The organism is Silicimonas lutimaris (assembly GCF_047314965.1).
In the GTDB taxonomy this organism is placed as follows: domain Bacteria; phylum Pseudomonadota; class Alphaproteobacteria; order Rhodobacterales; family Rhodobacteraceae; genus JAVJUV01.
The window spans coordinates 1-56,424 of record NZ_JBLBVK010000030.1 but is presented as its reverse complement, the minus strand read 5'-3'; the positions used below and the strand labels follow the sequence as shown (position 1 = coordinate 56,424).

Here is a 56,424-nt window from a genome sequence, read left to right as displayed (position 1 = left end):
ACTCGGCGAAACGCCTGCACCAACGCAACCGGACGAGGCAACGCCGACAGACACCGTGGACGGCGCGAACGAAATGGCCGACCCGGAACCTGTGACGCCCCAGGCACCTTCAGCAGACACAACCGATGAGCCGGAGGAACAACCGAGCGAACCCGTGGAAGACAAGCCCATGCCTCGGTCAAAAGGGCATGAAAACCTCATAGACAAGATCATCGGCTTTTTCAAAAAGCTGCTGGGCGGCGAGTGGGAACCTCACGATCCGGTTTTCACGTCAAAAGCTAGCGCCCTTGTCGAGACCGACAGCGAAATGGTTCTTCCGCACGTCGAATTGGATGACGGAGTACCGATAGAACCTGATGAGCTTTCGGATGAGGCAAGCGAGGCTTGGGTCATATAAGGCCCTTTCTTGTCGGACCGAACGAAACGGCGCAGCCTTTGGGCAGCGCCGTTTCGCGTATCAAGGTCGTTGGAGCGAGGACGCCGCTGCCGACATGCCCCAGGCAGGGACCCAACGATAAGGACTAGCCCTTACATAATTGTTACTATTTCGGCACGTAGACACATGGTACAGAAGGAACATGATCGGTGGGCATCGTTACTTCATGCGTTCTAAGACTCTTGTCGTTCTGCTTTTGCTAAGTAGTCTGGCAGTCGCCTGTACTATTCCTGTTTCGGGCCTACGGGAAACCGTTGCAGTCGAACCAGGTAGCGAAGCAGACAAAGCGCCCGTGACTACGATGGCACTACGCAAGCCCCTCGTTGCTTGGGAGCGCCAGACGGCGAATTTGCCCCGCCACCCGCAGAGCAATTACTATGTCGACCTGTTGTGGAACTACAGCACAGACCGACCCGGCAATTTCAATTTGCGTTTCGATGAGTACACGTACCCCGTATACTCTGCCGCAGAAGCCACCGGGACATATTCTGTGCGCACCAGATGGAACTCGGATCTCGACGGTAAGCGCGTGCCTTGGAATCCAAGTTGGGAGCCCGCTCCGGGAACCGATGCGCAGATCATCGTGATCGATGAGCGAACGGGACGTGAATGGAATTACTTCCAAGTCTCGTTCGATCGGGAAACCGTCGAAGCGACCAATGCCAGCCTTGTACCGGGCGACTACCGCGTTCGCACAAGCGGCCATCCACCCTCGCGGGGCGCAGGGATCCCCTATCTCGCAATGCTGGTGCGCCCTGAACATATCGATCAGGGGCGGATACCACACGCGCTGTCCATGCCGATCCGGTCCCCCAGCGGAGTTACGTTCGTCGCACCGGCTACAAAGCTGGAGAGGGCAACGGGGCGCGTCGGCGTTCCCATTGGTATGCGATTCGCATTGAACATTACCGATCAAGACATTGAGAACTGGCTTAATTCATTGGGCCCGATGCCAGCGAAATCGCGGCGGGCGGCTCGCATTATTGCTGTGGCACTTCGCGACTACGGCTGGTTCATAACTGACACCTCAGGTGCAGCGGGCTTCCAGTTCGAATCCAACGTTTCGGCAGAGGATGAATGGCGCCGCGTTGGATTGCATGCAAGCAGCCTGGGTGAAGCGCGGCTTCGCGATCTGCTTGACGGGCTGATAACCAGAGACCGCATCTACACCATTGTACCGAGTGACGAATACTGAAGATATTCAGAGGCCTCGATTTTCGCCCGCGACGAGGATCTCACGTCCAAGCGGGATCTGGAAGACCCAATTGAAGATCGGCGGCCAAGCCTGGACGCAACTTGTCACGGCTTTTCCGGCAATATAAGCTTTTGTGAAGTATGTTTGGGGGGATACTGTCGATGTTACGCATGACTAGGTTTTTTTTCCCTTTGTTGTTGCTGGCTTCGATGGCTGCGTGCGGAGAATACGAAGCCGCGACTTATCAGGCAAAACTCGCCGGCGAATTCGGTGACAACGGCGAACACACTGCGGACTTCTCCTTTGCGGTCGACCGAGCGAGTGAAAGTTTTACCGGCGTCGTCTATAACTTTCAGACCGACCGCGCGGGCTTTGACGCACCAGATGGAGCCATACAAGTTACCGGCACAAGCAGCTTGAATGAAGAAGGTGCAATATTGCTTGTCGGCGACGGAGAAGGCGTACTTTCCCAAGGCGATCTGACGTACGAAGTGAATATCCACCTCGAAAGTGGCTGGGTGCAGGAACAGTTGAAAACCGTGTCCGGCTGGTATTCTGGCGGAGGCGGCCTCTTGGACGATGGCAATTATCAAGAATGGATATCTTACCGCGGTAAATTCCGTGTCCAAGCTGAATGCCGGGAAGATAACCTGCGAATTAACCGCTGCGCGGAACGACAGGTCTTGCCTGAAATACCGACCAAATGAGCTAGTGCCGAAAGGACTAATCAAAGTCGGCAGGCATTTTGTGCCTGTAGAAATCGACTAGTCGTCTTGCTCCGCGCCTTTCATTGGGAAAAGCGGTGAACATGCTCGCTCTGCATATTCAGGATGACGCGCTGGGCGCTCTCATGCAAGCGCGGTGATGCCTTAGCTTGGCCGTCGATAAACAGATCGCGAGACGAATCAAGATCCGCGATGAATGAGGACCAATCCTCCGTGATCGCCGAATATGGTCGGGTCATCGGGAAAGCCAGGTGCAAATCCGGTCTCAGATAACGCTGATGCATGTCTCCGAAGATAACGATCGTCGAATCTGGTACGTCCCTGTAGCGGGCTTCCCGCTCTTCGGTTGCCTGATAAAAAGTAGGGCCGCGCCGGGCTTCTTGGATCAACCGGGCCTGATCGAGAAAAGCCAGCCCAACAGTGACAACCATGAAAGCACTGATGGCAGTGCGTCGTCGCGGAAACGCAGCCAGCAAATAGTCAAATGTCGCGACAGTAATCAAGACTGTTCCCGGCCCAAGAAGACGATAGTTCAAATTGTCAAATTGACTGAGCCATCGTGCCAGCACGATTGCGCCGAAATAGGCCAGGCCAACAAGCAAGAAGCTCTGTTGGCGGCTTGAGAGGGCCGGTCGTACGGTGTCATTGCCCGCCTTGAAAAGAAAAACGGCAAGAACACCGCAGATCAGCAGATACACCGCGAAAATGATGTTTTGACCAGTTTCCCATGGCTCCCAGGAAGCGATTGGAAAAACCAACTCACGCACAATTCCGATTCCCAGCATCTTCAGAAAGCCTGCAGGGGACTCCGGCGCTGGTATCCGCTCCATCCCTGTCGCAAACCCGGTCATCGATTGGTTAATATAAAGGTAACCCGCCGCAAAAAGCCCAATAGTTCCCGCGACGGCCAACAGGAACAGAGCGCTTAGAAAACGACCACGCGCGTATAGCACCACTGAGACGACGGCAGCAGGAGCAACGACAAACAGACCGATATAGCGGGTCAGAAAAATCGCAATCCCGGCCAGAAGGAGAGCGATAAAGACGCCTGGCCCAGCACTTTCGTCATCGTCAATAAGTCGGCCAAGGAGCATCGAGAAAAGCATTAAGAGGAAAATGAAAAGCCCCTCGCTTGCCGAAAGAGAAAAGATCTCAAGAGATCCTCCAAAAAGTAGGATCAACGCCAGAATGGGGCCATTTTGGCTAAAGGTCCGCATGACAATCGCCATCGAGCCTGCCAAGAGGATCAGGTTCAGGATCTTTGACGCTATGAACACGCTTGAACCCGTGATCTTGGCCACGCCCGCGACGAAAAGCGGATAGCCAATCGGCCAGACGGCGAAATAAGTCGAAACCGCCGCGCCGCGTCCGTCGTTGCTTACGAAAGGACCTTCACCCGCGGAAATATTCGCCGCAACTCCCAGATAGTTTGTACCATCTGGCGAGACATAGCCGTTTTCGGACAGAAGTACTTTCGTGGTCACCAGAGCGAAAGCAAACAAAAACGCCAGTACGACAATAGCATGGTTCCGCAAGGTCCGGTCGATCATTTCGAGGCCATCAGCATGCTATTCTTAAAGATGCGCCTATCTTTGCCCTCAGCCATTTCGATTTCAAGAACAGCATTGCCTGAGTGCGAGCTCTCCTTAACGCCATCTGCGCCAAGTTCAGCCAGTGATGGGAGAGTCGGTCGCATCGTCGTCGATTCACTTCAGTCCACGTGCAATCCGGAACCAACGCCGGGCAGTTTGGCGATCCAGCGACCAGAAAACCACTGAATAAACAATGACGCCCAATAGAATCTCAAAAATCAAAGTCAGCAAGGGCGCACCGGGCCAAACAACCAAGGTTCGGGACCCGATGACCGCCAAGGTCATTACCGCACCGGCCAGGAGAGACGGCACCGTGACCCGAAGGACGGAAAATGCCGACACGCCCAATACACGGTGAGTAACCACAAGACGCACAAGAGTTGCGATGATTTCGCCCGCCAGCATCGCCGCCGCAATCGCCTCAATCGAACGGAACTGCAGCGCAATAAATACTATCAAGGGTATGGTAAGGGTAGCTTCGACAGTCATTATTTTCCACAGGATATCGGGGCGTCCGGAAGCCTTCATCAAGTCGCCAACGTTCCAGCCGATTGCCGTGAACACGCCTGTCAGCGCAAGGAGCGCAAGAACCGGTTCGGCCTCCGCCCACTTCTCTCCGAAGAGAACGATGATTACGGCGCCTGCAATCGAAAACAGCCCAAGCGAAATCGGAACAAGGAGAGAAACCGTCGCCCGCACGGCCTCTAGATAGCGCTCCTCAAGTAGCGCCGGATCGTCCGAAACCTTCGACAGCATTGGGAAGATCACTTTGCTCACCGCCCCGCTAATGCCCGAGATCAGCAAATCCGGGATGCGCGAAGCGACAAAATACAGTCCCAAAGCCGTATCACTTAGCGTGACCAGAATAATGAGTTGGTCTGCGCGGCGGCGAAGGAAGTGCAATACGCCGGTGGCGACGATGTGACGACCGTAGCGGAACAAGAACAAGACGTTCGACCGAGCCGGGACGCGCAAAGATGGCCGCCATTTGCATGCCATCCAGTAGACCAGAGTGCGTGCAACCTGAGCGGAGACAAGGGCCAAAAGCATCGACACGATACCGAAACCCATTGCGATCATCGTCAACACAACGGTTGCTTTGACTCCAACCGATATGAGCTCTCCCAAGGCCAAGGTGGCAAATCGGAATTCGCGAACCAGCCGAGCCTCATGGACCATTCCCGCCGTTTGCGCCAAGAATATCGGCGCAAGGGCGATCAAGAGCAGACCCGCGTCCGGCGATGAAGTCAAACGGTCGGCAAAAAGGGAAAGGAACAACAATACGAAAACCTGCACCCCACCAATCTGAAGTAAGGTGGCAAAGGCGTCGTCGAAAATCTCTTCAGGCTGTTCCTTTTGATAAATCAAAGCGAACGAAAAGCCGAATCCCCGAACTAGATCCGTAAGTTCATATATCAGCAGAAGCGCCGCAAGCAGGCCAAGCGCAGCAGGATCGAGGACGCGCGCCAATAGAATGGTCACGCCCAAATTGACTACGCGCACAAGAAGGTAGACCACGACGTTCAGGGCCGCGCCCCGAAATGCGATGCGTCCGATCGATGGCCCCGGCTCTTGGGGGTGCTCTTTGGTCACCAGGAATGCTCCGGGGATCTCAGTGACGGCATAATGAACTCCTTCGAATGACACTGGTCCGATCCAACCATCTCATTGACATTCGCTTTCAAGAAGGCTGGCATTACCACTGTCACGAAGGATTGAAGAGCATCCAATGCAGGAAGCAAGAAGCGAAAAACGGTCGCAATACTCATATCCGCTCGTCCTCTGCTATCACGCCGTCATCGACGGTCGCCCACCGCTGGACGATTTTTGCTTCCTTCCACGGTCGAACTTCAGGGCACAAATCAGATTTCTCTCGCTGATAGGTGCCCGGGTTCTGAGTGTCGAGGAGGCGGTGCGCCGCACTCGGGACGGCACCTTGCCGCCTCGCTCTGTCGTTGTAACATTCGACGACGGTTTCAAGAACAATATCGACGTAGCCCTGCCGGTCCTCACCAAGGCAGGCATGCCCGCGACGATCTACGTGAACACGGCTTTCACGGACACCGCAAAGTCGACTTGGGCATCTCGCCTGACATTTGCACTGAGTAATACCGAAAAGTCGTCTTTGTCCTTCCACGGAGAAGAATTCGACCTCTCGAGTCCGGCGGCGCGGGTGGAGACAAAGAAGACGCTGTCGGCGTTTATCAAGGAGAACATGGCCGGGGAACCGTGGACTGCGCTCGACGAAATCGAAGCAAGCCTCGACGTCGAAGTAGATCCGGACTTCCCGTCGGACTCCATCTTCCGAATGCTCGGCGCAGACCAGATTCGCGAGGCATCCGACGCGGGTCACGTCAGTTTTGCCGCCCATACAAGACGGCACCCTATCGTTTCCGCACTTGATGACGACGCGCTGCTGGAAGAGATCGACGGCTCGATCAAAGATATCGAACGCATAACAGGCCGTCCCACAGCAAGCTTTGCTTTTCCAAACGGACGGCAGGAGGACTTTGATGATCGCAGTCTGACTCTTCTGGCGGATCGCGGGATCGACATTGCCCTGACCACCTCGGCGCCCAACCGGTTTTCGACTGAAGACCCGGTTCAGGTGGGACGCTTCGTCGTCGGCAGTCGGCTGCCCCTTGCGGGGTTTGCCTCGCGCGTCCTGCATGCATTCTGGAAACTTCGCTGACATTATGCCTCTAACGCGTCCAAGACGCGGCGAGCGACCATCTTCCAGCTTCGCTCCTTCACGGCGATTAATTGGCCCTGCCGCCCCATGCGCTCTGCGCTTTCCGGATCATCCAGCAATCGTGTTATGGCGCGCGCCAGTTCCTCGGCAGAACCCGCCGGCACCACAAGCCCGGTCTCTCCGTCTCCAACGCATTCCGCGAGACCACCCACCGACGTCACCACGACCGGACGACCAAGAGACTGCGCTGCTGAAAGAGCGCCGCTTGCGGCAGCGGTTCGATAGGGAAATACAACTACTTCGGCCCGCGACAAAAGAGGACCTACAAGCGAGTTCGGGATATATTCGTGCCTCAACACGATCCGGCTACCGTCAGCTCTCTCTTCGATTTGTCGTTCGAGGCCCGAAAGGTCAAAGGTTTTTGCAGGATGACCCGCGACAAGAAGGACCGGCTTAGGTTCCGCATCTACCAATGGCCACGCGTCGACAAGATCGCTGACGCCCTTGCTCGGACGCAGAACCCCGAAGAATAAGACAAGCCGCGCACCGCGCTCCAAGCCGAAATACCTTTCGACATCTCTGGCGTCGGCATCCGTCGCTTTGAACAACATCTGGGGACCATGCGGAATAAGCCGCGTCGCTTCCCGACACCCGAACCTTTCTTCGAACTCGGATTTCGCGCTTTCAGCGAGGAAAAAGATGGGGTCGAATGTCTCGTAGATCCTCTGACGCATCCACCTGCTCAGGAGAGATGCACCTGTCTTCTCGCGGTTTTGAAACTCGTGGCAAACCTGGGTTAGACGAATACCGCGCCGCTTCATCATTCGGGCAAACCAATACACCGACGGAAAGCGTACAGTCGGAAAGAACACGACGTCTGGTTTGAGAGCGATAATGCGCCGCGTCAGTATAAGCCACTCGAAGTAATAGCGGATTCCACGGCGAAGCCTGCGTATGGGCCGAACAATGGAGCGGAGTCGCCTTGCTGCACCGCCTTTGGGCACCGTCTCGAACTTATTCCAGAGCCTCAGGACTTCGTGCATTTCGAAATCGCGAGGTTCGTCGGCCAGTTCATGTCCCTTGGCGGCCAAAAGATCGACCTTCGCCCCGCACTCCGTCAAACCGCCTGCAAGCTGAAACGAGAAATGAGCTAACCCTCCGGCGGCCTCGGGCTCAATGATTGCAATCCTCAGGGGGTCTTGCCGCTTCTCACCAGAACGCATCACCGGGCAATCTTTTCCCAAAGCACAAAATCACGCCCCTTCAGAACATCGAAAAACGCCAGCGCCGCCGCTAGGTAAGCGCGCAGGATATGGGCCGCAACCCGTGCACCGATCCACGTTCCGAACGGTGCGACCCCGGTCATTCCGATTAGTCCGACAGAAAGGGCAATAAGGTGGAGGACGACCAAGGTCCCGAAGAATATCGATCCCGTGGCCAGCGCCACTGCACTTGCCGCGACCAGACCAATCATGAAGAGAAAAGGCAGAAACAGTCGGAGCACTTTGTGCGACACGAAGGCAAAGAGCGGCCAGAGCCGCTGCAAAGGCCACACTTCCCGATCCATAACAAGCTTCAGACGCCCGGCGTTGATCCGACGCCGCCGCTTGAATTCCTCGGGGCCGCTTGGGCTGGCCTCTTCCCAACTTTCGGCATCGGGGGCGCAAATCACATCCCCGCCATGGCAAATCGCGGACATTGCGATCCAGGCATCATCGTTAACGACGGCTTTCGGTATCGGTCGCCATGCCTCGCGGCGCAGGGCGAGGATCTCGCCCACAACCGCCACCGTGCAGCCCAACCGCGTTTCATCGACACGTAACCGCTTTTCAATACGCCAATAAACCCCGTCCGACACCGCCACGCCGTCCTTGTCGGTCGCACCTCGCGCCAATACGTGCTTCACGCCACTAACCACCACTACGCTTTCACGATCGAACCCGAGCCGGATCGCTTCAATCGCATTCTTGCCGTAGATCGCGTTCGCGTCCGAAAACAACAGAAGCTCACCGCTCGAGGCTTCAACGCCCCGTTGCATGGCGCTCGCCTTTCCGCGCCGCACTGGGTCGAAGAGAACCTTTACCGGGATCTGTACGGATTCGAACGCCTCTGCGACAGTCTCGGTGCCATCGTCCGACCCGTCGGCAACAACGATGATCTCAAGCGGGGGCGGTTCCAGCGAAACCGAGTTTTCCAATTTTTTCACAATGATGCCCCGTTCATTAAGTGCTGATATGATCAAGGACACGGAACCGCCTTCTGCCCCCGCGGCGCGGCGAACGGGCGCCATGCGTGCCGCGAGTGCAATTCCTATCGGGTAAAGAACGAAGTGGTAGGCCTGCAGGAAAATGCAGACAAGGACAAGGCTCCCAAGCGCCCAAATCATGGGCATTTTGCCGTAGTCCCGAAGACCAGTCCCAAATCAGAAGTCATAATTGAACGCCTCTACATCTTCGGAATAAATCCGGCCAACCAGATCCCTGTCTTCAGGCGAGTAATGGGCACGATAATCATGGCCCGGGCGTGCCGTTGCATTTTTTCGTCCAATGACAATGGGACGGCCCAGCTTTTCAGTCAGATAGGCAGCCACCGCATCCATCTGTTCCACTCGCCCCGTGAACTCCAGATTCATCTGGCCATTCCTATTCTTCAGGAAGACAACTTGCGGTCGAAAGACCTGATCCACAGCCGACAAATCACGCATCACAAGCCATTCGTGCAGAAACCGCGAAAAGGTCGCAAATTCCGGCCTGTTATAGCGCTCCGGCCGGCTGATTTTTTCCAGTCCGCGCCCCGCGTCGCCAGATCTGTCGGCAATGGCAAAACGATATGCCGAATAGCAGCGGTCCCAAGGGTTTCGTACCACCGAGAAGCGTGGCAAAGCCTTCAACTGCGCATTTCCCCAACGATCCACATCGCTGGATCTCACATGCCCCACAAAGCGCCCGTAAACCGCAAGGCTGATGCTTGTTCCCGCATTCTTTGGAACATGGATGAAGACGATCCCGGCATCTAGAAAGACCGCGGTTCGGCGCTTCAACTGTTGATAGCGATAAACTCCGCTCGGCAGATGCGTCTGAGCGACATGCCGCAACATGTCCACACCGCGATCCATCGGCCCAACTCGCTCAGACGACACGTACTGCCCCTTCTATACTCCACACTCGGCGCCAGCTGCCGTTTTCCACTCTGCGCACTTCATTCTTCAGGCCGCCCATAGCCGATCTTTTTGTATCTGGAGAAAAGAGAGGCGAAACTGTCGCGAAAAACATTCTTTAGCACGGGTTCAATCTTTGCAATGATATATGCCAAGGCTATTGCCGCCAAAATCGGGAGGATTGGCAAAGCCCAGGACAGCGCAAAAAGACCTCTTTCGTAAAGCGAGATTGCCGCTCCTGTGACCAGGTTTTGGTGCATCAGGTAAAGCGGATAGGACACGAATCCGAGGAAGACAAGAAGGCGTTGTGAATACAGGCTTCGAACGGACTCGAACCACAGGGGCAAGAGAAAAATCAGCACGATGCCCAACGCGATAAGAAATCCCAGCGATGATCCGATACTTAGTGCGTAAGCTACCGATGCGCCGAAGGCATAAAGTAAGGCTGTCCACAAATACACGGGACGCTGCACGGACACGTATTTGAAGGTCAGGATTCCGACAAGGAACCAACCGAAAAATTGCGCCTCGATTATGTCGAACGCCCAGACTAATGGCTCAATTCTGTAGCCAAGCAGGTCGAGGAGATAGACAAAATACCAGGTTATGAAAACGCCCTGTAAAAACCGCGCCTCGCGATCGTGAAACAGATAAAACGAAAACGCTACAACGAAATAGAAAATGACCTCGACATATATTGACCAATACGCCCCATCGATGCTTTGCACATGCAACCCGGTTAGGGATGCGATCTTCCAGGGTGCAACAAAAATCAACCCCGGAAGAAGATCCAGCGGAGCGAGGGCTCCTTCTGGTCTGTTGATCAAGACGTACGACAGCAGCATTGAAACGACTGAAGCGATGAGCATCGCGGGAAACAAGCGCAACCAGCGCCGCGCGAAGAACGTCCAAACATCACGCGTTCGTTCCAGCGTCAAAAAAATGACGAAGCCTGATATCATGAAAAAAAGATGAACACCGACTGCTCCATGGGAAGCGATCGCTTCGATCCAACTCGGCACTTCCCACGGCTCGATATCACGCCAACGAAAAAACCCGTGATAAAACAAAACCATCGCTATCGCGATGCCACGCAAGCCATCGAGATATGAGATCCGTATCTCACCAATGCCGTCACGCACCACGACCACCCCCACATCCAAAAACATACAGAAAATTCGAGAATTCGGCAATAAACTTCGCGAACGCGTATGTTCGACAGCCGAGGTCACGCTTCACATTGCAGCGGCTTTTGAACTGAGGCTCTGATCGATTTCGATGTATCTGTTCAGTTTCTCGGTTACGGCTTCCTGAGACTCGCCCAATCCGTATAGTCGGCCAAAAACCTCGAGAGACGCGAAGACCGCAGCGAAAAAGCGGTTCTCTGCTGATAGAAGCTCGGCTTTACCAGCTCCCGACAGTTCAAAGACATCTTCGATAAAACCCCCATCGAAAAAGCCAGGTTTAACGACCATCGACTGGTGCCCAAAGGTCGGAAAGCCCATTTTGACCTTTTTTGCGATTGCATCCGGTACGCGACCCACGCAAGCCTGCCTTACGATTGCCTTGTCAACAAGAAACGGATGCCGACGATTGTGAATACGAGGCACGGTGCGGATTTTGAATCTTGCCGGAAGGTTCAGGGCAAAGCGGATGATATCCTCATCGAGAAATGGAAACCGCGACTCGATCGATGCCATCATGCCCATGCGATCATTCCGATGTAGAAGTGACGGAAGGTGGCACCGAAGAAGCTTGGCCGTCGCAAGCTGATCCGAGCGCTTGGCTTTGGGAAGAAATGCAAAGGCCGCCTCGAATCTTGCCTCGTCAATCTCCTCTTCGAAATTGGAAACGAGTTTGCCGAAGTTGACGAACATGTTCCCTTCTTCCTTCGGAAACAGGTATCTCCTGACCATTGGGACAATGCCGTAGAGTCGGATCATCAATTCGACGGGCAGCTTCAGCTTCTGATATCGCCGCGCTACATGCACGGGATATCCTAGGAACAATTCGTCGGCACCTTCGCCCGTCAAAACCGCCTTGACATTTTCCCTACGCGCCACTTCGGCCACATCCCCAAGGGGAAGCGCATTGAAATGCGTTACAATGGGCAATTCGTAGTAATAGGTCGACCGCGCCCAGCTGAAATTTAGACGGTCCTCGCCAAATTTGGCCTCGGCAAGTGGAGACCCGATTTCACGGCTTAGCAAACGTGCGTCCTCGATTTCAGAGTATTTCCCGACGACATTTGCGCTGAAGAGCCGGAGTTCGGGATTCTTCTCCAACGCCATCGCGGCGATCAGGCTGGAATCGATACCCCCGCTAGCAAACACTCCCATTGGCGCATCGCTCATGAGCATACGCTGGATGCTGGTGTCGAGAAGCCCGACGAAGCGCGCATCGATTTCCTCTCGCGAAGCGCGCTCGTGCTGTCGGTATTCCTCGGCGCTGATGTCTTCGCTCAAATGGTAATAGGTGTGGCTCTTTGGCGCCTGCCCCGGCCTAACGGTCAGATAAGTCCCCGGCAAAACGCTTCTGATGCCACGAAATACTGTCTGCTGGCTGCTGCCGTCGAACATATAGGCTGCCGAGAACAAGAGCTTTATCGGATCGATGTCGACCGATGTGGCTTGAGCAATAGCCTTCACTTCGGACGCGAAGTACATATCTCCGTTCTTTTCAAGGAAATGAAGAGGCTTGATCCCCAACCGGTCTCGGCAAAGGAAAAGGATCTGTTCTCGGCCGTCGAAGAAAGCGAAAGCGAACATGCCGCGTAGGCGCCGAAGCGCGCCATCAACACCGAACTCAATCAATGCATGGAACAGAACCTCGGTGTCCGAGGCTCCATCGAACGCAATCCCACGTTTTTCGAGGTCGTCACGTAATTCGAGATAGTTGTAGATCTCCCCATTGTATACAAGCGTGAAGCGAGAGTTGCGAAAGGGCTGGTTTCCCGCATCCGACAGGTCGATGATACTCAGCCTCGTATGGACGACGCCGAAACGACCCTCGGTATGGACGCCGGTATTGTCGGGTCCCCGGTGGATGAGAGCCTCTCCCATCTTAAAAAGAACCGACGGGTCCAACTCTCGATCAGTGCCACACAATATCCCTGCCAGACCGCACATAATTCATCCCCCCTTCGACGATAACTCGCATCATTTCCGCGGCGAATACACTTCTTGACCTCTTCATCATTGCCTCGTGTTTCTGCGAAAAAAATGCGCCACCCCAAGCCCCAATAGGACTCCGACAAGATTTGCCGCCGCATCCGAAATGTTTCCGCTCCGTCCCACCCACGGCTGAACGACTTCGATCACAACACCCCACGCCATCAGCGCACACGCCAACGGCAAGCGAAATTGCCTGGAACCAAAAGCGACTGGAAGAACTGCAAGGAAATAGGCGATGACATGGAAAGCCTTGTCGGATCGGCCTGGATCCAGCGGGGCAAGGCTCGCAATTGTCGTAACGACCACGAACATCAACGCGGCGATGGTTATTTTGCGGTGTAAAGCACGCCGCTCCATTCGATCAGCACATTCTCTCAACAAGATGAGTAAAGTTTGCCCCTGTCAAAACAATACCCATCCTTAATGCATCCCCATCTGAGCGCGTCTTACTTTCTTAAGCGTAGCGCGTTCCCGATCAAAGTGACACCGGTATGATGCGTGATATCGACTGAAAGAATAGTCGGTAAGGTGCTGGCAGACGGTGCTGGCAGACGGTGCTGGCAGACTAATTCGAACCAGTCTCCGCTAGGACAGTTGGACTGTCCCTTATGCGGAGCAAAGTCCGCGCCACTCGGCGAGAGCGGCGGCGCGACTGGCTTTGAAGTGCGGTCGGCTGGAGAGGCTGCGTTCCCGATTGAAGTGGTTCGAGACAGAGGCGTGGACAGAGGCGAATTTCTGAAGACTTTGCATCCGCCGGAAACGGAGCATCGCCCGCTCGCGTCGTCGGAAGGGAAGGTGTGAATTCTCAGCTTGGTGCTGTCAGACGGATTCGAACTCGTCTCTGTTAGGCAAGTAGCGCTGTCCTTTATCCCGCGCCAAGTTCGCGCCACTCGGAAAGAGCGGCGCTTCGGTTCAGCTTGAAGTTTTCTCGTGAGTAAAGGTGGCGTTCCTGATTGAAATGGTTATGCACTGAGGCGTGAACGGAGACGAATTTCTGCAAACTTCGCATGCGCCGGAAGCGGAGCATGGCTCGCTCTCGTCGTCGAAATGGAAGATGTGAGTTTTCAGCTCTGTTGTTCAGCCAGCGACCTGTTTCCTGACGATCCGCCGACCCGATTTCCTTCAGCGCAGCGCCATAGGAGCGCAGCTTGTCCGTGACGAATACGTGTGGACGGCCATGCCTCTTCATTAATTTCCTGAGAAATTTCAATGCCGCTTTCTTGTCACGCGTCTTGGTAACGAAGCTTTCAAGCACCTCGCCTTCATGATCGACGGCCCGCCAGAGGTAGTGGCGTTCGCCATTGATCTTCACGAACATCTCGTCCAGATGCCAACGCCATTGACTGGATCGCATGCCTTCGATCCTGCGCTTCCGGATCTCCGCGGCAAACATCGGGCCGAAACGGTGCCACCAAAACCGAACCGTTTCATGGCTGATTTCGACGCCGCGTTCGTGCAACAGATCCTCAACATTGCGGAGAGACAGCGGGAACCGAATGTACAGCATCACCGCCAGGCGGATGATTTCCGGGCTGCTTTGAAAGCCCTTGAACGGGTCAGATTTGGTCATAGTACGACGCTACGAGGCAGCCACACCCGTCTCAACTGAAATCTTTCTGACAACACCCATCGGACAATTTGAGTGACGCGCTGGCGAGGATTTCAATGCCAACCCCCAAGGCCAAGAGTACCCAATGCATGCTCGTTTTCCTTTGCTTTCGATCATTGTCAGTCTTGGCCGTCCGGTTTCGCGTTCAGCTCTGGAAAGGCGAAGATCTTTTGGGGCGAGACTGCCAAAGCGCACCTGCGCCCTAGCTCTATCGCGGTTCGAGAGTTGCGCCTGGCTGTTTGTTCAGTCCGCATCGTCTCTCGCCGTCTAGCTCGGCATTTGCCGAAACAGCATCGGATCAACGGAGGCCGCAGCCAGAACACCTCCCCAGAGTGCACCGGGGATACCCGGGCTCAGCACGTCCTGTCCTGCAAGGAACAGCCCCGGTACAGGCGTTCGGGTTTGCAGTGCTTCGCTCATCAGCCGGTCGGGCGTTGTGTCGATCCCGTAGAAGGCGCCCTTGTGATGCCCCGTGATCGCGCGGGTCGTGAGCGGCGTCGAGAGATTGCGGAAGACGACAAGCTTGGCGAGGTCCGGGAAATAGGACTCGAATAGCTTGAACATTTTGTCCGCCACCTTGGCCTTGAAGTCGTCGTAATCCTGACCCCGCGAGCCCGGCTCCTTGCCCGCCCATGTCTCCACCGCCGACCAGTCGACCCAGGCGACGATTTCGCCGGCGTATTTCTGCGAGGGTCCGGGGTCATGGGCGGGGTCCTTCAACGAGGCGAAGGACACGAACAGGCCGGGTGGCGGGGAGTCGGGCGCGTCGGTCCAGACGACATCGACCTTTCCTTCCGGGTAGATCCAGTGGTTCGACCGCGTTGCCCCGGCACGTTCGATATCGCCCTCGTAGCCCACGAACAGGCTGAAATGGGCGACCGAGTGCGGCAGGGCGTTGATTTCGTCGATCCAGTCCTGGTGTCCGCAATCCTTGGGGAGCAGCGTGTTTACCGTTTCGCGGGCCCCGATATCCGAGATCACCGTATCCGCGCGGATCTCCTCCCCCTCGGCTGTCCGCACCCCGACGACCCGGTCGTCCTCGATCAGAAGTGTCTCGACCCTGGTGTTGGCCCGAGCCTCGCCTCCCGCTTTCGTGATCGTCGGCAGGATATGCTCGGCAAAGGCTGCCCCCCCGCCCTTCGGATACCAGGCGCCGCTTTGCAGGTAGCCCCCTGTGATCAGGGCATGCATGGCGAAGCTGGCCTTGCTGGGCCTGCCACCATGATCGAACCACTGCGCGGCCAAGGCCTCTGCGAGAACGGGATTGTCGGTTATCTCGTCGATCACCTCCTGCGTCGTGCGCTTGCACCAGCGTTCGATGTCGTGGCTGTGCCACCACTTCAGCGCCGTGCCGACGAAGCCGGGCATCGCGCGGGTCGCGGTGACCTTGAGCACGGCATCCCGGCCATCTTTCAGCGCAGCGGTCCATGCGTCGATGGCCTCCGCCTCTTCGGGGAACCTGTCCTTCAAGTCGCGCGCCTGCGCCTCATAGGGCCGAGACAGGGCCAGCGGCGGGGCATCTCCGATATGGACGTTGTCAAAGATCGTGCCCATCGAGGCAAACTCGATCGGTGTATCCGACAGCCAGTCCAGAATGCGCCGCTCACGATCTTCCGGGGCGACATGATTGAGATAGTGGATGCCCGCGTCCCAATGGAAGCCATCGATGGTGAAACTGTGGGTCAGACCGCCCAGTGCTTGGTATTGCTCCAACAGAAGCACATTGTTTCCGGCCTTCGATAACGCAGCAGCTGCCGCCATACCACCCATGCCCGATCCGATGACGATGGCATCCCAGTCAGTCTTAGCAGTGTCGGTCATGGTCCAAATCCTCCTCGTTCTTTCAACTGCGCGGCCCCTGTTAATTCAGGGGTGCGGATTCTCGATCAGGTCGAAGGACAGTCCCGCGTGTTGCACGATACGGTCCCGCAAGAGCGGCCCCATCGCGGACGCAGGCGTCCAGAACCCTCCTCCGACCGTGATCTTCCCCGCGTCCTGCCGCAGACACAGCGCCGCCTCCGTCAGCATAAGCGTCGTCGAGCGCACACCTGGGTCGCCCTGCCCGGTGATCCGCGCCTTCAGGATGGTTCCGTCCGGCATCTCGCCCACCTGCACGATTTCGTATGAGCCGGCTTCGCGCACCTCTTTGCTCGGACCTTCCCCGGATTTTGGCAGAACCCGCCGTTCAAGCATCCGCCTGGTCGCGGGGATCGACATGGCGATAAGAAACAGCCGGCCGAAAAGGGTATCGCGCATCGCAGCCCACCAGCTCCCGACCCCGCCACCGGTCAGGCCGGTCTCCTGGTAGCGGAAGTCCCGCCCATAGGGGTAACCCATGATCGCATTGGTGCGCCGCACGACCTTGGCATTCATCGGACCCATGAAATAGGGCTTGGTCCAGGCCTTCAGATTGGCGTCCCAGGTCACCTCGATCGGCATCATGCGGTCCGGGCCGTCGGGACCGTCCCGCATTCCCTCGGGGCACAGCGCATACGGATCGACGGACAACCGGCTGAACTCCGGGTCTGTTTCACGCAGCCGCATGGCATTGAGGAAACTCGCGGCCGTTCCGCCGCTGAAGCCGCCCTTCATCCGCGTCACGCGGGTCGCGACGCGCCGGCACGGCTGGCCGTAGCGGGCGCGCGCTGCCTCCTGCAGGAACTGCACGCCGAGATCGGAGGGGATCGAGTCATGTCCGCAGGAATGCACGATCCGCGCGCCGCTTTCACGAGCTTCAATTTCATGCGCGTCGATCATGGCGCGCATCCATTGCGGTTCCGCCGATAGATCGCAGTAGTGCGTTCCGTTCTTGGCACAGGCCGCCACCAGTTCGCTTCCGTAGAGCGCGAAAGGCCCCGTGGTGGACGCCACCACGTGCGTCCGAGCGCTCATGGCTTCCATGAAAGCGGCGTCATGGCTGTTGCCTATCACCACGGCAATTGAGAGACCCACGTCGGGTAGATCCTGCCGCAGGGCTTTCAGTTTTGCCTCGTTCCGGCCGCCGATGGCCAGCGAGAGTCCACACTCAGCGCAACGTCGGGCAAGATGGTGCGCGGCGCGGCGCCCCGTGGCCCCGGTCGCGCCCCATAGAACGATATCGAACTCTCGCCCGGCCACTACTTCGGCTGCGTCCGAGGCACACCTTCTTTCGGTTTACCGATGTCTGACTGGCGAAGCTCGCGCTCTGTCAACGCATCGAGGATGTCGTTTCTGTCAGCCAGCACAAATACACGTAGTCCGTGCAGCGCAACGGCAAATCCCCATCCAATCAACGGCCAGATGAACCAGATGTTGCCTGGTGAGATCACCAGATTGATGACCACCAACAACACCATCACAGCGGCATAGACGGCTGCGTGAACGAAGAACCCGTACTTGGCAACGGCACGCCGTCGGGCGATTGCGTATTGATCGGTATGAGACAACGACCGAGCCCCCAGGCCAAATAGTTCCTAATTCCGTATGACAAAAAAACAGAACAAACCCGCTTCCCACAATGACCTGGATCAAGTGCCCGCTGAGGACGGGTGAACTCCAAAAAAGGTGTGGAGCGCTTATCTTCGTCGGCGCATGCGATGTCCGCATGTGTCAGACTTCACCACCGTAAGCAGTATTTCCCTCAGGGGTCGAAATGGCAGAATGGTCTGGGCTTTCCGGCGAGGTCCGACCAATCGGTCCGGACTGAAGGCGCGGGTGTTGTGCAACGGTCTGATTGGCGGAACAAAGCAACCGATGATCGAGTTCGCAAGGCGCAAGACGAATTGACCTCGCTCAAGGCAAACCTTGTGCGCTACGTGCAAAACCCCAAGCTCCAAGCCGATCAATAAGAAGAACCGGTTTGTCGTCATAGCAACCATCCGAACAAGGGGACAAACCGATGAAGGCCGTGGTCCAGGACAGATACGGAGGGCCGGAACACCTGCGTCTCGCCGAGATAGCTACGCCGGAACCGCGCGCGTCCGAGGTCACATCATGAAGGATGTCTGCTCGAAGAGCGCTCCGCGAGAACGCAGCTTAGAGTTGAGAACCCTGTCGCGATTTGTAGTCAATTTGGAGGACAGACGTCGAAGAACATCTGCGACACTATCGGTGACATCAATAGCGAGAAACGGCTTGGGGTCTTTGGATGTTCTACTTTGAAAGTTTAAGTCTAGGCCGCGTTAGCATACTTGTATGCGCATCGATGTTTGCTGCGCCGTCCTTAGCCCTTGCCGGTGAAGTTGACCTGGAAAGCGCAGGTTGTCCGGCACTGCCAGAGAAAGGCAGATTCATGTCGATCCACTTGGTCCTGGATGCGCAAGGTAATGGCCGGGATTGCGTGATATCGGCGGAGCCAAAACACCATTGTGAGCAGTTCCACTCGTTTGATGAGGGGTTTCTTTGTTTGGCAATGACCCACAACCCCCGGCCCGACATCACGGCCGCGGAAACGGTTAACTCGACGCGGGTGGACCGACTGATCGTAGATGGCCAAGAAATATTGGATGACTACGGCAAGACGATACTGCGAAAAGATCTCGCGACCGGCCCATCGGGCGAGAACTATCAAGTCGTGGTCGAGCAGGAAATATCCGGAATGTCATATTCTCTGATCGTGGACGTTAGCGCGACACCTGATGGACCGGTGGGCTTCACTTCCGTCAAGGTCATCCACGACTAAGCCTCAGCACCGGGGCAGACCCCAAGCAAACAAGCGCCCAACGTCAAGGTTTGTTGGCTAAACTATCATCGAATGCAGTGTCGGTTTGGGTTAATCTTAACCATATGTGCTCCGAACCTGATGAGACTCCCGAAGCCGATGCGTTGTCGGCCGTTGCGAAAGTCATTCGTGCGGAGACGCTCGCATTTCAGAAGAAGGACTTCGACGCCTGGGCCGCTTGCTTCGTGCAAAATGATGACACGCACGACGTCTTGGTTTCCAACGTCGCAGGCTTGACCGTGCTCGAAGGCTGGCCGGCCGTGGCCTCTCATATGAAACGAGTGTTCCGTGAAGGATTGACACCCGACCTAGTCGATTTTGGGCAGGAGAACATGCGTATCAAGCTGGTCGGTGATTTGGCCTGGGCTGTGTTCGACAGTTGGTCGAGGACCGCCACCGGAGCGAACCTTCGGAGTTTCGATGTCAGGATTCTGCGGCGCGTTGCTGATCAATGGAAGATCGTTTTCAACTCATTTGTCCAACGAGAGATCGAGGGCGCGACCGGTCATTTCGTTGGGGTTGACGGGGCAGGAAACATCGTCTGGGCGAGCCAGGCGACGCTCGGACTTCTGGACAAGCACCCCTTGCTGCGAGCGTCCCAAGGCAAGTTGCGTGCCAAAAGGCCTGAATGGGACGGGGTGCTTCAAGGCGCGATCACTCAATCCGGAAACCATCATGGCTTCTTCGAAACTCATAGAATTTCAGATGAGTTCTGCGGTCCGGCGCAGTACCCGGTAGTTCTCGGGCGGAAAGATTGTGGAGGCGTTGCCGTCATCCAGGTTTCGATTCGCGATTGCATCACCTACGTACGCATAAGCGGTGAAGAAGACCTTGAGCGCCGATTGCGGTTCGCAAAAACCGTTTTCGGACTTTCGCCCGGCCAGCTTCGTATAGCGCGTGAAATTGCGCTGGGAAAAAGCCTGAGGTCCGCCGCAAACAAACAGTCGATCAGCGTTACAACTGCGCGCACCCATCTCGCAAGAGTATACACCAAGACCGGCGTGAGAACACAGGCTGCACTGGTAAGATTACTACTTAGCATCGGATAAATAAGAAGTGGCGCATGATCTGAGCCTCCGTTTCTCGGTTGCTGCGAGGCTCTGATCCACCCAAACAATGGTATATTATTCGCTTCCCGCGCAGGTCCGCTTCGGGCTCGAAGGCGACATCTGCCTCAATCACTCAGATGACCGCTTAAGGGCGAACAGCGGCCATTGAGCCACGTCAATGCCGGGGGGTGTCCAAACTGTCCAATTGTCCATTTCAGTGAGGCGTTCTGGACAAATGGACAGATTGGACAGGGTTTTAACTGGACAACGGATCAGGAGTGAGGCGGTAGCGGCCACGCCCACCTTTCTCGATCTCGCCGCCTTCGACCATGCGCTGGAGCGTCTTCGCACAGAGCTCGTAGTCCAGATCGCCATGTTCGGATATCTCAGACGGTGTCTGCTTGCCTGCCTTGAGGGCCATACGGATGGCCTGCCGGGTCTCGCTGCCGAACACGTCGGACGGACGGCCGAGGTCGGACCAGAGGCAGGAGCCGGGATCGAAGCCAAGCGCGCTCTCGAACTCGGGCAGGTCTCGGCCGCGCCCGTAGAGCACGACACCGTCCGTCGTCTTGGTCAGGATCAGCGTGGTATCCGCGGCCCCTGTCAGACCTGTTGATCCCGAGACCGTGTCGAACGGATCGTCGGCGTCGGCCTTCCGGACATGGTGAACCGCGATGATGGAGAGACCAGTGTCATTGGCGAGCCTGTGGAGGCCACGTAGCGCTGCGTAGTCCCCCTGGTACTGGCTCTCCTTGGCGTTCCCATTTGGGCGCACCGTCGCAAGAGTATCCACGATCAGCAGCTTCGCGTCTGGTGTATGGGAGACCCAGGCCTCGAAGGTGTCGAGACCGCCTGCGTCAAGGCGCGGCCACTCGGTGACGAAGGACAGGGTCTCGGGCCATTCGGCAAAGGGAGGGGTGCTCTTCTGGAGCCGGGACTTGAGCCTCCGGGGATTGTCCTCCAGCGCCGCGTAGAGAACGCGGCCCTGGTCTACGGGACGGCCCAGCACTTCGCATCCGGTTGCCACCCCGTATCCCAGTTGCAGAGCCAGCCAGGACTTCCCCAGCTTTGGCTTGCCTGCCAGCAGCGTCAGACCCTCTGGGATCATGTCCCGGAGAAGCCATGAGACGGGCGGGAACGCGGTGCGCTGGAGTGCCTGCGCCGAGATCATCGGGGGAAGGTCGGGGGAGGCCGGCATGCTGCCGGCCCCCACCTTGGTGAACATGGCATCCCAACTCATGCGGCCGCCCTCCGCGTGGCATGGGCCAGGAACGCGTCCTGGTCTCTCGGAGACAGGCTGAGGAAGGCGGCCGTGAGAACCGCTTTGCGCTCTTCCACCGAGGCAAGACCCGCCCACCATGTGGCATCCTCGATGGGATCGAGAACGGGCGGCAAGGGCATCCCGATGCCTTCCCGTTCTTCCATCGCTCGCAGCACATAGGCCACGTCTTCTGTCTCCATCGAGCGAACGGTCGCCATGAGCAGGCAGGCGCGCTCATATCCAGTCAGGCGGTGCCGCATGACCAGCGAAAGCCCGTCCCAGGCTTCGGCATCGTCGTTCAGCGTCAGGGTGTGGCCGAGCATCCGGCAGACGCGCCGACGATTGTTCTGTGTCACTTCACAGCTCATCAGCGCACCTCCCCGAAGCAGAGGCCGGCGATCAGGCGCGAGCGGCGCGGACTGAGACCGCATCGCTTCTGGAGATGACGGCTTTGCAGGTCGCCGCAAGTCGCATATATCTGGGAGTGGAAATTAGCACGCATAGCAGTTTCCTCTTCCGCCCCGGTGGTGCGTTGCAGCGCACCGTCGGGGCATTTCGTTCTGGGTCTCATGCGGCACCTCCGATCTGGTCGGGAAGGGCCAGCAGGATCGTCAGCGCGGCGGGGTCAATCCGGCTGCAGAAGGCATGGCTGAGCCGGACTAAGGCATCGTGGGTGCGGCAATAGTGCAGGGCCTCCCATCGCGGCTGGCCATGCCTCTGACCGCGTCTCGCCTGCAGTATCCACTGAATGGCATCTTTGCACACGATCACGCGGTGGCGAGTGCCGAGATGGGCCAAGACGCGCCCGTAGGCGTCGGAGGTCTCGTGGTGGCTTCGGGTCGGCCGAGCATGCTGCTGGTTGATTTGTGAGGCCTTCATTTCAGGCACTCCTCGGCTGAGTTCTCTCAGACCGCGTAGTCGTGCCGCTTGACTTGCTCGGATCAGTCCGGTTCGCCGCCATCCAGTCATTCAGATCGGCACCAAGATAAGCCACCTTCCGGCCTATCTTGACCCAAGGTGGACCAACCATTCGGTGCCGCCATTGTGCGAGTTTCTCGCGGGTCCCCAGAACATTAAGCTCCGGGTCTCCAAGGACGTATGTCCGGTTGTCTTCAAAGATTTTTGCCATGCTTAAGTTCCTAATGGCCCACCATTGGGCTACAACAGGATAGACTGATTATTTATTGCTTTCAGTCAGTTGAGTGGCAACAATTGGAATACTTCCAATTACTTCCACCTCCGGACCTCGCGGTCGTAGTATGACACCTGTCGCCTACCAATAGAAAAGCCCGCCTCTGTCAATTCAGCGGCAACAGCCTCCGCCGATAGTCCTTCGGGTATGCCCTCTGGGTAGCGTAGCAGAAACTCACTTTTTGCACCGCTAGGCTTCGGGCCGCGCTTCTTCATTCGTTCCTGCACCTTGGAGTCGTCGCCGTCGTACCAATAGGATTCTCCAAGAAGTAAGTCCTTCAGCAATTGGCCATTTGTCTCCGGCAAGTTCGAAGGGTCAAGGACGATGGACCAACCCAAAAAGGGCTTAACATGCTTCTCAAATATTTCGCTCGTGCCTTGCTCCAAGGCTTCGCCACCTTCATAAAAATTTATCAAATGCCTTATCGTCTGGTTCTTGTGAGTTACTAACCCACTGTCAGCGTCGATACAGCAAAAACGATCCCAAAAGTCGCTCCCATTCATTCGCTTTGCATCGTACTCTTGATAGATTGTCGCCAGCTCGGCCATTTCTCTTAAGGGAAAGTCGAGAAAAAAGTAGAAGAACTGGTCTGGATGGAAAAAGAGTGGCTCAGGAGCTTTAAGTAGATGCCCTGAAGGCGAGCAGATTGTTGGCTCGTATTGATCGCATATGTTTACTAGCAACCAAAACGCGACCACTTCCACATCAAATTGAAAGTCGGTTTTTCGGATGCCGCAATTTGCCAGGTCTCGCTTGTTCAAATCAAGTAGGACCCTTTGTGGGTGGAGTTCGTCTTCCAGAGCTTCACGTGGATTTTTACCTAGTCGCTCGAATACGTCGGCTAGGACTATGTGTTGAGCGAGAAAGCGCGTATGCGCCCTCAACTGGTGCCAATCCATGTAACCGGGGGGGCAATACATTAAGTTTCACCTCGACCTGTATCTTGAACAAAATCCGTCCAATCGGTCATTAGTCGGCGGCGTCTTTCGAGCAAATCGGAGCGAGCGTATGCCCGTTCGACATCAGACCCCACCTGATGTGCCAATGCGGCCTCAGCAATCTCCCTCGGTGCATTCGCCGCTTCAGCGGCCCAATCCCGAAAGCTGCTTCGGAAGCCGTGAACGGTGAACCCATTGGCGTCCATCCGACGGAGGAGCATCAGCATGGACATATTCGAGAGTGGACTGTGCCGCTTCTGCCCTTCAAAGACATACTCGGACTTCATGGCCTTCAGCGGCTCCAGAATCCGCAGCGTCTCGTCAGTCAGGGGGACGCGATGAGCCTTGCCACCCTTCATGCGCTCTGCGGGTACAGTCCATAGCCGCGCCTCGAAGTCGACTTCCGGCCATTTCATCTCAAGCACCTCGGAGGTGCGGCTGGCCGTCAGTATCGTGAACATGAGCGCCTTGGCAGCAATCGCGCTCCGGGAATCCAATCTGGAGTAAAAGGCGGGCACATCGCGCCATGGCATCGCGTCATGGTGCTTTGGTCTGGCCTTGACGCTTGGAAGCACCCTGGCGTCCTTGATGGCTGTCACAGGGTTCTCGCCGGATCGAAAGCCTTTTGACTTGGCGACATCCAGAACCGTCTTGATGCGCTGCGAGAGGCGCCGCGCGGTCTCATGCTTCTCCGTCCAGATGGGAGAGAGGCACATCAACACTTCGGGCTGTCCGATACTATCGACTGGCATGCGTCCGATTTTGGGGAAGGCATATTCGCGCAGAGTGTTAATCCACTGCTGACCGTGCTTGGCGTTCTTCCAAGTCGGCATCCGCTCGATGTGAACCTGCTGTGAGATTTCCTCGAACGTCGGGATTTCCTGCCTGGCGTTGTACCTCGGGTTCAAGCCCTGCTTCGCCATCCGGCGATACTCCAGCGCCCGGTCTCTCGCCTGATGCAAGGTGACGACATCAGCGCCGCCCAAGCCAAAATCCGTTCGGAGCGGAGCGCCTTTACGATTCTTCTGTCCTTTGACGGTGACCCGGACAATCCACCGTCGCGCCCCACTGGGATCAACGACGAGGTAAAGCCCTCCGCCATCGCCATGACGGCCTGGTCCGAGATTCTCTACCAGCTTCTTAGTCAGTTTGCCCGACAGGGCCATCTGAATACCACTTTCCATACCACACAAGGAAAGCATACAGATACAAGCGAATGAAATCCAACAAAACTGGACTTGCGCCGCAAACGACTGAAAATCAATACTTACTGGACTTCAGAGAGACCAGAAAGCATTCAGCTGAATTGATGGGTGGCGGAGGAGGTGGGATTCGAACCCACGGTACGCTTTCACGCACGCCGGTTTTCAAGACCGGTGCATTCGACCACTCTGCCACTCCTCCGGTCGGGCCTTGTTATCGGCAGCAACACGATTCTGAAAGTCGCAAAAGAAGGTAGCGTGAAGGGGCTTTCGGCACCGTCCTGCTGAATGGCTTTGGACGGCTTTTCATGAACCCTTGTTCAATATACACTCCTACCAAACAACAGGGGCCAATTCAAAGGCTCACCCAAAAGTCTCGAGGAACGGCCTTAGGGCCAAGGAGCAGGCAGATGACGATTACCCCGGCACGGTTGACGGCGGTTGTACTTTGCGCGGCGGTTTTCCTTGCAGGATGCCAGGAGCTGACGAATACGAAAACCGCGGACGAGGCAGAGGTGGCGTTGGGCCCGGACGGGCCACGCGTCGAAATTCGCGACGTCGAGCAGCCCGATATCTTCAGCGTGACCGACAAGGGGCTTTGGGACGGCAGGCCGTCTCTTGGCGGCGTCTGGGTCGCGCATCCCGACGTGGGCGATCCTGAACGCGCCAAGATCACGAACACAGGAAATGGCCAGACCGTATCGGGCGCCTTGTTCCGCCGAGAACGCGCGAACCCAGGCCCTCGAATCCAGGTTTCTTCCGATGCTGCCGCAGCCCTCGGTATGCTGGCGGGGCAACCGGCCGACCTCAGCATCGTCGTGGTCCGGCAGGAGAAGATCGAACTGGAGCCGGAACCGCTGCCGCTTTCTGATGAAGACAATCAAGCAGGGACGGTCGAAGAGGAAGCGGATGCGGACGACGGCTCTGACAGTGCCGCCGCGACGGTAGCTGTTGCCGGTGCCACCGTCGCAGCCGAAGTCGCCGATCAGCCACAAAGGCAAGGCTTCTGGGCGAAGTTCCGCGAAAGCCTGCGCAACAAGCCAGAAGCCGATGCAGGAGAGCTCGAAGCCGCGGCCGAGAGTGCTGCTGTCCCCGAAGTCGAAACCGCGCCGCTCGATCCTGTGACAACCGTTGCTGCCGCGGCCATTGCAGAGGCAGAGCTTTCCGAAGAAAGACCCGCTCCGCGCGCTTCCGCGCCGTCGAGTGTCAGGAACCCTTATATTCAGGTCGGTCTTTTCAGTGTCGAGGAGAACGCAAGCGCAGCAGCGGCCAGTCTGAGACAAGCGGGCATCGTCCCGGAGATCCGTGGACAGCAGTCGGGCGACGCGACGCTTTGGCGTGTGTTTGTCGGCCCGATCTCCACGACCGACGACCAGGCAGCGCTGCTCGCACAGATCAAGCAACTTGGCTATAAAGACGCCTTCCTGTCGCCAAACTGACCAGGAGACCGAAAATGATACGTCGCCTCACGTTTCTCTTCGCCATCATCCTTGTTTCCGCCTGCGGCGTCAGGCCCGAACCGGCGCGTGCAGCTTTTCAGACACAGGCCACGGCAGCCTATATTTATGATGTGACCAACGATACGGTCCTGTTTGAAAAGAACGCCAATGAGCCTTTGCCACCCGCCTCGATGTCAAAGCTGATGACGCTCTACATGTTATTCAATGCGCTTCGGACCGGAATGAAAATGCCGGATGGTAAGCCGATTGAACTGAATAGCATTTTCAGCGTCTCGACAAAGGCCAAGTCCATGGGCGGCTCGACCATGTTCCTGAATGAATTGGACAAGCCAGATGTCGAAAGCCTGATCAAGGGAATCATCGTTCAATCGGGGAACGATGCCTGCGTCGTGGTGGCCGAAGGACTCGCAGGGACGGAAGCTGATTTCGCCAAGAATATGAACACAATGGCCCCCCAAATCGGCCTGACGAATTCCACATTCACAAACTCTTCCGGATGGCCGGAACCGGGACATCGCATGTCAATGCGTGATCTGGGAATACTCGCGACGCGGCTGATCACCGATTTCCCAGAATACTACAAGTATTTCGCTCTCGAAGAATATGACTTCGACAGTCGCGCGCCTGCAAACCGTTTCAACCGCAATCCGGTATTGGGGCTCGGGTTGGGTGCTGATGGACTCAAGACCGGTCACACCGAGGAGGCGGGCTATGGCCTCGTTGGGTCTGCCGTTCAAGGTGACAGGCGGATTGTATTCGTCTTTACGGGGCTGCAAACGCAAGCCGACCGACGCCAGGAAGCCGAAGCGATGATCAACTGGGCTTTCCGGCAGTTTGTCGAAAAAAACTTTGCAAAAGCGGGCCACGTCGTGACAGAAATCCCGGTCTGGCTGGGCGACCATCAAAGTCTAAATGCGGTTGCGGAGAGCGATATCCGGCTTCTGTTGCCTGCCATCGGCGGGGATACGGTTGAAACCCGTGTGGATTATCGCCGACCGCTCAAAGCGCCGATCGCGGCCGGTGACAAAGTTGCGGAACTGGTGGTCACGGCCCCCGACATGCCCGAGAAGCGCATACCCCTGGTTGCCGATCGCGATGTGGTCGAAGGTGGTTTTCTTCCTAAAGTCCGGGCTTCCGCCTACGTCCTGTTTGACAAGGCGATGGGACAGGTGCAGACGCTCATGGAATGAGTGTCGGACGTTTCATCAGTTTCGAGGGCATTGACGGGTCGGGCAAGTCGACGCAAGCTAGGCTTGCGGCCGCGCACCTTGAACGCAAGGGCGTTGATGTTGTTCTGACACGTGAACCGGGCGGATCGCCGGGCGCCGAAGAGATCCGGCGTCTTTTGGTTGAAGGAGATCCGGAACGCTGGTCCGCCGAGACCGAGATCCTTCTGTTTACCGCTGCACGCCGCGATCATCTTGAGAAGACGATCTTGCCGGCGCTGGCACGGGGCGCGGTTGTAATCACGGACAGGTTTGCGGATTCCACACGGGTCTACCAGGGCGCGGCGCGGGGTGACCTCAGGCAGTTGGTGGACCAGCTTCATTCGGCGGTGATCGGACGGGACCCCGACCTGACCTTTGTGATCGACATGAAACCCGAGGACGCTCTTCGGCGCGGTCTGGCAAGGAAGAGCGGTGAAGACCGGTTCGAGGACATGGGCCTGGAATTCCAGATCAAGCTTCGTGAGGGCTTTCTGAGACTTGTCGGGGACGCTCCCGATCGCTGTTGGCTTGTCGATGGGGCAAGGGACGCCGCCGTTGTCGCCGAGGAAATTGCCAGCCGTCTGGATGCCTTCCTGTGAGCGACGAGATCCTACCCGAAGCCGATCGGCTGGAAGGCGCACCACATCCTCGGGAGACCGCCGCGTTATTTGGCCAGCAGGCCGCCGAGGACGCTCTCTTGGAGGCGATCGAAAGCGGTCGAATGCATCATGCATGGCTGTTGACCGGACCAAAGGGAGTTGGGAAGGCGACCTTGGCATGGCGCGCGGCGCGCTTTCTTCTGGCACGGCCGGTGGGCGGCCAGAATCCCCTCTTCGGCGACGCTTCTTTCGTAAGCGACCTGAGCGTGGCAGGCGACCACCCCGTCTCACGGCGGATTGCGGCGATGTCCGAGCCGGGTCTTTTGCCAATACGGCGTCCGTGGGATGCGGATAAAAAGCGGTTCAAGACCCAGATCACGGTGGACGAAGTTCGCAAGCTGAACAGCTTCTTCGGCCTCAGCGCCACAGATGGCGGGTTCCGCGTGGTCATCGTGGATAGCGCCGACGAGATGAACACGGCAGCCGCGAATGCGCTTCTGAAGGTTCTGGAAGAGCCGCCCAGAAACGCGGTTCTGTTTCTTGTCAGCCACCGCCCCGCCCGTCTCTTGCCGACGATCCGGTCCAGATGCCGGGAATTGCGGCTTTCGTCGCTTGAACCGGAACCTCTTGCACAGGCGTTGGCGCAGGCCGGGATGACGATTGAAGCGTCCGCCGAACTCGCCGAGTTGTCCGGCGGTTCAGTTGGTGAGGCCTTGAGACTTTCGGCGCTGGACGGGGTCGGGCTTTATACGAGCATCGTCGAATTGCTTTCATCCGCACCCCGGATGGACCGTCAGAAAGCCACTGCCCTAGCCGAACATGCGGCCCAGCGCGGTGCGGAGGATCGGCTCGATCTGACTATCCGGATGATCGACAAGGCACTTGCGCGGCTTGCCCGAACAGGTGCCGGCCATGTGGTCGATCACGACGTCGCAGACGGTGAGACCGAGGTTCTGTCGCGCCTTTCGCCTAACCTTTCGAAGGCGCAAGCCTGGGCCGAACTAAACCAGGTTCTGGGTCAACGGATGGCCCATGGCCGCGCCGTGAACATCGACCCCGCGTCTCTTGTCCTGGACGCCCTGCTTCAGATCAATGAAACGGCCGGCCAATCTTGACCACCGGGCGCGCATCCATAATACGGCAATCATGCCAGAGATTTCCGAACACCCCCTGATCACCGACAGCCATTGCCACCTCGACTTCCCGCAGTTCGAGGGCGAGTTGGATGATCTGGTGAACCGAGCTGCAGTTCGCGGAGTGCATCGGATGGTCAGCATATGCACGAAGCTGAGGCTTCTTCCGCAAGTCCGCGCGCTGGCCGAGGCACATGACGCCATTTTTTTTGCGGCCGGAACGCATCCGATGTCTGCAGCGGACGAACCTCTTGCAAGCGTGGACGAACTCGTTGCCATTGCGAAGCATCCGAAATTCGTCGGCATCGGCGAAACTGGGCTCGACTATCACTACACCGCAGACACCAAGAGCGTTCAGCAAACCAGTCTTCGCATCCACATCGAAGCAGCCCGGCAGACGGGATTGCCCTTGATCATTCATGCACGGGATGCCGACGAAGACATGGCCCGTATCCTGCGCGAAGAACACAAGGCCGGCGCCTACTCCTGTGTCATGCATTGCTTCTCTTCCGGCCCCAAACTGGCCGAGGAAGCCCTGGCTCTCGGGTTTTATCTGTCCATGTCGGGAATTGCCGCCTTTCCCAAGAGCCAGAGCCTGAGAGACATATTCGCGGCAGCACCGGTTGACCGCATACTGGTGGAAACCGACGCACCCTATCTTGCGCCGCCCCCAAACAGGGGCAAGCGCAACGAACCGGCCTTCGTCGCGGACACCGCGCGGGTTGGAGCAGAGGTGTTCGGAATGGACTATCCCAAGTTTGCGGCGCAAACAGAGGCCAACTTCGCAAGACTGTTCGACAAGGCGGCAAGATGGCGGAACTGATCTTCACGATACTGGGGTGCGGATCATCCGGCGGTGTCCCTCGCCTGGGTGGAAACTGGGGCGACTGCGACCCGAACAATCCCAAGAACCGGCGAACACGCTGCTCGCTTCTGGTGGAGCGCGTCACCGAGGAAGGTACAACCCGTGTCCTGATCGACACCTCGCCCGATATGCGCCAGCAACTTCTGGACGCGGGCGTGGGTGACCTCGATGCGGTGATATACACCCATGGCCATGCGGATCATGTCCATGGGATCGACGACCTGCGCATGATCGTCTTCAACCGCAAAGGCCGCTTGCCTGTATGGGCCGATGGCGCCACTCAGGAACGGCTGTATGGGAGCTTTGCTTATGTCTTCCATCAACCGGCGGGTTCGCCTTATCCACCGCTTCTGGACATGAATACGATTTCGGGCGATTTCGAAATCACAGGCGACGGCGGCACCATCACGTTCAAGCCCTTCCACGTGGGGCATGGATCGATCGACGCGCTGGGCTTCAGGATCAAGTCCCTGGCCTATCTGCCTGACGTCGCCGAGATCCCGGAGAACTCATGGTCGCTTCTTCAGGGACTGGACATCTGGATCCTGGATGCGCTGCGACGTACGCCACATCCGACACACGCACATCTCGCCCGGGCGCTGGAGTGGATTGAAAAGGTTGGCCCGAAGCGCGCCGTTCTGACGAACATGCATGTCGATCTCGACTACGAAACGGTTCTGAACGAAACACCTGCGGATGTCGAACCGGCCTTCGACGGCATGCGTCTGACCGTGCCAGACTGAGCGACGCACGTGCAGGCCCTACTTGATGTCATTCTTCCAGTCTTCATCCTGATCGGTTTCGGCTACGCATCCGTGTGGCGCGGCTATTTCAGCGAAGCCGGTGTGGACGCCATCATCAAGTTCACGCAAAGCTTCGCCATTCCCTGCCTTTTGTTCCGCGCAATCTCGACGCTGGATCTGGATCAGGGCTTCAGTGTCGGCCTTCTGGCGAGTTTCTATCTCGGTGCCTCGCTGAGTTTTGCCCTCGGGATACTCGGAGCCCGGCTTCTCTTTTCACGAAACTGGCCGGATTCGGTGGCAATCGGGTTTTGCTGCCTGTTTTCCAACTCATTGCTTTTGGGTCTGCCGATCACCGAGCGAGCTTACGGCCCGGACGCACTTGTGGGCAATTATGCCATCGTGGCGCTGCATGCCCCCTTCTGTTTCCTGTTGGGCGTTACGGCGATGGAGATTGCAAAAGGCTCGGGAAAGAGGTTTTTCGGCGCGATCTCCTCGGTGTTCTGGGCATTGACGCGGAACGCGCTGGTCATCGGCCTCGCACTTGGGCTCTTGGTCAACGTAACGGCCGCTCCCATGCCGCATGTCCTAACCGACGCAATCGACATGATGGTGCAAGCTGCCCTGCCCGCCGCACTGTTTGGGTTGGGAGGCGTGCTGGTCAGATATCGCCCCGAGGGAGACCTGAAAACCATAGCTATGGTTTGCTGCATCTCTCTTGTCGTCCATCCGACGATTTCGTGGATCGCTGCCACATCCTTTGCACTTGACCGAGACTCGTTCCGATCGGTGGTGCTAACCGCAGCGATGGCACCGGGGGCAAATACATACATTTTCGCCAACATGTACGGCGCCGCCCGACGCGTGGCTGCTTCGTCTGTCTTGTTCTCGACTGTCGCATCGGTTGTGACGATTTGGCTGTGGCTTTTCGTGTTGCCTTAATCTCCGCTCCAGCGCGAAACATTAACCGAATTGATACCCCGATTGTGCCCTTACTAGGCCACAAAGAAAGTGTTTCGTCAGTGTCGGAGGATCAGGAGTATCGATGATGAGTAATGTAATCGCATTCCCGGAACCGAAGACGCGCCAGACGGTAAGACCTGTTCACAGGACCGGGCCGGTTACACTGTTCGTCCACGTCAAGCGCGCCACCCTGATCGCCCATCTGACCGGACGCACGCCATCGGCCAGCGCCAAGGATGAACGCGTCGGCAAGAACTGACGACCGTGGCCACTCTAGGCTTTCTCGATCACCGCGTTGACCAGGTTCTCAAGGCGTTCCTGCCGTCCGGATTTGGGTTCGGGACGGAGATCGCTGGACAGCACCATGTCCGACAGCTCTGCAAGGCTGGCGCCTTTGATCTTTTTGCCGGCGTCAGTTTCCCACCCCGCGTATCGCTCGGCACGCATTTTCTCTAGTCGACCGTCTTCCAGCAGTGCAGCCGCGGCCTTGAGGCCCCGGGCGCAGACATCCATGCCGCCGACATGGGCCAGAATCAGGTCTTCGGGATCGAGGGATTGGCGACGCAGTTTGGCGTCGAAGTTCGTGCCTCCGGTCGTGAAGCCGCCAGATTTCAGTATCTCGTAATAGGCAAGGGCTACCTCCGGCACATTGTTCGGAAACTGGTCGGTGTCCCATCCAGACTGATAGTCGTTCCGGTTGATATCGATGGAGCCGAGAATTCCGAGGCTAGCCGCAAGGGCGAGTTCGTGCTCGAAACTGTGGCCTGCCAGAATGGCGTGACCCTGCTCGATATTGACCTTGACCTCATTTTCCAAGCCGTACCGCTTCAGGAAACCGTAAACAGTGGCAACGTCGAAATCGTACTGATGCTTTGTGGGCTCCTGCGGCTTGGGTTCGATCAGGATGGTGCCTTTGAAGCCGATCTTGTGCTTGTAGTCGATCACCTTCGATAGCATGGCCGCGGCTTGATCAGCCTCGCGCCCGAGATCTGTGTTCAGCAGTGTTTCATAGCCTTCGCGGCCACCCCAAAGCACATAGTTCGCGCCACCGAGCTTGTGGGTTGCGTCCATGCACGCCTTGATCGTTGCTGCCGACCAGGCAAACACCTCCGGGTCCGGGTTCGTGGCCGCCCCCGACATGAAACGGCGGTGCGAAAAGAGATTGGCCGTGCCCCAAAGCAGTTGTGTTCCTGTGGTTTCCATCTTTGCGGCGAAATAGTCGGTGATCTCTTCGAGGTTCCGAAGATTTTCCGCGAAGCTTTGGCCCTCGGGTCGAACATCGGCATCGTGAAAACAGAAGTATGGCTGTCCAAGGAGGCGGAACATCTCAAAGGCTACGTCGGCCTTCAAACGGGCCAGTTCCATTCCGTCGCCGAACCAGGGCCGATCGAACGTGCGGCCACCGAACGGGTCGCCACCTTCCCAAGCGAAGGAATGCCAATAGGCCACTGCGAGGCGCAGATGGTCCTCCATCCTGCGGCCCGCGACCATCTCGTCCGGATTGTAGTGACGGAAGGCGAATTCGTTGTCCGTCTCAGGGCCCTCGTACCGGATCTGCGGGATGTCCCCAAAGAACGACGTCATCTGATCTCTCCAATTGCTTTCTGTGCGGCCTTGTACCGGTACATACCCTCGTCGAATGCCACCATCAGGGAAGTCTCCGGATCGATGCTATCCGAGATGTGCGGCGGCGTCGCGACCGTTTCAATTTCTCCAGTGGCAACCATCATCCCGAGCCGGGCGGCGCCGAACGCCGCACCGAGCTCTGCCGACGACGGCAGATCGATCGGGCAATTCAGTGCGGTGGCAATCGCCTTGAGCCAATACCGGGAACGCGCGCCACCACCCACGGCGGTCAGACGATCGATCCGTGTTCCCGTTGCCGAAAGCGCATCCCTGCAGTCGCGGAGCGCGAACGCCACCCCTTCGAGAACAGCGCGCGTGCCTGCCTTTTGATCTGTCGCATGCTCAAGTCCAAGAAACGCCCCGCGAATCCCGGCATCATTCAGTGGCGTTCTTTCCCCGCCAAGATAGGGTAGGAAGACCGTCTTTCCGGGAGCTTCGAGCGCATCCAAAGCACCTGTTAATGCTGCCGCATCCTGTCCGACGAACCGGCCATACCAGTTGAGCGCATCGGTCGCGGCAAGGATGACTCCCATCTGATGCCAAGCCCCTGGAATCGCGTGACAGAACGTATGCACCGCCGTAGCCGGATCGGGGCGATAGCTTTCGTTGGCGGCAAAGAGAACGCCGGATGTTCCAAGCGAAACAAACGCCTGTCCGGGCGAAACGACCCCCATTCCGATGGCGGAGGCCGCATTGTCGCCCGCTCCTCCTGCAATAGGAACCCCGGCGGGTAATCCGTAACGGGTGGCGATGTCGGAGCGCAATGCTCCGGAATTTTCCGAACCCTCGACCAGTCTCGGCATGGTTGAGCGATCAAGGTTTGTCTTGGCAAGGAGTTCGTCCGACCAGTCGCGCCCGCCCGTATCGAGCCAGCTGGTTCCCGCCGCATCCGACATCTCCGACACCGCCTCGCCGGTCAGCCAGAGCCTCAGGTAGTCCTTCGGAAGAAGCACACGCGCGACGTCACGGAAGACCTCAGGCTCGTTCCGCTCGACCCAGACCAGTTTCGGCGCGGTGAACCCCGGAAAAACGATGTTTCCCGTGATTGCCCGAAACGCAGGATCGGCATCAAGTTCCGCCGCCTCGGCATGGGAGCGGGTGTCGTTCCACAGAATGCACGGCCGCAGGACGCCATCGTCCTTCCCAAGGAGAGTCGCGCCATGCATGTGACCGGAAAGCCCAATGCCCCTTACCCCGGAGAGATCGATCTCGGCGGACAACTGGCTGAGAGCGGCCTCGGTCGCCGCAATCCAATCTGCAGGATCTTGCTCCGACCAACCCGGATGAGGACGCGAAACATCAATAGAGGCGCTGGCCGAAGCGACGACTGACTGCTCTTCGTCAATGAGAACAGCCTTTACGCCGCTGGTTCCAAGATCCAAGCCAAGGTACATGTCAGTGGGTCACCTGCGCATCAGTCGCCATGAATTCAAAGAGTCGCGCCACTGCCTCGGCGCCGGGATCGTTGTGACCCTTCAGGCTAGCTTCCGCAATATAACTTGCACGCCCGGCCTTTGCCTTGGTGATCGAGGCGGTGTGATCGGCACCTTTTCTCGCTGCTGAAGCCGCGGAGGCGACACCTTCGGACAGGGCATCGAGCGCCGGTTCCAGAGCATCGATCATCGTGCGATCGCCTTGCGCCGCACCTCCGACCTGACGGATCCGATCGAGACCGGCCTTCAAAGACCCGACCGCATCCTGCCCGCTGGCGGAGGCGTCACCTGCGGCGGCGAAGAAGATCGCGAGAAGAACGCCGGAGGAGCCTCCCATCGTCTGGCTCAGCTCAAGACCGATCGCCCGGTATAGTTGAGTTGCATCGGCGAGAGGCAAGCGATCACGAGCTTCGATCAAGGCGCGCGCGGCGGAGGCAAGAGTAGAGCCAGTATCACCGTCACCGGATTTGGCGTCGAGCGCATTCAGGTCGCTTTCCGCAGCGATCAACGCGTTGCAGCAGCGTGCGAGGAACGCGGCCATGCGGTCGTCCTTCGACGGCTTCGGCTGGATCGGTGTCAAACCATCGGGCAACGGCACGACCACGATCTCCTCCACCCTGTGGCAGCCTGGCCAAGCCCAGGGAGCGACGGGGGCGATAAGCGCCGCTTCGTCAGCCGCGCTGACAGGAAGCACCGAAACCGAGAAGCCCTGCATGTCCAGCGAGGTCATCATGGGTGCGGGACCGATCATCCATTGAATCCTGGAACCGATCCGCGATGCAACCAGTTCCTCGGCGAGGATTGCCATCTCCAGCGGTGTCGCGCCGCCCAGATTGTTGAGAAGAGCAACGTAATTGCCCTCACCCATCGACGGCGCAAGGCGATCCACGACCATTCCCATCGCCGCGGCTGCGCCGGCGAAATCGACTTGCTCCACGCCCGCCTCACCATGAATGCCAAGCCCCAGTTCCGCCTTCCCGTAGGCAATTCGTTCTTCTTTCGGAGACCCAGGAACGGTGCAGGTATCCAGTGACATTCCGATCGAGGCCACTCCGTCGATGACGCGCTTCGCCGCCTCGGTCACGTCATCCAGCGATGCGCCCTGCTCTGCCAGTGCCCCGGCGATCTTGTGAACGAACAAGGTGCCGGCAACGCCGCGCGGCTGCGGAAGATCCGGCAGGGCGACATCGTCATCGACCACCACCATGCTGACATTGAGGCCAAAGGCCCGTGCGCGTTCCGCGGCAAGGCCGAAATTCAAACGGTCGCCAGTGTAGTTCTTCACGATCAGGAGGCATCCCGCGTCGCCCGTGACGGCCAGAATACCCGCGAGAACGGCATCGACGGAGGGCGAGGCGAAAACATCGCCGCAGACCGCCGCCGTCAGCATGCCTTTGCCGACAAACCCCGCATGGCTGGGTTCGTGCCCCGATCCACCGCCCGAAATCAGCGCCACCTTGGATTTGTCCCAATCCGTTCGAACGACGACACGAATGTGCGGATAGCCATCCAGACGCGCCAGTCGCCCACCGCCTGTGCGCAACGTTCCGTCTATGGCTTCGTTGACCAGCCTTTCACGGCTGTTGATGAACTGCGGCATCCTCGTGTTCCTCCCTCAGATACGCGCGCCGCTGGCATCGAAATAGAGCGGGTCGCGCGGCGCAATGGCGATTGCGTCGCCGGTTTTCAGTTTGGTGTGCGGATCGGCCAGCGTGATAATCCCGTGGCCATCCAGATCGAGATGCAGGCGGGTCTGGTCGCCAAGGTGTTCAACCCGAACGACTTTTGCAGCCTTTCCGTCGCCTTCCGCGATGTGCTCCGGACGAAGCCCGATAGTCTTTGCTCCCGATGGAGCGCCGGGAAAGAGATTGGCCGGAAGCGTATTGATCCTGGGGATTCCAAGGCGTCCGGCGACATAGAGGCTGACCGGGTTCTCGTATATCTCGCGCGGCGTCCCATATTGAACGAGTCTCCCATGATCCAGCACGCCCACATGCGTCGCCATGGTCATGGCTTCGATCTGATCGTGAGTCACATAAAGGAGCGTCGCGCCAAGATCGGACTGGATGCGCTTCAACTCGACCCTCAGATCGGCGCGCAACTTGGCGTCGAGGGAGGACAATGGCTCGTCCATGAGGTAGACATTCGGACGCCTGACCAACGCGCGACCAATCGAAACCCTTTGCATTTCGCCGCCCGAAAGCGCTGTCGCCTTGTTGTCCAGCTTGTGGGAAATCTGAAGAATTTCCGCGACTTCAGCCACACGCTTTGCGATCTGCTCCGCGGGCGTTTTCAGGATCGGGGACTTCAACGGGAAGGCGAGGTTCTCCCGCACGGTCATATGCGGGTAAAGCGAATACTGCTGGAAGACCATCGCCACGTCACGCTGGGCGGGTGTGAGACCCGCCACCGAGTGGCCGGCAATGCGGATGTCGCCGCGGTCGGGCTCTTCCAGCCCGGAAATCAGCCGCAGGGTCGTCGTCTTGCCTGCACCGGTCGGTCCAAGAAGGACAACGAATGCACCGTCGGGCACTTCCATCGAGATATCCGCGACCGCAATGTCGCGGCCGAAGCTCTTGCTCACACCATCGAGAACTACGTCAGCCATGAGCAAGAACCCTCTCGTTCGCAGCCGAGCGAAGCGCGATACCGGTGTTGGCCTCGAATACCGTCACCGTGTTTCCGTTGAATTCGAGACCGACATTTTCACCTGCATTAACAGATGCTTCCGATCCGGTCCTCGCCTTGATTTCTCCGTTCGGCGTCTTGATCGTCACGATCTGCGTCGTACCCAGATACTCGGTTGCTATCACTTTGCCCCTATAGGGGGCAGCTTCGCTGAGATGGACGTGTTCGGGGCGGACACCGAGGACAAGAGGGCCCTTTGCGCCATCGCGCAGGTCGGGAACAAGGAAATCGTGCCCGTTCATCTGGACGCTGCCCCGGCCCGCTTCAGCCACCCCGTCGAAGCGGAGAAAATTCATCGGTGGTGAGCCAATGAACTCTGCCACGAACATCGTGGCCGGCCAGTCGTAGATGTCCTGAGGCACGCCGAACTGCTCGATAACCCCATGATTCATAACGACGATCTTGTCTCCCATCTGCATCGCCTCGAGCTGGTCATGGGTGACGTAGACGGTTGTCGCGCCCATGCGGTCATGAAGTGCGCGCAGTTCTTCCGCCATGTGCTCCCGGAACTCGGCATCCAACGCGCCGAGGGGTTCGTCCATCATGAACGCCTTAGGTTCGCGCACGATGGCTCGGCCGAGGGCGACGCGCTGGCGGTCGCCGCCGGAAAGTCCGCCGACGGGGCGGTCGAGAATGTCCTCGATTCCGAGGATGCGGGCGACTTCGGCGACCTTCTCCTTCACCTTTGCGCGGGGCATGCCCTGACTTATCAGGGGGTAGGAGATGTTCTTGCGAACATTCATGTGAGGGTAGAGCGCGAACATCTGGAAAACAAAGGCGATATCGCGTTCGGATGCGGGTCTTTGGCCCACTTCCTCGCCATCGATATAGATCTCGCCCGATGTCGGCAGTTCCAGTCCCGCGATCATCCGAAGAGTCGTGGTCTTGCCACAGCCGGAGGGACCGAGCAGCATGAAGAACTCGCCGTCTCCTATCGTGAAGGAGGATGACTTCACGGCATTGAAGTCCCCGAAATCCTTACGCAAATTCTTGATTACGATCTCGGCCATCAGTCGCCCTCCGGGAAGTGGCTGACGACGATGAACATGACCGTTCCCACCAGCGTCACGATGAAGGAATAGGTATAGGCCCAGATCACGAAGGGCTGCATCAGCATGATGACGCCAAGGGCGATGAGGATGGAGGCCACCATCTCCCACGGGCCGCGGCGGAGCTTCAGAAGGCCGTTCACGAAGTCAGACATGAGCTGTCTCCCGGCCGGTCGGCAAAGCGTCTGCAAGACGTCGGCAAAGCGTATGGCAAAAGGTATGGCAACCTGTGGATAACCTTTCTTGTGAAATGTTTTCCGTCATTTGCGCACCGCTCCGAATGTGATGCCCCTGAGGAGATGCTTTCTGAGAAGCACGGTGAAGACCATGACCGGGATCAGGAACAGCGTCGCGCCTGCCGCGACGGCGGGCCAGTCCTGTCCGCCCACCCCGATGATCGTCGGGATGAAGGGTGGCGCGGTCTGCGCGTTGCCCGAGGTCAGGAGGACGGCGAAGGCGTATTCGTTCCAGGCGAAGATCAGGCAGAAGATCGCGGTCGAGGCGATGCCGGTCGCGGCCTGTGGCAGCACGACCTTCATGAAGGCCTGGAACCGGGTGTAGCCGTCGATCAGCGCGGCTTCCTCGTACTCGCGCGGGATACCGTCGATGAAGGACTTCATCAGCCAGACGGCCAGCGAGATGTTCACCGCCGTGTAGAGAAGGATCATGCCCAGATGGGTATCGCTGAGACCCAGTTCCCGGAACATCAGGAAGATCGGGATCGCGACCGCGATGGGCGGCATCATTCGGGTCGACAGGATGAAGAACATCAGGTCGTCTTTCAGCGGCACCCGGAAGCGCGAGAAGGCATAGGCCGCCATGGTGCCCAGGAACACGGCCAGGAAGGTCGAGCCGAACCCGATGATGACCGAGTTCAGGAAGCGTTCGCCATAGCGCGACGGCCCGACGATCACCATGTCGTACTGGCGCACGATTTCCTCGTACCAGGTCTGGGGCGGGTTCGCGGCGAGGTATTCCTCGGTTTGACGGGTGCGCGTCGTGAACAGGTTTACGTAGCCTTCTACCGTCGGCTCGAAGAAGACCTTGGGCGGATAGCTGATGGCGTCGGACGGCGACTTGAACCCGGTCGCGATGATCCAGAGGAGAGGGATCATCGTGATGACCGCATAGAGGACCACGAGCGTGCCGGCGATCCATTTCTGCCGGTTCGACGGTTCGGTGATGGAATAGGCGCTCATCTGTCTTTCACCGCGTTCAGGGCCTTCACGTAGATCGAGGCAAGGCCGAAGACCGTCACGAAAAGGATTATGGCGTACGCGCTGGCATAGCCCGTGCGCCATTTCTCGAAGGCTTCCCGTTTCAGGTTGATGGAGGTGAGTTCCGTCACCGAGCCGGGCCCCCCGCCTGTCAGCTGGACGACCAGATCGAACATCTTGAAGTTCTCGATGCCCCGGAAGAGCACCGCCAGCATCAGGAAGGGCAAGGTCATCGGGACGGTGATCGTCCAGAACTGCCGCCACTTGGACGCACGGTCGATCTCGGCGGCCTCATAGATGTAGTCGGGGATCGATCTGAGACCGGCGAGGCAGATCAACATCACGAAGGGCGTCCACATCCAGGTGTCCACGATCACGATGGACCATGGCGCCAGATTGACTGAACCGATCATCTCGAAGCTTGAGGGATCGGCGCCGGTGAAGAAGGCGACAATGTAATTGAAGAGTCCGATCTGCGGCTGGTAGAGGAAGGTCCAGAAGTTGCCCACCACTGCCGGGGACAGCATCATCGGCAGGACGATCACGGTCGTCCAGAAGGGCGAGCCCTTGAAATTCTTGTTGATCAGATAGGCCAGAGTGAAGCCGATCAGGACCTGGAAGAAGATGGTCCAGAACAGGAAATGCGCCGTGGCCTGCATCGTGAGCCAGATATCGCTGTCGGTCAGGATCCGCTCGTAGTTCTGAAGCCCCACCCACTCGACCTCGCGGTTGCGGTTCGCGCGGAAGTTCGTGAACGAGAGCCGGATCGTCCAGATCAGCGGGAAGATGTTCACCGCCAGAAGCAGGAAGATGGTCGGCGCGACGAATATCCATGCGATGGTGCGATCCGAGAAGCCACGGATACGCCGGGCCACCTGTGGCGGGGTCGCCTTGGCGGCACGATCTGCGATCGAAGAAGTCATGGGGTGTCCCGGTGCTGGCGTGTCGGGTCAGGCGCGGCCCCGAAGGGCCACGCCGTCGCTCGGGAGGAAGCTTAGAGCTTGCCTTCGTCCTCGAAGACTTCGGTCCAGTCTTCGATCAACTTGTCGAGGGCTTCCTGAGCGGTGCCCTGGTCGGCCACGATGTAGTCGTGCAGCCGCTTCTGCATCGCGAGGAGCAGTTCGGCATAGGCCGGCTCCTGCCAGAAGTCCTGCACGCCATCCATGGCGACAAGGAAGTCTCCGGCGAAGGGCGCCGAGTCCTTGAAGGTCGGCCCCTGAAGCACCGAGTTGTGCGCCGAGTAGCCGCCCAGTTCCCACCACTTGGCCTGGACATCAGGCTGGGCGAACCACTTGATGTACTCAAGCGCTGCGTCCTGCTTTTCCGAGTAGGCGACAACCGAGATACCCTGCCCGCCCAGCGTGGACGCGGCAATGTTCTGCGGCGGGTTCACGAAGAAGTCGATCTTGTCGCCGCCGGTGTTCGGATCGGCATAAAGACCCGGGAAGAAGGCGAACCAGTTCATCGCCATTGCCACCTGGCCGGATTTGAACGCGTCGAGCGACTGTTCCATGTAGGCGTCGGTGTAGCCCGGCGGCGTGCAGCACTCGTAGAGCTCCTTGTAGAATTCGAGCGCTTCGACGGCCTCAGGCGAGTTTACCGCGCCCGCCATGTCGTAGCTGCCCGGCTCGTTCTCGTACTTGAAGCCCCAGGCATAGAGCGCGCCGGTCGCGCCCATGGTGATGCCTTCCGATCCGCGTTCGGTGAAGATCGAGACGCCGTAGCGGGTCTGTCCGTCGATCTCGCGGCCCTGGAAGAACTTGGCGATCTCCATGAGTTCCTTCTGCGAGGTCGGTTCGGCCAGGTCCTTGCCCGTCTCGGCCTTGTAGGCGGCCATGATGTCGGGGTTCGTGAACCAGTCCTTGCGATAGAACCAGCCATTGGCGTCGCCCATCGCGGGCAGCGCATAGTAGTTCGGGGTGCCCTTGGGCCAGGTCGAATAGGCATAAACCGTCGCCGGGGCGAAATCATCCATGGAGATGCCTTCGGCGTCGAAGAAATCGTTCAGCTTGACGTAGTGGCCGTTCTCGGCACCGCCCCCGATCCACTGGCTGTCGCCGATCAGCAGGTCGCAGAGCTTGCCGCCCGAGTTCAGCTCGTTCAGCATACGGTCGGCGAAGTTGGGCCAGGGTACGAATTCGAAATTCATCGAGTGGCCGGATTGGGCCTCGAATTCCTTGGACAGTTCGACAAGTGCGTTCGCAGGGTCCCATGCGGCCCAGCAAAGCGTCAGATCTTCAGCCTTGGCGGACGAAGCAGCGGCACTGGCGGCAGCTGCCACCGCGGCCGCGGCGAGCAGTCTGGTGGTCTTCATGAATTTACCTCCCATGTCATCGGACCCGACTCCGCCGAAGAATGCCGGTCGCGCGGGCCTCGTTGGAAGCGTAGTTGAGGTACGTTCCTCAAATCAACAGAAATTTCTGAGGTACGCCCTTCAAAATTATTCTCCAACATGGAAAAAGCGAAAGGCCCACGCCAAGAGCGCGGGCCTAAGCATCTGAAATCCATAGTTTCTATTTGACCGGCGAGACCCACGCCCCGTTGCGCTTGGACGAGCGCACACAGGCATCCACGAAAGCCACACCTTTGAACCCGTCCTGCACCGAAGGATAAACCACGCCCTCCGGCGCGCCCTCTCCCGCCTTCGCGGCGCGAATCGCGCGGGCCGCTTCGGTGTAGATATTGGCGAAGCCCTCGAGATACCCTTCCGGATGCCCCGGAGGGATACGGCTGACACGTCCCGCGGCCCCGCCTGAACCAGCGCCGCCCCGAGTGATCAGCCGCTTGGGCTGACCGAAGGGCGTGAACCAGAGATAGTTCGGATCCTCCTGCGCCCACTCCAGGCCACCCTTGGTGCCATAGACCCGGAGCCGGAGCGCGTTCTCGTTGCCCGGCGCGACCTGGCTGCACCAGAGCATCCCGCGCGCGCCGCCGTCGAAGCGCATCAGGACATGGCCGTTGTCATCCACCCGCCGCCCCTCGACGAAGGATTGCAGATCGGCCGAGAGCTCGGAGAGGGTCAGACCTGTGACGAAGGAAGCAAGGTTGAAGGCATGGGTCCCGATATCGCCGGTCGATCCGCCCGCCCCGGACCGGGCCGGATCGGTGCGCCAGCCTGCCTGCTTCTGCCCGGTGGATTCGAGATCCTCGGTCAGCCAGTCCTGCGCATATTCGACGTTGACCACGCGGATCTCGCCCAACTCGCCCGACGCCACCATCTCGCGCGCCTGACGCACCATCGGGTACCCGGTGTAGTTGTGGGTCAGGATGAACAGCGCGCCGGAGCTTTCGGCCGCCTGTACCATTCGCTTCGCCTCGGTCAGCGAGGCGGTCAGAGGCTTGTCGCAGATGACGTGAATGCCGCGCTTGAGGAATTCGCGCGCAACAGGATAGTGCATGTGGTTCGGCGTGACGATCGCGACGGCGTCTATCCCCGTCTTCAGCCGGGCCTCGCGCTTCGCCATCTCGGCGAAGTTGTCATAGACTCGGGACGGGTCGAGCCCCAGATCGCGGCCCGAGGCCTGACTTTTCTCGGGCGTCGAACTGAAGCAGCCGGCCACCAGTTCGTATTCGTCGTCGATCCGGCTGGCGATGCGGTGCACGCCGCCTATGAAGGCGTCGCGCCCGCCACCGACCATGCCGAGGCGGATGCGAGGCTCGCGGGCCTCTGAAGTGCCATCGATTGGCATGAGCTTGTCTCCCTAATCCGTTGTGATTGCTCAGATACCGAGCATCCGGCGGTTCGCGGCCTCATCCGTGCCGGCATCGGCGAAATCGTCGAAAGCCTTTTCCGTGACGCGGATGATGTGATCCTTGACGAACTGCGCCCCTTCGCGCGCGCCGTCCTCGGGATGCTTCATCGCACATTCCCACTCGACCACGGCCCAACCGTCGAAATCGTACTGGGTCAGCTTCGAGAAAACCGCGCTGAAATCCACCTGGCCATCGCCCAGCGACCGGAATCGTCCGGCCCGCTCCACCCAGGACTGGTAGCCGCTGTAGACACCCTGCCGGCCGGTCGGATTGAACTCGGCGTCCTTGACGTGGAACATGCGGATCCGGTCGTGGTAGATGTCGATATTGTCAAGGTAATCAAGGCATTGCAGGACGTAGTGCGACGGATCGTAGAGCATGCAGGCGCGGGCGTGGTTGCCTGTGCGCTCAAGGAACATCTCGTAGGTGATACCGTCGTGGAGATCCTCGCCCGGATGAATCTCGTAGCAGACATCCACCCCGCAATCCTCGGCATGGTCGAGGATCGGCTTCCACCGCGCCGCCAGTTCGTCGAAGGCCGTTTCGATCAGGCCCGCAGGACGCTGGGGCCACGGATAGACATAGGGCCAGGCCAGAGCGCCCGAGAACGTGGCATGGGCGTTGAGTCCGAGGTTCCGCGAGGCGGTCAGCGCCTTCTTGACCTGGTCCACCGCCCAGGCCTGCCGGGCCTTTGGGTTGCCGCGCACCTCGGGTGCGGCAAAGCCGTCGAACGCCTCGTCATAGGCCGGGTGAACCGCAACCAGCTGGCCTTGGAGGTGGGTCGAAAGTTCTGTCACCTCGATCCCGTTCGCAGCCGCCTTCCCCTTGAACTCGTCGCAGTAATCCTTTGACGATGCGGCCTTTTCCAGATCGAACAACCGGCCGTCCCAACTGGGCACCTGAACGCCGCGATACCCGCAATCGGCGGCCCATTTCGTGATGGCGTCCCAGGAATTGAACGGCGCCTCATCGCCCGCGAACTGCGCAAGAAACAGCGCGGGGCCCTGTATCGTTTTCATGATGTCTCCTCCCAATCCGTCCGTTCAGGACAGGTTTTCCTTGATTGCAATTTCTATTCTGATCTTTTCCTGGCCTTCGTTGATCTCGGCCTCGTCCGACTTGGCACGCAGCACGCGGACGGCACTGCGCACGATGTGCCCGACGTTCTGGGTGATCACGACGTCCACCGTGCCCTCCTCGAGCGCCTGCCTGCAGTGCGGTGTCAGTTCGTGCGCCACGACGACGATCTGATCCGAGAGGCCGCGCTCGGCGATGACCCTGGTCACGCCCCGGGTTCCGGCGCCGGCACAGTAGATGCCGATCAGGGGTCCCTGCCTGTCGATGCAGGCTTCGAGCACGGCGGCGACACGCTCGCGGTCGTCGCGGCCTTCGAGCGAGGGAAGCGCCAGAATGTTCGGAAAACGGCTGGCGATCACCTCGTCGAAACCGGCGCGCCGATCGACCATGTCCCGCGATTGGGTCGAGTTCACGATGACCGCCACACGTCCGGACCGACCACCGAGAAACCGCCCCATCAGCACCCCGGCCGTGCGGCCGGCCGCCATGTTGTCGATCCCGATGAAGTGATCGCGTTCGGAGTTCGGCTGGTCCGTGACGAGGGCGACGACGGTCAGGCCCCGCGCCTTGAGACGCGCGACCATGTCGCGGATCAAGGGGGTTTCGTGCCCCATGATCGCGACGCCGTCGGTCTGGGTCTGCAGGATCCTGCGCTCGACCTCGGCCAGGGCGGGAGGATCGCGGAACGTGGTGCGGATGACTTCCAGTTCGCAGCGCCAGTCGATCAGACCCGATCCGGCCTCGTCGACGGCGGCTTCGAGAGACTCGAGAAACTGGCTTTCCCCTTCGGGCAGTAGAAATACGAACCGGTAGCGGCGCTGGCGCGCGAGGTTGGCGGCGTTGATGTCGCGGACATAGCCAAGACGTTCCACGGCCTCGCGCACGCGGTCGACCGTCTTCTCTCGCACGCCCGGCCGAGAGTTCAGAACGCGATCGACCGTGGCAAGGCTGACGCCTGCCTCTTTCGCAATGTCATGGACAGTCGGCTTTCCCACGTCATCCTCCCGAAATCGACGTTAGCGCTCAAAGTTGAGGTACGTCAATCAAATCGCCTGTCCGGAGCGCTAAAGCCTTGCGAAGAAGAGCGGTTTGTAGGAGGTTTGCGCCTCCTGAGGAGGTAAGAATTCAATGAAAATCTGCATATTCGGCGCGGGCGCGATCGGGGGCTACATGGGCGCGAAGCTGGCCGGGGCCGGAGCCGAGGTGAGCCTTGTTGCACGCGGCCCGCACCTGGCGGCGATGCGCGCGAACGGGCTGACCCTGATCGAGGAGGACGGCACGACGAACGTGCCTGTCACAGCCTCGGACAATGCCGCAGATCTCGGACCTCAGGATTACGTCATCGTCACGCTGAAAGCGCACTCGGTGCCGCCCGTCGTGCCGAAGATGCAGCCGCTGATCGGGCCGGAGACGACCATCGTCTCGGGCGTGAACGGCGTGCCCTGGTGGTATTTCCACAAGATCGGCGGGCCTCTCGAAGGCACGCGGCTGGCCAGCGTCGATCCGGGCGACGCGCAGTGGAACGGTTTCGGTCCCGACCGGGTGCTGGGCTGCGTCGTGTACCCGGCGGCCGAGGTGATCGAACCGGGCGTGGTCAAGCATATCGAGGGCAACCGTTTTTCACTGGGCGAGCCCGACGGGTCGAAATCGGAACGCGCGCTTCGCCTGAGCGAAGCGCTGAGCGCGGCCGGGCTGAAGGCTCCGGTGCGTCCGAGGCTTCGCGACGAGATCTGGGTCAAGCTTTGGGGCAACCTGTCATTCAATCCGATCAGCGCGCTGACGCACGCGACGTTGGACGTACTTTGCACCGATCCGGGCACGCGGGGTGTGGCGCGGGCGATGATGCTGGAGGCGCAGGAGATCGCCGAGAAACTGGGCGTCAAGTTCCCGATCGATGTGGACCGCCGGATCGAGGGCGGCGCAGCGGTGGGCGCGCACCGGACCTCGATGCTGCAGGATCTGGACGCCGGCCGCCCGATGGAGATCGACGCGCTGGTCGGCTCGGTTCAGGAACTGGGCCGCGTCACCGACACGCCTACCCCCGCCATCGACACGGTTCTTGCCCTTGTCCAGCTAAGGGCGAAGGTCGCCGGGCTGTATTGAACAACAGACCGGGCGCGGCAGCCCCGGCGACCGGGGCAACCGGGATTTGCCTGTGTTTCCGAAATGATGAGTGGGGCGTCCTGCGGGGAACCGAATGATCCGGGTTCAGCGCGGCAAACGCGCGCCCTATCCCCCCACCATCCGCGGCATCATCACGATTTCCTTGGCCTCATCGATCGGAACGAACCAGGAGTCGCGATATATGAGCCCGTCCACGGAAAAGGAGATGCCCCGCTTGATCTGGGGTTCCAGCGCGGGCACCTCTTCGAGGATCGCGTCGATGGCCTCTTTCAGCGTCCGGGCCTCGACCTCGAGAACCTCGCGGTCGCCCGCAAGCGACCGCAGGGAACCCCAGAGCTTGACCCGGACCATTACCGCCCCTTGAGCGCCGCCAGGATTCGCGGCGGCGACATTGGAGTCTGCGACATCCGGACCCCGATCGAGCGTGAGACCGCGTTCGAGATCGCCGCAAGCGGCGGAACGATCGAGGTCTCGCCCACGCCCCGGACGCCGTAGGGATGGCCGGGGTTCGGGATTTCGAGAATGACGGTGTCGATGGCCGGAAGGTCGGACGCGACGGGAATCCGGTAATCGAGGAAACCCGGGTTCTGAAGGCGCCCGTCCTCTCCGTAGATGTATTCCTCGTTCAGCGCCCAGCCGATACCTTGCGCGGCACCGCCCTGCATCTGGCCTTCGACATAGTCGGGATGAACCGCCTTGCCGGCGTCCTGGAACACGGTGTAGCGGACGATCTTGGTCGCGCCGGTTTCCTTGTCCACCTCGAGATCGCAGATGTGGACGCCGAAGCTGACGCCCGCGCCTTCCGCATTGACCTCGTGATGACCGGCGATCGGCCCCCCGGTGTTTCCGGCGATGGCGGCGATCTCGGCCAGCGTCATGGGCGGGTGCTTTCCGGCGTTGGGCCCGGCCGGATGAACCGCGCCGTCTTCCCACCGCACCGCGTCTTCCTCGAGGTCCCAGAGCTTGGCGACCCGCCGGCACATCTCGGCCTTCGCGGCGCGCGCCGCCTCGATGGTCGCGAGGCCCACCATGAAGGTCACCCGGCTGCCGTCGGTGGTGTCATTGTAACCGAGCGACGCGGTGTCGGCCACGATGGTGCGGACCTTTTCGTACGGGATGCCCAATTCCTCGGCCGCCATCATCGAGATCGACGCCCGCGATCCGCCGATGTCGGGGTTGCCCTCGGTCACGCTGACCGTGCCGTCGGGATCGACGGCCAGCGAAACGGAGGCATTGCCACCAAAATTGAACCAGAAGCCGCAGGAAATCCCGCGCGACTGGTTCGGACCGAGAGGCGCGGAATAATGCGGGTGCGCCTTGGCCGCTTCCAGCGTGGCGGTCAGGCCGATATCGTTGAATGTCGGTCCGTAGGAGGACAGTGTTCCCTTCTTCGCCGCGTTCTTCAGCCGAACCTCGAGCGGGTCGAGATCAAGCTTCTGGCAGAGTTCGTCCACCACGCTTTCGATCGCGTAGACCGCCATCGGCGCGCCGGGCGCGCGATATGCCGCTTCTTTCGGACGGTTGGTCATGGCGTTGTAGCCATAGGTTCGCACCGCCTGGAGATCGTAGGCCGCAAAGGCCGCCTGAGCGGCCATGTAGGCTGTCTCGCAGGGGAATGCGCCCCCCTGGAGACGCAGATAAGCGCGGCCCGCGGTTATACGGCCGTCCCTGGTCATGCCGATCTCGACGTCGATCGAGGACGAGCAGGTCGGGCCGGTCGCACGGAACACCTCTTCGCGGCTCATCACGATCTTGACCGGGCGGCCCGACTTCCGGGACAGCGCTAGCGCGACGGGCTCGATGAACACGGTCGTTTTGCCGCCGAAGCCACCACCGATCTCGGAAGGCGTCACGCGAAGCTGGGCTTCGTCGATGCCAAAGAGGCCGGCGCAGACCGAACGGACGTGGTACTGGCCCTGGGTGCAGCACCAGAGCTCGCCCTTGCCCTCGGCGTTCAGCAGGCCGAGGCACGCGTGCGGTTCGATATATCCCTGGTGGGTGGCCGCGGTGCGGAAGCTGCGCTTGACCACCTCATCGGCCTTGGCAAGCCCGGCGTCTACATCGCCGTGGCCGAACTCCCAGTGACCCGTCACGTTTTCCGAGAAACCTTCGGGAACGGACTCATCGGCGCGCCCGGCCTGAACGATCGGCGCGCCGGGCTTCATCGCCTCGTCGACGTCGGTGACATGGGGCAGCACTTCGTAATCCACGACGATCTTTTCCAGCGCAGCGAGGGCAGCGCGGGGCGAGGTCGCGGCGACGGCGGCGACGGCATGTCCGTCATAGAGCGCCTTCTCACCCGCGAGGACGTTCTCGCGCACGTCGCGAAGGCTCTGGTCGCCGGTATCCGGCAGGTCGGCCTGGGTGACCACGGCCTTGACCCCCGGCATGGCCAAGGCGCCGGAGACATCGATCGACCGGATGCGGGCATGGGCGTGCGGGCTGCGCAGGATCATGCCGTGCAGCATGCCCGGCGCGCTCATGTCGGCACCGTACTGCGCCTTGCCGGTGACTTTCTCGATACCGTCGGGACGCCGGGTCCGGGTGCCGACGATGCTGAATTCGCTCTTCTTCACTCCATCATACGCCATGGCGTTCTTCCCTCATCGTTGCGGCGGCGCTTTGCACGGCCTTGATGATCTTGTCGTATCCGGTGCAGCGGCAGAGGTTACCTGCCAGCCAGTAGCGCACCTCCTCGTCGGTCGGGTCGGGGTGACGTTCGAGAAGGGCTTTGGCGGCGACCAGGATACCCGGTGTGCAGATGCCGCACTGAAGCGCCGCGTGGTCGATGAAGGCCTGCTGGAGCGGATGCAGGACACCCGCCTCGGCCACGCCTTCAATCGTACCGATCTCGGCGCCTTCCGCCTCGGCGGCCAGCACGAGGCATGAACAGACAAGGCGACCGTTCAGGGTGACGCTGCAGGCGCCGCAATCGCCGGTGCCGCAGCCTTCCTTGGTGCCCGTCAGACCCAGCCGGTTGCGCAGCGCGTCCATGAGCGTTTCATCCGGCGCGCAGACGAAGTCCAGCGGATCGCCGTTTACGGTGGTCGATACAAGAATTCCGGTCATGCTTTCTCCTTCGCGCGCTGATAGGCGATGCGCGCTGCGCGTTTCGCGAGAACTCCGACAACCTCGCGCCGGTATTCGACCGTTCCGCGCTTGTCATCGATCGGGCTGCAGGACTGACCGCAGAGTGCGGCCAGATCGGCAAGCACATCGTCCTCGAGTTTCGTTCCCACCAGCCGTGCGCCGGCGGCTTCATCAAGATAGGCGGTCGCCGACACCGCCCCCAGCGCGACGCGGGCTTCGATCACCGTGCCCGCTTCATCCAGCACCAGATTGACGCCCGCTGCCGCAACCGCGATGTCCATTTCGGTGCGTGGGATGAAGCGGAGATAGGCATCGGAGGACCGTGCGGGCCGCGGCGGCAAAAGGAGCGCCGTCACGAGCTCTCCGGTCTCCAGCGAGGTCTTGCCTGGCCCGGTCGGAATGCTGGCCACGGGAACCTGCCGCTGGCCACCCGGACCTTCGACGACGGCCACGGCATTGGCCGCGATCAGCGCAGGCACCGAGTCGGCGGCCGGAGAGGCGTTGCAGAGATTACCCACCATCGTGGCGCGGCCCTGAATCTGGGTAGATCCGATCAGTTGCGCCGCTTCGGCGACGCCCGGCCAGTCACGGACGAAGGCGGAGTGTTCCCCGAGTACCGCGCCTGGCACCCCTGCCCCGACACGATACCCGCCCGCCTCGCCCTGGACGTCCATGGCGCCCGGCAAATTCTTGATATCGACAATGACGCCGGGCGATACGCGTCGCGACTTCATCTGGACCAGAAGGTCCGTTCCTCCGGCCAAAACGACGCCGTTTCCCTTGGCGTCCACGAGATGCCGGACGGCATCTGCCGCATCCGCGGCTTTCACATACTGCATGCTGCGAGCCTCCTCTCCCCAGAACCCGAGACGGGTTTGACCCAACTCTAGGAGGAGTCCCGGGGGAAGACCAGAAGCGAAGTTTTCGTGCGCGGGCGTTCAGGTGTCGCAGCCAATCCGGCCGAGGGAAACGCCGAGGGGAGTCGTGTGGCGACCGATGATCCTGTTCCACTTCGCTCCCACAAGGAGAACCGCGTGCGGCCTCTTGCGCGCAAAGCGAAACCGGGCGCTTCGCAGCGCCCGGTCATATCATCCTCGCTTGGCCGCGTAGTAGGCGACACGCCTTTCGAGGTAGGCCAGGAATTCGGAAATCGTGAACGCGAGAGCGAACAGCACGATCAGAACCGCCCAGAAATGGCCCATCAGGAAGTTTGCCGAATAGAGCTCGAACAGCGCGCCGAACCCGACAATCGAGATCAGCAGCTGACCTATGATGACGCCCTTCACCGCACGGATGATTCCGATACGGACGCCCCCGAGAATTTCCGGCAGCGCCGCCCAGAAATAGATCTTGGTGAAGGCATCGATCGGCGAAGCGCCAAAGCTGTGCGCCATCTCGACCAGAGACCGGTTGATCTGCTTCACCCCGGCGCGCGAGTTCAGAATGATGATCCAGACGGCGAAGAGCGCCGTCGTGATGATGATCGACTTCATTCCGAAGCCGAACAGCACCATCAGAACCGGAACCAGCGCGGTCAGAGGCGCGCTGAGGAAGACGTTTACCCAGGGCAGAAGCAACTCGTCCAGCAAACGGCTCTTGCCCATCAGGATGCCGACGGTGATGCCGATGACGATGGCACTGAAGACGCCGGCGAAAAACGCGTAGCTGGTTTCGATCAGTGCTTTCTGGAACGCCGCGGTGCCGATGATTGAAAACAAGGTCGCGAAGACCTCGCTGAGCGGAGGAACGAAGAACGTCAGGTTGGCCTGACCGACGATCTCCCAGAGCAGCCCCCAGATGATGAGGGACGACATGCCGGGCAGACGATATCCGAAGACTTTCATGCCAGCCCCCTATTCCACGTAGCTGCGCAGCGAGGCCCAGATATTGTCGACGATGTCGAGATACTCGGGGTCACGCCGGATGTTGTCGACGCCCTTGTCGCGGAACGTCGACGGCCGGATGATCTCGGACACGCGGCTTGGACGCGGCAGCAGGATTGCGATCTGGTCAGACACGTAGACCGCCTCTTCGATCGAGTGGGTCACGAAGATGAACGTCTTGTTCTCGTGCTGCACGAGGCTCAGCAGGTCTTCCTGGAATTTGCGGCGTGTCTGCTCGTCCACCGCGGAAAACGGTTCGTCCATCAGCAGGACGTCCGCATCGACGGACAAAGCCCGCGCCAGCCCGACCCTTTGGCGCATGCCGCCCGACAGTTCATGCGGGTAGCTCTGCTCGAACCCGGCGAGGCCGACGTCCTTGATGTACTTCTCGGCAATCGCCTCGCGCTCGGACTTCGCAACGCCGCGCATCTCGAGTCCGAAGGCGACGTTCCGAATGACGCTGGCCCAGGGCAGGAGTGCGAAGTCCTGGAACACGAACGCGCGATCCGGACCGGGTCCGGATACCGTGACACCGTTGACTTCGACTTCTCCGGAGCTTGGCTCGAGAAGCCCGGCGATGATCTTGAGCAGAGTTGTCTTGCCGCATCCCGAAGGTCCGAGCAGCGACGTCAGCTGGCCACGGGGGAACTCCAAGGACATGTTGCGCAAGGCCTCGACCTGGCCATAGTTCTTGGAGATGTTGCGAACAGAGACAGCACTTTCGATCTTTGCGGTAGCGGGTTGCACAAGTGCTTCCTTAATCTGAGACATAGCCACGCTGATTTCCTTTGAAGAGGACCGTTTCAAGTTTCTCGAGGAGGTTCAGGAACAGAACCGCGAGAAGAATGATGGAGAAGATTGCCGCGTACATGCTGGGATAGTCAGCGATGGAACGGCTGTATGTGATGATGTCGCCCACTCCGGTTGGCGTGATCTTCAGTTCGGCGAGAATGGCTCCGATGAAGCCGGCCGAAACGCCGAGGCGCAGTCCGGCGAAGATCACCGGCGACGCGGCCGGGATGACGATTTTCAGCAGGATCTCGAGGCGGGACGCCAGGAACGCATGCCCCATTTCCTTCAGGGATTCAGGGGTGTTCCGCACCGCGCCGCTTGTGTTGAGGACGATCACGGGCATCGCCATGATGCAGACGACGAGAACCTTGGAGGTCAGACCGATGCCGTAGGCCAGCACCAGCAGCGGGATGAGCGCGGCCAGCGGCGCGGCCTGCATCACGATGAAGATGGGCGAGAACAGCCAGTCGAAAAAGTTGTTGAGACCGACCCAGAGACCGATCGCGATACCGAGAAAGGCGGAGATCAGCACGCCGATCACGAGCGGGCGAAGCGTTTCGGCATATGCTTCGAACATCATGCCGTTTCGGAACATCTCGAAAAGCGCGGCCATCGACTCGAGGAACGTGGGGAACGCGTAGCTTACGGGGATCCGCCCGGCGATTTCCCAGGCACCAAAGAGAATGGCGGCTGACAGCAGTTTCAGTAGGAGCGCACGACTGGGCATTTCAAGATTACCTTCGCATCCGGTGATTGCGCTGCCGCACCCCCAAGGGGCGCGGCAGCAGTTTCTTGGATCACTTCATCGCCGCGTCGAGCGGAGCGAGATACCAGAAGTCTTCGATGTTGAGCTCGGCCGGCGTGCCGTCGAGCTGACCGGCAGCGCTGTACCACTCCATGTCGGCCTGAGCCGCCTTGCGGCCGCCGCCATTGGGGTCGTAGAGACCGCCTTCGACGGCGTCTGAGTAGAAGCCGTCAAGCTCGGCCAGGATTTCTGCCGGCAGCTGACCGATCGGGCCGTCCGGATTCGTCTCGCGGCGAATGATGGTCGGGTCCTTGTGCATGTCCTGCCAGGTGCTGACCAGAGCATTGACGAAGATCGCCACGTCTTCCTCGTTCGCCTGGATCCAGTCCAGGTTTCCGAAGAGAGCTTCATCGCTGGCGTCGACGTCGAACATCTCGAGCACGTTGAAGTTGCCGCCCGCTTCGCTGCGCATCAGCTTGTTCTTGTTCGACAGGTCGATGATGGTTGCATCGGCACGGCCGCCAAGCAGAGCCGCAACGCGGTTGGACGAGCCGGGAACGTAGGACCGCTCGCCGAATTTGATGCCAAGGCGCTCTTCGATGACGTTGGCGATCGAGTCCGTTCCGCCGCCGCGCGAATGGAGGAGGATCGGCTCACCGTTCAGGTCTTCGAGGGACGAGTACTTCTTGGTCGTGACCGGGAAGAACTTCAGCTTCGACAGCTGGAAGATGATCCGGATCGGAGCCTTGGAGCGCTGCATGGCCGAGTAAGGCGTGCCGAAGCCGATATCCATCTGGCCGCTGAGCACCGCCTGGATCGCCAGTTCCTCGTCCGAGAACGCGGTCCACTCGTAGTCCAGACCGTTCGCCTTTGCGCGCTCGAGGGCCACGAAGAAGGCCGCCAGTTCGTCCGACGGGGTTTCAGCCAGAGCAATCCGGATCTTCTCTGCGTTGGCGGCGCCGACGCTCAATCCGATTGCCAGCGGCAGTGCGACCACCGCTGCTAGGGTTTTTTTCAGAAAATGTCTCATGCTTTCCTCCCTGAGATCATCCTGTAGTTACTGTTCATTCCGGCTTTCCGGCGTTCCCGCTCTTTTCCCGGACATCCTTAAAGCTGTTTCAAAACTCTCCAAAAAGGCGGTCGGCGACCGACTTCAAATGTGTGCGCATCGCGGTCTGGGCGGCAGACGGGTCGCGGCTCTCGATGGCCTCGACGATCTGACGGTGCTCCGCAAAACTGGTGTGATTTCCCGCAGGTCTTGCCGATGTCCGGATCACCGTGTTCCAGGCGACCGCCCGACGCACCGCGTTGAGGTGATCGAAGAGCGACAGGAGCAGGATGTTCTCGGATGCCTGCGCGAGAGCGCGGTGAAACAGGTCGTCGTTCGCTTCGTATTCGGCCCAGGTCGCGGCGTTCTCTGTCCGGTCACGCGCATCCCTGACCCGCGCCACAGAGGCTTCGGACGCATTGATCGCGGCTTCGCGTGCGATCGCAGGCTCAAGCGACAGGCGTGCGCGCATCAGAGTGACCGGCGTGACATGTTCGATAAGGTCGGCAAGCAAGCCATCGCCGTCCTGAAGTCCCTGCGACGCGATGAACGTCCCCTTCCCGACATGACGCCAGATCGATCCCTCGCGCTCCAGCGCATCAAAAGCCTTGCGCAGAGCCGATCGCGTGATCCCCAACCTGACGATCAGATCGCGCTCGGACGGAAGCCGGTCGCCAGGGCCATACCCGCCGTCTCTGATGAACGCGCGCAGAGCGACGACCGTGTCCTCGGTGTCGCCGTATTCGAATCTGAGGATCGCAGAATCTTCCATCGATTGGTTGACCAATTCTCCTTGCCAGATAACCGTAACGCACAATCTGACCGCCTAGCAACATAAAAAATCGATATTTCTGATATTGGTTGCGATTGATTTGCCGATTGGTGTGAGCTAGATGAATGGAAACATTGTCCCATCACCGGAGGAAAGCATGGCCAAATACGTAATCGACCCGCCCGAAACAGTAGCCCTTCCCGTAGCAGGTACTGATGCTGTTTTCCCCGTTCGGCGCGTCTATTGCATCGGTCGGAACTATGCCGCGCATGCGATCGAGATGGGGCACGACCCGAATCGCGAACCCCCCTTCTTTTTCCAGAAGAACCCGAACAACCTGGATGCGTCCGGCACGTTTCCCTATCCGCCGCACAGCTCGGATGTTCACCACGAGGCGGAGGTCTATGTCGCACTGAAATCCGGCGGAACGAATATCTCGGTCGATGACGCGCTGGATCACGTCTATGGCTATGGCCTCTCGCTGGACATGACACGCCGGGATCTTCAGGGAGAGATGAAGAAAATGGGACGCCCCTGGGAAATCGGAAAGGCGTTCGAGCGTTCCGCGCCCTGCGGGCCGATCCACCCGGTTTCCGAAGTCGGACACCCGTCCGAAGGAAAGCTGCTTCTGACGGTCAATGGCGAGACCCGGCAAGAGGGCGACCTGAACCAGATGATCTGGAAGGTGCCGGAGATGATTTCCTATCTCAGCGAGTACTTCGAGCTGGCACCGGGCGACGTCATTCAATCCGGCACGCCAGCCGGTGTCGGAGCCGTCGAGCGGGGCGATGTCATGGTGATGACGGTGGATGGGCTTGGAAGCCTGACGGTCAACGTCGCCTGAGGCATCGGCACCGTGCCAAGACCATTCCATTTTACAGGAGCGCGCGTCGGATTTCGGCGCGCGTTCCAGTTTTGCGATGGTTGGCGGACGGGATAGGTTGGCAGATGCGGCGGACCTTTCCGATCCTGTTACTCTCTCACACTTCTTGTTTCCGCTGCCATTCCAGCTTCCTTGAGCATTGGATCCAAGCGGGCGGGGCTCTCCTGAGACTCTGTTTTACAAACAAAAGTGAGAATGATACGGACCAACTTGTCGATCCCGCCCAGTGTCCTTCCCCCCTAGAACTGGGCCATTACTTTGGCCGCGAGAGGGGGATTGGGCATGGCGAGGAAGCGACATTCAGACGAAGACATCTTGAAGCTGCTGCGTGAGATTGAGCTGAAGCTGACGGCTGG

Annotated in this window: 55 protein-coding genes, 1 tRNA gene and 1 pseudogene (1 of these 57 only partly in view); 16 read left to right on the top strand and 41 right to left on the bottom strand. The window is 59.3% G+C overall.

Going from position 1 to position 56,424, the window contains the following annotated elements:
- From ACKLNI_RS02480 to ACKLNI_RS02470, 3 genes are all read left to right on the top strand, one after another.
- Positions 1-397: the end of a hypothetical protein gene (locus ACKLNI_RS02480; RefSeq protein WP_413717413.1), read on the top strand. Its footprint begins 1,043 nt before the window's first position; the window shows 397 of its 1,440 coding nt (coding positions 1,044-1,440); its start codon lies beyond the left edge, outside the window; its stop codon occupies positions 395-397.
- 340 nt (positions 398-737) lie between these two features.
- A complete protein-coding gene (locus ACKLNI_RS02475; RefSeq protein ID WP_413717412.1) occupies positions 738-1,631 on the top strand; it encodes a hypothetical protein in 894 nt (297 codons plus the stop codon).
- A gap of 161 nt (positions 1,632-1,792) precedes the next feature.
- A complete protein-coding gene (locus ACKLNI_RS02470; RefSeq protein ID WP_413717411.1) occupies positions 1,793-2,338 on the top strand; it encodes a hypothetical protein in 546 nt (181 codons plus the stop codon).
- An 80-nt stretch (positions 2,339-2,418) separates the two neighbouring features.
- Here the strand turns inward: ACKLNI_RS02470 and ACKLNI_RS02465 are convergent, their stop codons facing one another.
- Both ACKLNI_RS02465 and ACKLNI_RS02460 read right to left on the bottom strand, forming a co-directional pair.
- Positions 2,419-3,906 carry a hypothetical protein gene (locus ACKLNI_RS02465; protein WP_413717410.1) on the bottom strand — a complete coding sequence of 496 codons (1,488 nt, stop codon included), beginning with the start codon at positions 3,904-3,906 and terminating at the stop codon, positions 2,419-2,421.
- 156 nt (positions 3,907-4,062) lie between these two features.
- On the bottom strand, positions 4,063-5,541 hold the full coding sequence (locus ACKLNI_RS02460) for an oligosaccharide flippase family protein (protein ID WP_413717409.1): 1,479 nt from the start codon (positions 5,539-5,541) through the stop codon (positions 4,063-4,065).
- Positions 5,542-5,677: 136 nt separating this feature from the next.
- Here ACKLNI_RS02460 and ACKLNI_RS02455 point away from each other — a divergent pair, with 136 nt between their 5' ends.
- On the top strand, positions 5,678-6,640 hold the full coding sequence (locus ACKLNI_RS02455) for a polysaccharide deacetylase family protein (protein ID WP_413717408.1): 963 nt from the start codon (positions 5,678-5,680) through the stop codon (positions 6,638-6,640).
- Between the two features lie 2 nt (positions 6,641-6,642).
- Here the strand turns inward: ACKLNI_RS02455 and ACKLNI_RS02450 are convergent, their stop codons facing one another.
- The 11 genes and pseudogenes from ACKLNI_RS02450 to ACKLNI_RS02400 form a co-directional block, all read right to left on the bottom strand.
- The gene (locus ACKLNI_RS02450; protein ID WP_413717407.1) at positions 6,643-7,863 is read right to left on the bottom strand and encodes a glycosyltransferase family 4 protein; all 1,221 of its coding nucleotides are present in this window, start codon (positions 7,861-7,863) and stop codon (positions 6,643-6,645) included.
- Complete coding sequence (locus ACKLNI_RS02445; RefSeq protein WP_413717406.1) at positions 7,863-9,032, bottom strand: glycosyltransferase; 1,170 nt, start codon at positions 9,030-9,032, stop codon at positions 7,863-7,865. Before ACKLNI_RS02445 ends, ACKLNI_RS02450 begins: the two co-directional genes overlap by 1 nt.
- Positions 9,033-9,062: 30 nt before the next feature.
- Positions 9,063-9,755: a sulfotransferase family 2 domain-containing protein gene (locus tag ACKLNI_RS02440; protein WP_413717405.1), complete on the bottom strand. Its 693-nt coding sequence runs from the start codon at positions 9,753-9,755 to the stop codon at positions 9,063-9,065.
- 83 nt (positions 9,756-9,838) lie between these two features.
- On the bottom strand, positions 9,839-10,966 hold the full coding sequence (locus ACKLNI_RS02435; RefSeq protein WP_413717404.1) for an acyltransferase family protein: 1,128 nt from the start codon (positions 10,964-10,966) through the stop codon (positions 9,839-9,841).
- A 66-nt stretch (positions 10,967-11,032) separates the two neighbouring features.
- Positions 11,033-12,925, bottom strand: coding sequence for an asparagine synthase (glutamine-hydrolyzing) (gene asnB / locus ACKLNI_RS02430; RefSeq protein ID WP_413717403.1), 1,893 nt, complete (start codon positions 12,923-12,925; stop codon positions 11,033-11,035).
- A gap of 66 nt (positions 12,926-12,991) precedes the next feature.
- Complete coding sequence (locus ACKLNI_RS02425) at positions 12,992-13,327, bottom strand: VanZ family protein (RefSeq protein WP_413717402.1); 336 nt, start codon at positions 13,325-13,327, stop codon at positions 12,992-12,994.
- A 249-nt stretch (positions 13,328-13,576) separates the two neighbouring features.
- Positions 13,577-13,786 (bottom strand): annotated as a pseudogene (locus ACKLNI_RS02420) (IS6 family transposase); the annotation flags it as partial.
- Between the two features lie 49 nt (positions 13,787-13,835).
- Positions 13,836-14,540, bottom strand: a complete 705-nt coding sequence (locus ACKLNI_RS02415; RefSeq protein ID WP_413717401.1) for an IS6 family transposase — start codon at positions 14,538-14,540, stop codon at positions 13,836-13,838.
- Positions 14,541-14,846: 306 nt separating this feature from the next.
- A complete protein-coding gene (locus ACKLNI_RS02410; protein WP_413717400.1) occupies positions 14,847-16,400 on the bottom strand; it encodes a phytoene desaturase family protein in 1,554 nt (517 codons plus the stop codon).
- A gap of 45 nt (positions 16,401-16,445) precedes the next feature.
- On the bottom strand, positions 16,446-17,696 hold the full coding sequence (locus ACKLNI_RS02405; RefSeq protein WP_413717399.1) for a saccharopine dehydrogenase family protein: 1,251 nt from the start codon (positions 17,694-17,696) through the stop codon (positions 16,446-16,448).
- Positions 17,696-18,004, bottom strand: a complete 309-nt coding sequence (locus ACKLNI_RS02400) for a 2TM domain-containing protein (RefSeq protein ID WP_413717398.1) — start codon at positions 18,002-18,004, stop codon at positions 17,696-17,698. The genes ACKLNI_RS02405 and ACKLNI_RS02400 overlap by 1 nt, the downstream gene beginning before the upstream one ends.
- Positions 18,005-18,762: 758 nt before the next feature.
- On the opposite strand from ACKLNI_RS02400, the gene ACKLNI_RS02395 reads away from it, so the two are divergent.
- Together ACKLNI_RS02395 and ACKLNI_RS02390 are read left to right on the top strand one after the other, a co-directional pair.
- The gene (locus tag ACKLNI_RS02395; protein ID WP_413717397.1) at positions 18,763-19,239 is read left to right on the top strand and encodes a hypothetical protein; all 477 of its coding nucleotides are present in this window, start codon (positions 18,763-18,765) and stop codon (positions 19,237-19,239) included.
- A gap of 77 nt (positions 19,240-19,316) precedes the next feature.
- Positions 19,317-20,327: a LuxR family transcriptional regulator gene (locus tag ACKLNI_RS02390; protein WP_413717396.1), complete on the top strand. Its 1,011-nt coding sequence runs from the start codon at positions 19,317-19,319 to the stop codon at positions 20,325-20,327.
- A 256-nt stretch (positions 20,328-20,583) separates the two neighbouring features.
- On the opposite strand, the gene ACKLNI_RS02385 is transcribed toward ACKLNI_RS02390, so the two are convergent.
- The 7 genes from ACKLNI_RS02385 to ACKLNI_RS02355 all read right to left on the bottom strand — a co-directional run bounded on the left by ACKLNI_RS02385 (position 20,584) and on the right by ACKLNI_RS02355 (position 25,122).
- Positions 20,584-21,567: an AAA family ATPase gene (locus ACKLNI_RS02385; RefSeq protein WP_413717395.1), complete on the bottom strand. Its 984-nt coding sequence runs from the start codon at positions 21,565-21,567 to the stop codon at positions 20,584-20,586.
- Positions 21,564-21,956, bottom strand: a complete 393-nt coding sequence (locus tag ACKLNI_RS02380) for a hypothetical protein (protein ID WP_413717394.1) — start codon at positions 21,954-21,956, stop codon at positions 21,564-21,566. The genes ACKLNI_RS02385 and ACKLNI_RS02380 overlap by 4 nt, the downstream gene beginning before the upstream one ends.
- Complete coding sequence (locus ACKLNI_RS02375) at positions 21,956-22,159, bottom strand: hypothetical protein (protein WP_413717393.1); 204 nt, start codon at positions 22,157-22,159, stop codon at positions 21,956-21,958. Before ACKLNI_RS02375 ends, ACKLNI_RS02380 begins: the two co-directional genes overlap by 1 nt.
- Positions 22,156-22,467 (bottom strand): hypothetical protein, encoded by a 312-nt coding sequence (locus tag ACKLNI_RS02370; RefSeq protein ID WP_413717392.1) that lies wholly within the window; start codon positions 22,465-22,467, stop codon positions 22,156-22,158. Before ACKLNI_RS02370 ends, ACKLNI_RS02375 begins: the two co-directional genes overlap by 4 nt.
- Before the next feature lie 348 nt (positions 22,468-22,815).
- Positions 22,816-23,679: a hypothetical protein gene (locus ACKLNI_RS02365; RefSeq protein ID WP_413717391.1), complete on the bottom strand. Its 864-nt coding sequence runs from the start codon at positions 23,677-23,679 to the stop codon at positions 22,816-22,818.
- Positions 23,680-23,699: 20 nt separating this feature from the next.
- Positions 23,700-24,884 (bottom strand): tyrosine-type recombinase/integrase, encoded by a 1,185-nt coding sequence (locus ACKLNI_RS02360; protein ID WP_413717390.1) that lies wholly within the window; start codon positions 24,882-24,884, stop codon positions 23,700-23,702.
- A 148-nt stretch (positions 24,885-25,032) separates the two neighbouring features.
- A tRNA-Ser gene (locus ACKLNI_RS02355) sits at positions 25,033-25,122 on the bottom strand.
- A gap of 208 nt (positions 25,123-25,330) precedes the next feature.
- Between ACKLNI_RS02355 and ACKLNI_RS02350 the strand changes: the two genes are divergently transcribed.
- From ACKLNI_RS02350 to ACKLNI_RS02315, 8 genes are all read left to right on the top strand, one after another.
- The gene (locus ACKLNI_RS02350) at positions 25,331-26,359 is read left to right on the top strand and encodes an SPOR domain-containing protein (RefSeq protein ID WP_413717389.1); all 1,029 of its coding nucleotides are present in this window, start codon (positions 25,331-25,333) and stop codon (positions 26,357-26,359) included.
- 14 nt (positions 26,360-26,373) lie between these two features.
- Positions 26,374-27,570, top strand: a complete 1,197-nt coding sequence (locus tag ACKLNI_RS02345) for a D-alanyl-D-alanine carboxypeptidase family protein (protein WP_413717388.1) — start codon at positions 26,374-26,376, stop codon at positions 27,568-27,570.
- Positions 27,567-28,187 (top strand): dTMP kinase, encoded by a 621-nt coding sequence (gene tmk, locus ACKLNI_RS02340; RefSeq protein WP_413717387.1) that lies wholly within the window; start codon positions 27,567-27,569, stop codon positions 28,185-28,187. Before ACKLNI_RS02345 ends, tmk begins: the two co-directional genes overlap by 4 nt.
- Positions 28,184-29,302, top strand: coding sequence for a DNA polymerase III subunit delta' (locus ACKLNI_RS02335; protein ID WP_413717386.1), 1,119 nt, complete (start codon positions 28,184-28,186; stop codon positions 29,300-29,302). Before tmk ends, ACKLNI_RS02335 begins: the two co-directional genes overlap by 4 nt.
- A gap of 31 nt (positions 29,303-29,333) precedes the next feature.
- Complete coding sequence (locus ACKLNI_RS02330) at positions 29,334-30,143, top strand: TatD family hydrolase (protein WP_413717385.1); 810 nt, start codon at positions 29,334-29,336, stop codon at positions 30,141-30,143.
- Positions 30,131-30,928, top strand: a complete 798-nt coding sequence (locus ACKLNI_RS02325) for an MBL fold metallo-hydrolase (protein WP_413717384.1) — start codon at positions 30,131-30,133, stop codon at positions 30,926-30,928. Before ACKLNI_RS02330 ends, ACKLNI_RS02325 begins: the two co-directional genes overlap by 13 nt.
- A gap of 9 nt (positions 30,929-30,937) precedes the next feature.
- On the top strand, positions 30,938-31,867 hold the full coding sequence (locus tag ACKLNI_RS02320) for an AEC family transporter (RefSeq protein ID WP_413717383.1): 930 nt from the start codon (positions 30,938-30,940) through the stop codon (positions 31,865-31,867).
- A gap of 103 nt (positions 31,868-31,970) precedes the next feature.
- Entirely contained in the window at positions 31,971-32,147 is a 177-nt protein-coding gene (locus ACKLNI_RS02315) for a hypothetical protein (protein ID WP_413717382.1), read from the top strand.
- Between the two features lie 14 nt (positions 32,148-32,161).
- Here the strand turns inward: ACKLNI_RS02315 and xylA are convergent, their stop codons facing one another.
- The 12 genes from xylA to ACKLNI_RS02255 form a co-directional block, all read right to left on the bottom strand.
- Complete coding sequence (xylA, locus tag ACKLNI_RS02310; protein WP_413717381.1) at positions 32,162-33,472, bottom strand: xylose isomerase; 1,311 nt, start codon at positions 33,470-33,472, stop codon at positions 32,162-32,164.
- Positions 33,469-34,908 (bottom strand): xylulokinase, encoded by a 1,440-nt coding sequence (gene xylB, locus ACKLNI_RS02305; RefSeq protein WP_413717380.1) that lies wholly within the window; start codon positions 34,906-34,908, stop codon positions 33,469-33,471. Before xylB ends, xylA begins: the two co-directional genes overlap by 4 nt.
- A 1-nt stretch (position 34,909) precedes the next feature.
- The gene (locus tag ACKLNI_RS02300; RefSeq protein WP_413717379.1) at positions 34,910-36,547 is read right to left on the bottom strand and encodes a dihydroxyacetone kinase subunit DhaK; all 1,638 of its coding nucleotides are present in this window, start codon (positions 36,545-36,547) and stop codon (positions 34,910-34,912) included.
- A 15-nt stretch (positions 36,548-36,562) separates the two neighbouring features.
- Positions 36,563-37,555: an ABC transporter ATP-binding protein gene (locus tag ACKLNI_RS02295; RefSeq protein ID WP_413717377.1), complete on the bottom strand. Its 993-nt coding sequence runs from the start codon at positions 37,553-37,555 to the stop codon at positions 36,563-36,565.
- Complete coding sequence (locus tag ACKLNI_RS02290; protein ID WP_413717376.1) at positions 37,548-38,645, bottom strand: ABC transporter ATP-binding protein; 1,098 nt, start codon at positions 38,643-38,645, stop codon at positions 37,548-37,550. The genes ACKLNI_RS02295 and ACKLNI_RS02290 overlap by 8 nt, the downstream gene beginning before the upstream one ends.
- Positions 38,645-38,839: a hypothetical protein gene (locus ACKLNI_RS02285; protein ID WP_413717375.1), complete on the bottom strand. Its 195-nt coding sequence runs from the start codon at positions 38,837-38,839 to the stop codon at positions 38,645-38,647. Before ACKLNI_RS02285 ends, ACKLNI_RS02290 begins: the two co-directional genes overlap by 1 nt.
- 105 nt (positions 38,840-38,944) lie before the next feature.
- Positions 38,945-39,883, bottom strand: coding sequence for a carbohydrate ABC transporter permease (locus ACKLNI_RS02280; RefSeq protein ID WP_413717374.1), 939 nt, complete (start codon positions 39,881-39,883; stop codon positions 38,945-38,947).
- Positions 39,880-40,824, bottom strand: coding sequence for a carbohydrate ABC transporter permease (locus ACKLNI_RS02275; protein WP_413717373.1), 945 nt, complete (start codon positions 40,822-40,824; stop codon positions 39,880-39,882). Before ACKLNI_RS02275 ends, ACKLNI_RS02280 begins: the two co-directional genes overlap by 4 nt.
- 71 nt (positions 40,825-40,895) lie before the next feature.
- Positions 40,896-42,215, bottom strand: a complete 1,320-nt coding sequence (locus tag ACKLNI_RS02270) for an extracellular solute-binding protein (protein ID WP_413717372.1) — start codon at positions 42,213-42,215, stop codon at positions 40,896-40,898.
- Between the two features lie 199 nt (positions 42,216-42,414).
- Positions 42,415-43,590, bottom strand: coding sequence for a Gfo/Idh/MocA family protein (locus ACKLNI_RS02265; RefSeq protein WP_413717371.1), 1,176 nt, complete (start codon positions 43,588-43,590; stop codon positions 42,415-42,417).
- A 30-nt stretch (positions 43,591-43,620) separates the two neighbouring features.
- Positions 43,621-44,673, bottom strand: a complete 1,053-nt coding sequence (locus ACKLNI_RS02260) for a sugar phosphate isomerase/epimerase family protein (RefSeq protein WP_413717370.1) — start codon at positions 44,671-44,673, stop codon at positions 43,621-43,623.
- Positions 44,674-44,697: 24 nt separating this feature from the next.
- Complete coding sequence (locus tag ACKLNI_RS02255) at positions 44,698-45,726, bottom strand: LacI family DNA-binding transcriptional regulator (protein WP_413717369.1); 1,029 nt, start codon at positions 45,724-45,726, stop codon at positions 44,698-44,700.
- Between the two features lie 133 nt (positions 45,727-45,859).
- Here ACKLNI_RS02255 and ACKLNI_RS02250 point away from each other — a divergent pair, with 133 nt between their 5' ends.
- On the top strand, positions 45,860-46,834 hold the full coding sequence (locus ACKLNI_RS02250) for a 2-dehydropantoate 2-reductase (RefSeq protein ID WP_413717368.1): 975 nt from the start codon (positions 45,860-45,862) through the stop codon (positions 46,832-46,834).
- 126 nt (positions 46,835-46,960) lie between these two features.
- Here ACKLNI_RS02250 and ACKLNI_RS02245 read toward each other — a convergent pair whose 3' ends face one another.
- From ACKLNI_RS02245 to ACKLNI_RS02205, 9 genes are all read right to left on the bottom strand, one after another.
- Entirely contained in the window at positions 46,961-47,206 is a 246-nt protein-coding gene (locus ACKLNI_RS02245) for a MoaD/ThiS family protein (RefSeq protein ID WP_413717367.1), read from the bottom strand.
- On the bottom strand, positions 47,206-49,446 hold the full coding sequence (locus ACKLNI_RS02240; RefSeq protein ID WP_413717366.1) for a xanthine dehydrogenase family protein molybdopterin-binding subunit: 2,241 nt from the start codon (positions 49,444-49,446) through the stop codon (positions 47,206-47,208). The genes ACKLNI_RS02245 and ACKLNI_RS02240 overlap by 1 nt, the downstream gene beginning before the upstream one ends.
- Positions 49,436-49,924 (bottom strand): (2Fe-2S)-binding protein, encoded by a 489-nt coding sequence (locus ACKLNI_RS02235; protein WP_413717365.1) that lies wholly within the window; start codon positions 49,922-49,924, stop codon positions 49,436-49,438. The genes ACKLNI_RS02240 and ACKLNI_RS02235 overlap by 11 nt, the downstream gene beginning before the upstream one ends.
- Positions 49,921-50,784 carry an FAD binding domain-containing protein gene (locus ACKLNI_RS02230; protein ID WP_413717364.1) on the bottom strand — a complete coding sequence of 288 codons (864 nt, stop codon included), beginning with the start codon at positions 50,782-50,784 and terminating at the stop codon, positions 49,921-49,923. Before ACKLNI_RS02230 ends, ACKLNI_RS02235 begins: the two co-directional genes overlap by 4 nt.
- Positions 50,785-51,033: 249 nt before the next feature.
- Positions 51,034-51,789 (bottom strand): ABC transporter permease, encoded by a 756-nt coding sequence (locus ACKLNI_RS02225; RefSeq protein WP_413717363.1) that lies wholly within the window; start codon positions 51,787-51,789, stop codon positions 51,034-51,036.
- 9 nt (positions 51,790-51,798) lie between these two features.
- On the bottom strand, positions 51,799-52,599 hold the full coding sequence (locus ACKLNI_RS02220; RefSeq protein WP_413717362.1) for an ABC transporter ATP-binding protein: 801 nt from the start codon (positions 52,597-52,599) through the stop codon (positions 51,799-51,801).
- The gene (locus tag ACKLNI_RS02215; protein WP_413717361.1) at positions 52,586-53,347 is read right to left on the bottom strand and encodes an ABC transporter permease; all 762 of its coding nucleotides are present in this window, start codon (positions 53,345-53,347) and stop codon (positions 52,586-52,588) included. The genes ACKLNI_RS02220 and ACKLNI_RS02215 overlap by 14 nt, the downstream gene beginning before the upstream one ends.
- 70 nt (positions 53,348-53,417) lie before the next feature.
- Complete coding sequence (locus ACKLNI_RS02210) at positions 53,418-54,395, bottom strand: ABC transporter substrate-binding protein (protein ID WP_413717360.1); 978 nt, start codon at positions 54,393-54,395, stop codon at positions 53,418-53,420.
- A gap of 88 nt (positions 54,396-54,483) precedes the next feature.
- On the bottom strand, positions 54,484-55,185 hold the full coding sequence (locus tag ACKLNI_RS02205; RefSeq protein ID WP_413717359.1) for a FadR/GntR family transcriptional regulator: 702 nt from the start codon (positions 55,183-55,185) through the stop codon (positions 54,484-54,486).
- Between the two features lie 157 nt (positions 55,186-55,342).
- On the opposite strand from ACKLNI_RS02205, the gene ACKLNI_RS02200 reads away from it, so the two are divergent.
- The gene (locus ACKLNI_RS02200; protein WP_413717358.1) at positions 55,343-56,029 is read left to right on the top strand and encodes a fumarylacetoacetate hydrolase family protein; all 687 of its coding nucleotides are present in this window, start codon (positions 55,343-55,345) and stop codon (positions 56,027-56,029) included.
- Positions 56,030-56,424 lie beyond the last annotated feature (395 nt).

Excerpts from the sequence above, each read along its gene's own strand:
- ACKLNI_RS02475 (WP_413717412.1), top strand. The coding sequence starts at position 738 with ATGGCACTACGCAAGCCCCTCGTTGCTTGGGAGCGCCAGACGGCGAAT.
- ACKLNI_RS02470 (WP_413717411.1), top strand. The coding sequence starts at position 1,793 with ATGTTACGCATGACTAGGTTTTTTTTCCCTTTGTTGTTGCTGGCTTCG.
- ACKLNI_RS02465 (WP_413717410.1), bottom strand. The coding sequence starts at position 3,906 with ATGATCGACCGGACCTTGCGGAACCATGCTATTGTCGTACTGGCGTTT.
- ACKLNI_RS02455 (WP_413717408.1), top strand. The coding sequence starts at position 5,678 with ATGCAGGAAGCAAGAAGCGAAAAACGGTCGCAATACTCATATCCGCTC.
- ACKLNI_RS02450 (WP_413717407.1), bottom strand. The coding sequence starts at position 7,863 with ATGCGTTCTGGTGAGAAGCGGCAAGACCCCCTGAGGATTGCAATCATT.
- ACKLNI_RS02445 (WP_413717406.1), bottom strand. The coding sequence starts at position 9,032 with ATGCCCATGATTTGGGCGCTTGGGAGCCTTGTCCTTGTCTGCATTTTC.
- ACKLNI_RS02440 (WP_413717405.1), bottom strand. The coding sequence starts at position 9,755 with ATGGATCGCGGTGTGGACATGTTGCGGCATGTCGCTCAGACGCATCTG.
- ACKLNI_RS02435 (WP_413717404.1), bottom strand. The coding sequence starts at position 10,966 with ATGTTTTTGGATGTGGGGGTGGTCGTGGTGCGTGACGGCATTGGTGAG.
- asnB (WP_413717403.1), bottom strand. The coding sequence starts at position 12,925 with ATGTGCGGTCTGGCAGGGATATTGTGTGGCACTGATCGAGAGTTGGAC.
- ACKLNI_RS02425 (WP_413717402.1), bottom strand. The coding sequence starts at position 13,327 with ATGGAGCGGCGTGCTTTACACCGCAAAATAACCATCGCCGCGTTGATG.
- ACKLNI_RS02415 (WP_413717401.1), bottom strand. The coding sequence starts at position 14,540 with ATGACCAAATCTGACCCGTTCAAGGGCTTTCAAAGCAGCCCGGAAATC.
- ACKLNI_RS02410 (WP_413717400.1), bottom strand. The coding sequence starts at position 16,400 with ATGACCGACACTGCTAAGACTGACTGGGATGCCATCGTCATCGGATCG.
- ACKLNI_RS02395 (WP_413717397.1), top strand. The coding sequence starts at position 18,763 with ATGTTTGCTGCGCCGTCCTTAGCCCTTGCCGGTGAAGTTGACCTGGAA.
- ACKLNI_RS02385 (WP_413717395.1), bottom strand. The coding sequence starts at position 21,567 with ATGAGTTGGGATGCCATGTTCACCAAGGTGGGGGCCGGCAGCATGCCG.
- ACKLNI_RS02380 (WP_413717394.1), bottom strand. The coding sequence starts at position 21,956 with ATGAGCTGTGAAGTGACACAGAACAATCGTCGGCGCGTCTGCCGGATG.
- ACKLNI_RS02375 (WP_413717393.1), bottom strand. The coding sequence starts at position 22,159 with ATGAGACCCAGAACGAAATGCCCCGACGGTGCGCTGCAACGCACCACC.
- ACKLNI_RS02370 (WP_413717392.1), bottom strand. The coding sequence starts at position 22,467 with ATGAAGGCCTCACAAATCAACCAGCAGCATGCTCGGCCGACCCGAAGC.
- ACKLNI_RS02365 (WP_413717391.1), bottom strand. The coding sequence starts at position 23,679 with ATGGATTGGCACCAGTTGAGGGCGCATACGCGCTTTCTCGCTCAACAC.
- ACKLNI_RS02360 (WP_413717390.1), bottom strand. The coding sequence starts at position 24,884 with ATGGCCCTGTCGGGCAAACTGACTAAGAAGCTGGTAGAGAATCTCGGA.
- ACKLNI_RS02350 (WP_413717389.1), top strand. The coding sequence starts at position 25,331 with ATGACGATTACCCCGGCACGGTTGACGGCGGTTGTACTTTGCGCGGCG.
- ACKLNI_RS02345 (WP_413717388.1), top strand. The coding sequence starts at position 26,374 with ATGATACGTCGCCTCACGTTTCTCTTCGCCATCATCCTTGTTTCCGCC.
- tmk (WP_413717387.1), top strand. The coding sequence starts at position 27,567 with ATGAGTGTCGGACGTTTCATCAGTTTCGAGGGCATTGACGGGTCGGGC.
- ACKLNI_RS02330 (WP_413717385.1), top strand. The coding sequence starts at position 29,334 with ATGCCAGAGATTTCCGAACACCCCCTGATCACCGACAGCCATTGCCAC.
- ACKLNI_RS02325 (WP_413717384.1), top strand. The coding sequence starts at position 30,131 with ATGGCGGAACTGATCTTCACGATACTGGGGTGCGGATCATCCGGCGGT.
- ACKLNI_RS02315 (WP_413717382.1), top strand. The coding sequence starts at position 31,971 with ATGATGAGTAATGTAATCGCATTCCCGGAACCGAAGACGCGCCAGACG.
- xylA (WP_413717381.1), bottom strand. The coding sequence starts at position 33,472 with ATGACGTCGTTCTTTGGGGACATCCCGCAGATCCGGTACGAGGGCCCT.
- xylB (WP_413717380.1), bottom strand. The coding sequence starts at position 34,908 with ATGTACCTTGGCTTGGATCTTGGAACCAGCGGCGTAAAGGCTGTTCTC.
- ACKLNI_RS02300 (WP_413717379.1), bottom strand. The coding sequence starts at position 36,547 with ATGCCGCAGTTCATCAACAGCCGTGAAAGGCTGGTCAACGAAGCCATA.
- ACKLNI_RS02295 (WP_413717377.1), bottom strand. The coding sequence starts at position 37,555 with ATGGCTGACGTAGTTCTCGATGGTGTGAGCAAGAGCTTCGGCCGCGAC.
- ACKLNI_RS02290 (WP_413717376.1), bottom strand. The coding sequence starts at position 38,645 with ATGGCCGAGATCGTAATCAAGAATTTGCGTAAGGATTTCGGGGACTTC.
- ACKLNI_RS02285 (WP_413717375.1), bottom strand. The coding sequence starts at position 38,839 with ATGTCTGACTTCGTGAACGGCCTTCTGAAGCTCCGCCGCGGCCCGTGG.
- ACKLNI_RS02280 (WP_413717374.1), bottom strand. The coding sequence starts at position 39,883 with ATGAGCGCCTATTCCATCACCGAACCGTCGAACCGGCAGAAATGGATC.
- ACKLNI_RS02275 (WP_413717373.1), bottom strand. The coding sequence starts at position 40,824 with ATGACTTCTTCGATCGCAGATCGTGCCGCCAAGGCGACCCCGCCACAG.
- ACKLNI_RS02270 (WP_413717372.1), bottom strand. The coding sequence starts at position 42,215 with ATGAAGACCACCAGACTGCTCGCCGCGGCCGCGGTGGCAGCTGCCGCC.
- ACKLNI_RS02265 (WP_413717371.1), bottom strand. The coding sequence starts at position 43,590 with ATGCCAATCGATGGCACTTCAGAGGCCCGCGAGCCTCGCATCCGCCTC.
- ACKLNI_RS02260 (WP_413717370.1), bottom strand. The coding sequence starts at position 44,673 with ATGAAAACGATACAGGGCCCCGCGCTGTTTCTTGCGCAGTTCGCGGGC.
- ACKLNI_RS02250 (WP_413717368.1), top strand. The coding sequence starts at position 45,860 with ATGAAAATCTGCATATTCGGCGCGGGCGCGATCGGGGGCTACATGGGC.
- ACKLNI_RS02245 (WP_413717367.1), bottom strand. The coding sequence starts at position 47,206 with ATGGTCCGGGTCAAGCTCTGGGGTTCCCTGCGGTCGCTTGCGGGCGAC.
- ACKLNI_RS02240 (WP_413717366.1), bottom strand. The coding sequence starts at position 49,446 with ATGGCGTATGATGGAGTGAAGAAGAGCGAATTCAGCATCGTCGGCACC.
- ACKLNI_RS02235 (WP_413717365.1), bottom strand. The coding sequence starts at position 49,924 with ATGACCGGAATTCTTGTATCGACCACCGTAAACGGCGATCCGCTGGAC.
- ACKLNI_RS02230 (WP_413717364.1), bottom strand. The coding sequence starts at position 50,784 with ATGCAGTATGTGAAAGCCGCGGATGCGGCAGATGCCGTCCGGCATCTC.
- ACKLNI_RS02225 (WP_413717363.1), bottom strand. The coding sequence starts at position 51,789 with ATGAAAGTCTTCGGATATCGTCTGCCCGGCATGTCGTCCCTCATCATC.
- ACKLNI_RS02220 (WP_413717362.1), bottom strand. The coding sequence starts at position 52,599 with ATGTCTCAGATTAAGGAAGCACTTGTGCAACCCGCTACCGCAAAGATC.
- ACKLNI_RS02215 (WP_413717361.1), bottom strand. The coding sequence starts at position 53,347 with ATGCCCAGTCGTGCGCTCCTACTGAAACTGCTGTCAGCCGCCATTCTC.
- ACKLNI_RS02210 (WP_413717360.1), bottom strand. The coding sequence starts at position 54,395 with ATGAGACATTTTCTGAAAAAAACCCTAGCAGCGGTGGTCGCACTGCCG.
- ACKLNI_RS02205 (WP_413717359.1), bottom strand. The coding sequence starts at position 55,185 with ATGGAAGATTCTGCGATCCTCAGATTCGAATACGGCGACACCGAGGAC.
- ACKLNI_RS02200 (WP_413717358.1), top strand. The coding sequence starts at position 55,343 with ATGGCCAAATACGTAATCGACCCGCCCGAAACAGTAGCCCTTCCCGTA.